Here is a 57,671-nt window from a genome sequence, read left to right as displayed (position 1 = left end):
TATATTCCTTAAAGTTACATTTTTATTCATAAGTGGGAGTATAGATTAGAAATGCAACTGAGTGCACCCGATTAATATTTTATCAATCAGAAAGATACGAAAAGTGAAGGATGCGGATAATCATGAAAACACAGGCAGCCCATTCATAATAGGCCGACTGACTCATGAGAGTAGAAAAATAAGATAGAAAAACCACCCTTACCCCTAAAATACAACATACGTGGGCAAGATCTGACGTAATGAGATAAAACGACGAAGGCTCAGATCATGTAAACAATAATTTCATCAGCGCATTTTGTTCATACGATCTTATTCAGTGAATGCTCGTCACTAGTATCCCGTCAATTGCATGAAGCCTTTTGCCTCATGGGAACCAGAAGCGGACACTGGGCCTTCCCAATATGGAATGACAAAAGGCAGCCACATATCCCTACGAACCACTTTGGTCATCAATTTAATATTGCTTTCAGGCACCTCTATCGACCACTGTAATGGCAACCTGCGTCCATTCGGCAAAGTGCTGGTATTTAATGGCGTGATCGATATATCTGAATCAGACAAACTTATTACTTTCCCCGATCTATCCGCCAAAGTGCCATACGTATAAGGTAATTGTTGATCATATCGAGATTGAGTCACGCTTAATGTCCGACCATCATCAAGGTCAAACACAAACCAATCCCAACCTCTTCTTCCTTCAGCAAGTAAAGCGCTCCCCCACTCTTTATTCAGCCAAGCTTTGCCTTTAACTGCGAACGCTGGTTGCCCCTCTAAACGAAGTTGTCCTTGAACACTCAAAAATGGAGCACTGAAACTGTAAGAAGCGATAGGCAGTAAATCATGCTTAATTTGATAGCCTTTATCTCCATTTAAGACATAAGGTCCTATGGTCTTAGATGTCAATACCATGCCAAACTCATCTGACTGAACATCTAACAAACCAGGAAAGGGCGTAGAACTTAATGAGCGCCAACTCCAGTTATCTAACCAGATCCTAAAAGGACGATTGCGCATTCCTGCCTGGCCAATTCCACCGCGAGCCAAACGCTGCTCTTTCCACGTTTTTGTTCCAGAGCTAATAACAACATTGGCGATATATAGCTGTGGACTTTGCCAGCCAGACGTTTCCCTTTCATCTGTGGCAACCCTAAAGTAGCTCCACTGGATCCCATACTCTTGACCCTCAGCATCCACAACACTTGCAAAGTAGTGCCACCACTCATGCTGAAAGTCGGGATGAAGTTGAAAGTCTGCTGGTAGTTTAACTGCTTTATCTGGAAGCACTGGGTCGTAAACCTTTCGCTCTTCACTATGAAATAACGGGCTTACGTTACTTGCTTTAGTTTCATTTGAGGAGTCAAAAAATGAAAAATAGACACCACAAGTCAAAAGAATCATAACAAACAGCATCACAGAGGCCGTGATAATGCGACTAGAATGGTGGTGACGACCTAGATCTTGAACGCGTAACTCACCTGAGTCCGACTTCTGACCAGAATGTGTAGTCTGACTAGAGTGCTTCGTCGTATCCGAATCTTTTCTGTTTTTCATTTACAACGCATCTCTTAGTGAACTGATCGGTGTATTACGAACCATTCGAAGAACAGGTAGCGCACCTGCAACAATTAGCGATAACATCGCCCAAGCAAAAGTTTGCATATATTCCCAAGGAATCACCTGTAACTCCAAAGACCAACCAAAGGATTGCTTGATGATAATATCCACAATTAAGTTAGCTAGTGCGAGTCCTAGAGGCATCGCAATTATCGCCGAAATCAAACCGAATACCACCAGTTGCAAGCTCCCCATGGCGATCAACTCTTTCCCTGACATACCCAAACAGCGGAGTAAAGAAATATGACGCTGCCTTGAAACTTCTCCAGCTAAGGTCGAGAAGAAAATGCCGAATACCGCGATCACCAGTGTGATGTTGCCTAAAGTGTCAGCAATAGCAAAAGTGCGATCAAAAACTCTCATGGCCTGACTATGAATGCTGCCATTATCAAAAACACGTTCAGAACTCATCCTAAACACACTCTCTAAACGACGCTTAAGACCCAATGCATTCACATTATCCTCTAGCACGACGCCAAGAGCGACATTGCCGCTACCAGCAAAGGAGTTCAACCAATTGCGATGTGACATCATCACTTGGTGATACGGGTTGCCATAATCATAATACACTCCAACCACTTGCCATTTTTTGCCAAGCCTTTCGCCTAAATCGATGTAGTCACCCGGTCTGATGTCTAATTTCAATGACATGGACTCACTGATCATCACACCTTTCGACTGATGCAATTGGTACCAATAATTTGGGATCCCTAGTTTAACGGTTAAGGCATCAAGCTCACCTTCTGAAGAGCCGGAGCTCACGACCTGTATAGGGCCACCAGCCGTTGACACATCTTTTTCCCAACGCCACCAAACCGTATCAACTTCAGGCTGAGCAGTAAGCCAAGTACTCATTCGCGCCGCCGAATTATTGCTTGGGTAGATATAAACATCCGCCGCTAATCGCTGGCTTAACCACTTATCCGTCGTATCACGGAAACTGCCTACCATGGTTTCAACGCCAATATTTGCAGTTAAAGCAAGCATAAACGCCATCGTTGCTACCCCACGATAACTCATACTCGCAGCTGCATCAGCAAAGAACCAACGAGCTTTAACCCAGCGTAAAGAGTAAGACAGCGCGTTAAACAGTTTCCAAATGATGTATGGCGTGAATAAAGCGACACTCACAAGCATCAGAGCAATTATCGCAAAACCTGTTTCTTGAGTTTTAGGCGCTTGGTACACCGCAATCGCAGCGACACAAAACGCACAGGCGATCAACGCTTGCCAACTAAATTCCGTACCAGCAAAGCGAACCAGTGATAAACGCGACGTTAGACGAATAGGCTGTGATTTAAGTAAGCGAATCAAAGGCCAGCTACAAGCAATGAACGCCCCAAATGATGCCATCGCTAGGCTATATAAACTTGTTCTCCAACCCCACGTTATCGATAAACCTACATTTGCATCGTAGAGATCACCCAAGCTAGCCGATACGGCAGGGATAAGCTGATTAGCAAGGAGTAAGCCGAGTACATTACCGCAAAGCCAGCTAATGAGGACCAACAAAACCAACTCAAAAGAGAGCGCTTTTGCCAATTGCCAACCTGACACGCCAATTTGGCGTAATGTTCCGACAAGAGGCTGACGCTGGATAAAAGAAAGCGACATGGCTTGATAGAATATGAACAATCCAACGACAAAAGAGAGCATCCCCATCGCTGATAAATTCATATGAAAAGCATTCGTTAATGACTCAAGTTCCGCTTTTGTACTACGCGAGATCGCCAAGCCATTGGGTAATAGGGATCTTAACGCTTGCAACTTTTTCGCTGGCATTTCACCACAAGCAATAACAGACAGCCCAGAGCTTCGTTTTAGCATGCGAAGTAATGACAGATCAGCGACGACTTTGGTGCCATGGAGTTGATTTTTTCTATCTATGGTGATGGGCCCAAGCTTTGAATCATCATTCAACTCTATGTATGAATTTTCTGACCAGTTCATATGTTTCGCAAATTGCTGACTCACAAGCAGCGGATAAGGCGGCTTCATCAAGCTTAACGTGGTCAAATCTTCTAAGTGAATATCATCTTTGAACTGCATCATCGCAATAGGATCGACCCCCATCAGCATCAAGCTAGTACCATTGCTGGTTGTTAAGCGATGATTATCAAAAGGCGCACATTGGTTAAAGCCTTTTCTGCGGAGTTGAATATAAAACCCTTGTGGGATCTTATTTGCGTTGTGCTTTGGGCGAATACGGTAAGGAAGAGGGTTTGAAAAAAGTTTCTCACCATTCGCGTAGCTCTGTTTTGCATGATCATTAATCGCCGTAACACCCACCAAAAGTGATACGCCAAGAGTAAGACCAAGCCAAACTAGAATGATTTGTAAAGGATACCGACGGTAGTGACCTAGTAGCGCCTTAACTACGGGCCATAACATGCAATTGCCCTCCTTGAAGGCGAACGCGCCCTTCCATGTGCTGAGCAACTTTTTCACTGTGAGTGACAAGTAGCAGCGTACAATTTAGCTGACGAGTAAGTGAGGTTAATAAACGCATTACCGCTTCCGCATTACGTTCATCAAGGCTACCCGTTGGTTCATCTGCCAGTAGTAACTGAGGCTCCATATATAAAGCCCTTGCAATCGCCGCTCTCTGTTGCTGACCACCAGAGACCTCTTCTGGGTAACGCCCTAAAAGTGCCATCAGATCCAATGCAGATAAAATCTGACGCCATAGAGCTTTGTCTTCAGGTAGGCCTTTTAATTGACGGCAAAAGCGGATGTTGTCGGCAATATTAAGCGTTGGGAGCAAGTTGAACTGTTGGAATATATTACCAATATTATTACGACGAAAAGCGGTACGGTTAAACTCAGAAGCACTGTGCATTTGCAAATGAGGGAACTCAATTTCACCAGAGTCTACCGTATCGAGACCAGCAATAAGGTTAAGTAAAGTGCTCTTTCCTGAACCACTTTCTCCCATTAAAGCAACTTGGTCCCCTTGATTTAAATGAAGCTCTGCCCCTTGCAGTACAGGGTGAAATTCCCCCCCATCTACATAGCCTTTGCACAGGTCCGACAGTCTTAACATTAAATCACCACATGAACTCTAAATTGGATTCAGAATCTACACTAATTCCTTGTTAGTAGGAAGTGTTTTGAAGTACAGATCACAATATACGCATCCCATTGCAGCATCAATAATTCACATGTCTAATTTTCAATCAAATTTTTCATCCACTTCTTGCTTTTCATCCTATAAAGTGAACCGCCCCACTTCACCACTTCTTCTGTGAGAAACAGCACATAAATCCATTCCGGAGACATCCCTAGCTTGATAGCCGCAAAAGCAGCCAGCGGAATACCGATCAACCATTGGGCGATGAGATCTTGATACAAGCAAAACTTCACATCACCACCCGCTCTCAGTACTCCAACGATCACCACCATAGGAACGGAGCGAAGGACAATACCGAAACTTAAGATAACAATGAATTTTTCTGCCATTTCCCTTGTTTCAGGGGTCAGCGCAGAGAAAGCGTTTAAAATCGGGATCTGAATGAAGAAGAGCAAGATAGCCACACAAACACCAACGATGATGTTTAAACAAGTTAAACCCAGCGCCTGGTAATACACGGCATCGTATTTTTTAGCACCTAGCTGGTTGCCGACTAACACTGACGCGGCATTCGATAGACCGATGAGCAAGCTTAGTGAGATCGACTCAACAGGCGTCATGACAGAGAGTGCAGCAAGGCCTTGAACACCACTTTGTCCCATAATGGCATGGTACGCGAATAAACCACCAGCCCACGCAAGAAAGTTGAACGTTGTCGGCATTGATAATTTTAAGAAGCGAACAATATTGTCCCAATAACACGCGGCTTTTATGTCATTCATACCAAAAGCGAGAAGATGCTTTTTGCTATATAGGTAACCATATAAACACATCACCTCTATTGCGCTGCTTAAGACCGTCGCGATTGCTGCACCAGTGATCCCCATAGCTGGGAATCCAAACTTACCGAAAATAAGCACCCAGTTGAGGAAGACGTTCGACAGGATTCCGATTCCACTAAAAAAAGTACTAATCCCCGGCTTGTGCATCGCACGTAAACCTACCGCCATACTGCTCACACAAGCCACTGCTATCATGCTAAACGATGTGATAACAATATAGTCTCGACCCAGTTGCTGAACTTCATTCGAATCGGTGGTCAGTGACATAATCTGAGTTGGAAATAAGACAAAAAAGACGATGGTCAATAGAGCAAAACCCACCGCAATCATCCAAGTCAGGGCGGTACTTTCCCTAACGCCTTTTTTATCTCCTGCGCCCCAGAACTGAGCCGTTAATAGTGCGCCTCCAGTGTTTACACCCACTAACATTATGGTTGTAACAAACATGGCTCGGCTCGCCACACCCACCGCGGCAATATCCGCTTCTCCTAGCTGTCCCAGCATAAGTACATCCACCAAACCTCGGCTTGAGAACATAATACTCTGAAGGGCAATAGGTAATGCAATCGCAATTAAACGGCGTAAAAAATCACCTTTGGTATGGAAAATTATTTGAGAGACAAGAGCCAAGAACATCACCTTTAATAAACAAAAACCGAGTAATCGTAACCAAATCACAACATATTGATAGAACTCGATAATAATCTGATACTATAGCCCTTAGTGCATATTTCGACCACTAAAAAGGCTGATGGATGAGCATGAAAAAAATTCTTATATTAGGTGCGTCAGGCTACATTGGATCACAACTAATCCCGAAGTTACTAGCAGAGGGTCATCTTGTCACGGCCGCAGCTCGTCATATCGATTATCTCAAACAGAGAACCGCTCCCCACCCTAGCCTTACGATGCATTATCTAGATTTAGCGGATAAGAATGAGACCGATAAGCTTGTTGATGATTTCGATCTGGTCTTCTTCCTCGTTCACGGAATGGCTGAGGGGCACGACTTTATCGAGTATGAACTGCAACTGGCGGAAAACTTCTCTCAAGCGCTGCTTAATAGCCGAGTTAAACATGTCATTTACTTAAGCGCACTTCAGCCACAAACGGGGAATTCTGAACATTTATTAGCAAGGAAAAAGACAGGCAAGATCATTCGACTTAGTGGTATACCCGTGACAGAACTTCGCGCTGGCGTCATTATTGGCCCAGGTTCCGCTGCTTTTGAAATTATGCGCGACTTTGTTTACAACCTCCCTCTAATGATCGCACCTAAATGGGTTAATTCAAAAGCAAACCCCATTGCCCTACCTAACCTAAATCATTACCTATTAGAATTAGCGGAAGCATCGCCGAACGAATCTCAAACATTTGAAGTCGGCGGGCCCGATGTATTGAGCTACCGCGAGCAATTTAAAGTGATCTGCCAAGCGGTCAAAAAGCCACTCCGTTTATGGTCTACCGCTCTCCTTACTCCTAAAATGGCCTCATATTGGCTTAGCTTAGTCACTTCCGTCCCCTCTAATATAGGCAAAGCGCTGCTGGCCGGACTGGAACACGACTACATTGCCGACGCTCAGCCAATACGCAAACTATACCCGCAAGATCTTATTTCTTATGAAGACGCAGTAAGGGAGACAATTAAACAAGAAGGTACATTTGTCCGCAGTAATGTATGGGGATTTGAACCCGCAGCCTTACAACGCTGGCAGCCTGGTTACGGCTATTACCCTAAACAAGCTGGGGCAAGTGCACATACTCAGTTATCGATCGAGCAACTATGGGAAGTTGCACAAAAAATTGGAAGCAAAGAAGAGGGGTACTTTTTTGCTAATGGGTTATGGCGTACACGGGAATGGCTCGACATCTTCTTTGGCGGTCAGAGGCCGATACGTCGATCTCCTGAAGGGCCTGAATTAAAAGTGGGTGATTTTATTGACTCTTGGAAAGTGATTCGCTGTGAAAAAAATCAGTTTCTTTCTCTATTTTTTGGGATGAAAGGACCCGGTTTAGGACGTCTTGAGTGCACCATCACTGATCATGGTGACTATAGAGAGGTGAACTTAACCGCTTGGTGGCATCCGCAAGGATTTTTAGGATTACTCTACTGGTTTGCCATGATGCCTGCCCATCTATTTATTTTTAGAGGCATGGTAAAGGCTATCTGTAAAAAGGCCTCCGGTAAACAAACGGAGAAGAGCTAATTCACCATAGACATGCACGAACAGCTAGACATACACAAACTATTAGGCATGCACAAACAATGAGACATGTCGTGTAAACAGTTGATAGCTGAAAACAGAAAATAAAAATGCCCCTTTTGAAGCCTTACCAATAAAGCTCAAAAGAGGCATTATAATTCAACGATTAAAACGAATCTGCTAACCGATGACCCAATCAATTAACCAATCAATTAACCAATGACGCTAATCGGAATTTCAGCTAATTCAACGCCGTGATTTCCAGGGTAAACAATATACTCACCATGGTATTTGACCAATGATTTGTAGTCAGTACGTTTGTGCAGCATGAAACCAGCTTCTGCGGCCATCTCAATAAACTTCGCGTGATTGCCACGAACAAACCAATTCATTGGTCGTGCCATGATTTCACCGTCAAAAGAGTCATCACATTGATCAGCACACATCGCGAAAGAGTCTGCGCCATCCGTAAAGAACTGAATCTTCTCACCATTAGTTAGCACTTCTGTATTCGTTACACACCAACCCGCTTCATCCATTTTATCGATGAACGCTTCAACATCGCTGTCTTTTAATGGTTTAGTGTCGTCACCTTGTGGAAACATCTTTCCGTAGAAGGCCGAAATACGTTTGAACGTAAACAGAAGATCGGATTGGTTACCTTTAGAACGACCCGATTTCTGCCAGCGAATCATGTCGCTGCTAATACACTTATTAAACACTTTGGTTTTAATGTTTTTCGTTACCCAACGAACCAGAAAGTGGTTATTTGCAACAGGAGCATTGACCAACTTTCCGCTTTCGTGTTCCGCTGCCATCTCTTCTAATGCAGCATTTACTAATGCTTGAATTTCAATATGGTATTTCGACATTATGCCTTTTTCCCTAATGTCCAATATAACAATGCTGACAGCACAGAGCAGGCTGTCATCACCAAAATCATTGGTACTGCGGTTGTGGATGGGAACATTGCCACCAAAGCACCTACAGCAGAACCAGTACCGAAACGAAGTGTTCCAGCTAACGAAGAAGCAGTACCCGCCATTTTCGGATAACCGCTAAGTAATAACCCCATAGAATTACTACCGATTGTTGAGAGTGTTCCGATGAATAGAACGACAAATGGAACAATTCCCCACAACCCAAGATCGAGCGCCCAGCCCGCAAATAGGCCAACACCCGCTAACAGCTGAATGGTTAAAGCAAAGCGCAGCATATTATGTGAGCCCACTTTTTTCACCATGCGACCATTAATGCTCGTCATCAAAATCATCGCAATGATATTCATTCCAAACAGATAACCAAAGTGATCAGGTCGTACGCCATAAATATCAATATAGACGAATGCGCCAGCGGTCAAGAAAGCAAACATTCCGGCAAAAGAGAATGCACCTGAAAATATCAGCCCCATTGCCACTGGATTCTTAAATAACCGAGCGTAATTACGAATGGTGGTTCTAAAGCGTAATGGTTGTCTCTTCTCTACTGGCAATGTTTCCGGAATTTTCCAGAACACCGCAGCAATCACCAGCGCAGCAAAAATCGCGAGCACCCAGAAAATAGAACGCCAACCAAACCACAGAGCCAAATACCCCCCCACCATAGGCGCAACTAACGGTGCGATCGTCATCACTAAGGTAATGAACGACATGGTACGAGCGAAATCTTCACGATCAAACATATCGCGAACCAGAGCTTGTATCACCACAGCCGCCGCAGCCCCCGCAAAGCCTTGCGCGGTTCTAACATAAGTTAACGCTTCAATACCCGTCGTTGTCGCACTCACTACCGCAGCAATGCCAAAAAAGAGCACACCAATGATGAGCACAGGCCGACGCCCAAAACTGTCGGCCAAAGGGCCATGCAGCAACTGACCAAACGCAAAACCAGCAGTATAAGCGGTTAACGTAATCTGAACCGCACCAGCAGACACGCCAAGATCTTTAGCGATCGTCGGCATTGCTGGCAAATACATATCGATAGCTAAAGGTGTCAGCGCACCAATCGCACCCAAAATTAAAAATAGCAACAACCCTAATTTAGGCGGCTCATTGGGGTTCACGCTTGTCGGCTGAGTATTTCCCTGCGAAATGCTTGGTTCAGTGGTTGTGGTCATAACTCTCCTATGCGGAAGTGGAGGTGATAAGTAGGCGTAAGACTAAGTATTACAAACGAAAACTATCATCAGATATTGCAATAAAAAATAAATCAGAACTTCGAAACTAAAGAAAAGCCACGACCAAATGGGCCATGACTTTAATACGCGAACATGAAAATAAACGTCAGGCTTTAACCTACGCCACTATTTCCAAATAGAATCCGCTTCTTCTTGAGTTAAATAACGGTACTCACCTAACTCTAACTCTTCATCTAATTCAATTTCACCAATTTTTTCACGGTGAAGTGCTTCTACTTTATTACCCAAAGCAGCAAACATACGTTTTACTTGATGGTATTTGCCTTCATGGATAGTCAGTAGCACCTCTTTTTCGGCACGAACTTCGAGATGTGCAGGCAGTGTTGGCTCTTTTTCACTGCGAAGCTCAATACCTTGCTTAAACTTCTCAACATAGTCATCTTCAACAGGTTCAACCAGCCATACGCGGTATGTTTTTTCACATTTACGCTTAGGCGATGTAATGCGGTGAGACCATTGGCCATCATCGGTGATCAGAACTAAACCTGTCGTATCAACATCTAAACGGCCAGCAAAATGAAGTTCGTCCATTTTGATTTCATCAAGCAATTCAAATGCGGTTGGATTAGAACCATCTTCATGTGAACAAACAAAGCCTTCCGGTTTGTATAGCATGATGTAACGAGGGCCTTTCACCGTTATTTCGCGCTCTTGCCACTCAACACAGCACTGCTCTGTTACTTTTACAGAACCGCTTTTTTTCTTCTCGCCATTTACGGTTACTTCGCCTTTTCTAAGAAGGATTGTCGCTTCTCTACGAGTAACACCTAATGAATCACACAAAAATTTATCTAAACGCATGAATACCTCGACTAAATTAAGTCAGGTATTATAGTCTTGTTTTACTCAATAGTTGAGCTATTTCACATTATTTGTGTAAACCGCCGTTGCTCTTATTCTATTTGCTTCATTTGAAAGGTTAATAAACGCATCCCTATGTACACACTTCGCCCTTATCAAGCTGATTCAGTTAAAGCGGTCATCCACTATTTTCGTAAGCACAGCTCACCTGCGGTTCTCGTACTGCCCACTGGAGCAGGGAAAAGCTTAGTCATTGCAGAACTCGCTCGTCTCGCTAAAGGACGAGTTTTGGTGATGGCGCACGTAAAAGAATTAGTTGAGCAAAACCACGCGAAATATGAAGGTTATGACTTAAAAGGGGCCATATTCTCGGCGGGTTTAGGTCGTAAAGAGACCGATCAACAGGTCGTCTTCGCCTCAGTACAATCCGTTGTTAGAAACTTAGACGCTTTTGCGAATCAGTTTTCACTCTTGGTCATTGATGAATGCCATCGCGTACCCGATGAAAAAACAAGCAGCTACCAAAAAGTCATTTCCCACTTAAGAGAGATAAACCCCGGCATTAAAGTGTTAGGCTTAACCGCCACGCCTTATCGCCTAGGCATGGGGTGGTTATACCAATACCATACTCGCGGCCAAGTTCGCTCTGAAGAACCGAGATTTTTCCGTGACTGCATTTTTGAACTGCCGATTCGTTACCTACTTGATGAAGGTTTTTTGACCCCCGCCAGAATGATTGATGCTCCTGTACTCAGTTATGATTTCTCTAAGCTTAAGCCAGCAAACACCGGGCGATATAAAGAAACGGAACTGGACATGGTCATTGAGCAATCTAAACGCGCCACACCGCAGATTGTCGACCAAATCATTCAACTGGCACAAGACAAACAAGGCATAATGGTATTTGCGGCAACGGTTCGTCACGCGCAGGAGATTTTAGGCCTACTGCCTACTGGAGAGTCCGCAATTGTCATCGGTGATACTCCAACATTAGAGCGCGATCAGATCATTAATGACTTCAAAAACCGCCATATCAAATTTCTCGTCAATGTTTCTGTGTTAACCACTGGTTTCGATGCGCCTCATGTGGATTTAATCGCTATTTTGCGACCAACAGAATCAATCAGTCTTTATCAGCAAATTGTAGGTCGAGGATTACGCCTATCTGAGGGAAAAACCGAATGTTTAGTACTCGATTATGCAGGCAATAGCTACGACCTTTATCAACCAGAAGTGGGCGATCCAAAACCGGATTCTGAGAGCGAAATCGTCACCATCCCTTGCCCGGCTTGCGGTTTCAATAATAACTTCTGGGGAAAGCTAGACAGTAATGGTTTCCTACTAGAGCATTTTGGACGTCGCTGCCAAGGTTATTTTACCGATGAAGAGACTCAAGAACGGGAGCATTGTGGATACCGATTCAGAGCTAAATATTGTGGTAACTGCGGAGCAGACAATGACATTGCCGCCCGTATTTGTCATGAGTGCGATGCCACTTTAGTTGACCCCGATAAAAAACTAAAAGAGGCTCTCAACTTAAAAGATGCGTTAGTATTTGAGTGTCTTGAGATGGACTTAAATGTTCATAAAGACTCAACAGGAAAATCTCAGCTTAAAGTCACCTATCTAGGTGAAAACCAAGCTCAAGTTCATGAGTTTTGGCCATTAACCACGAAGAAGCAAAAGCAACTGTTTAAAGATCAATTTGTTCGCCCTCACCTTGCGGATAGACATCGACCATTTGAAGAGAGTTCACCCACTCGCGTCGTCGCTAACCAACACCGCTTTCGTCCTCCTCAATTTGTGGTAGCAAGAAAGGTCGGACGATTTTGGAAAATGCGGGACAAAATATTTGAAGATGAAATGCAAAGCCGTTAAGTCTACAGATTTAACTTACAAACCACTTATTCACTTTATGTTCATCTATGTTTAATTATACTGAGTATGGAAATATCAACGCTGCCCTATCAGGTTATTGCTTAGGAAATTGTATGAAAAACAAGGCACAACATACGCTTATATCTTGTCTGATTTTATCCATTTTTTCAGGTCCATTAGCATTCGCAAAAGATCATCAAAATGGGCATAACATCGTTCTAGATGAGCATAAAGCAGGGACTCGCGTGGAGATCGATGAAGATCAAGACGAAGTCTACGACGCAGTACAAGCAGGCTTAATTAAACCCTTTTCAGAGCTTTATGCGGCAGTTGAATCTCAATTAAACGGCCGTCTTATCAAAGTCGAATTAGAAGAAGACGACGATGAGTGGGTGTATGAATTAAAATTAGTGCATAAAAACAGCGTCATCAAAGTTGAATACAATGCTGCCACCTTAGAAATGATTGAGATAAAAGGTCGCAACCTTCACGATGTCATTAAGAAATAATCCAAACTGAAATCCAACCCTAAAGAGAAAAACAATAATGAAAATTTTAGTTGTCGAAGATGAACCACGTCTTGGTGAGCAAATAATTGAAACCCTGGAAAATACTGGCTGGGTACCTGAACTTTCACAAGATGGCATTGATGCTTTATACCGCGCCACATCTGAAGAGTGGGACGCGATTGTGCTCGACCTTGGATTGCCAAAACTCGATGGCTTAACGGTTTTAAAAAGTATTCGAGATGAAAATATTAATACTCCGGTCATTATTTTAAGTGCGCGTGACACGCTGACTCAACGTGTTGAAGGTTTGAATGCAGGCGCGGATGATTACTTAACCAAACCGTTTGAAATGATAGAACTGATTGCTCGAATTCGTTCACAGCTTCGTCGCGCATCTGGCAATGCCTCTCCAATCATGCAAATAGGCGATCTTAGCCTTGATACTCGAAGCTCAAAAGTAATGTGGCAAGGTCAAGCCATGAGCCTTACTGCCCTAGAATATAAAGTGGTCGCTTACTTTATGCATAACCCCGAGAAAGTCATCTCTCGCACCGAATTAGTTGAACATATCTATAAACAAGATTTTGACCGAGATTCAAACACCATCGAAGTATTCATAGGTCGGATCCGTAAAAAAATCGCACCTAAGGTCATCAAAACAGTGCGTGGTTTAGGGTACAGACTCAATGCCAACTAAGCACCACAAAGCTTCTATGCATAACAGAACCTCTATGTATCATAGAACCTCTAAGCAGAGGCTAAAAAATATCAGCCTGAAAAGCCGCCTACTATTGGCGGCTGCTTTATGGTTGTCTGCTATGATTTTGGCCGCAGGACTTGGTATACCGAAACTGGTGAACGATTACTTATTAGAAGACGTTCACAACCAACTTAATCGAAGCATGGATGAGATCACCGCGAACATAGAAGCGGATGATAATGGCAGTTTATCCATGAGCGCACGCTTATCTGATCCTCGTTTTATTCAACCTTATAGTGGCTTATATTGGACAGCTTCTGCTGAATCACACACTTTACGTTCTCGTTCTCTTTGGGATAAAAGCATACAAGTTGAAAAAACAGGACTAAAGACCATTGCGCGTGGCGCTCAAGATGAGAAGCTGATTTACATCGAACGAGAGATTTATCTCCCTGAGCTTTCGACACCCATTTCCATTTTGATCGGGCTAGATGAAGATCCACTTGAAGAGACCTTACACAGGCTTACTGGTCAGTTATGGGTTATTTTAGGTCTACTGTTTACCGGTGTTTTAATCTTAATTGGAGCTCAGGTCAGTTGGTCACTCAGGCCATTGACGAAAATGCAGCAAGAACTTGCGATGTTACGTAGCGGCGATCAACAAGCGCTGAGTAATAACTACCCTCAAGAAGTTTCTCCGCTGGTGTCTGATCTCAATGCTCTACTATTTCATTACCAAGAACTGCTTGAACGCGCTCGAAACCATGCGGGTAATTTATCACACGCACTGAAAACGCCTCTCTCTATTCTAAAAAATGAAATTGATACCTTAGAGTCAGAACCAAAAGCCAAACTCACACCACCCATCAAGCAGATTCAAGATTATATTGATTACCATTTAAGCCGCGCTCGAATGGCGGGATCAATGAATATTCTCGCAGTTAGAACCTCACCCAGTGAGCGTGTCGATGCGATTTCAATGGCGTTCGATAAAGTGTTTGCTGAACGTAATGTCGTGCTCGTGAATGAACTAGATAGTGATCTTTTTGTTAACGTGGATAAAACCGATCTTGATGAAATGGTTGGTAATTTACTCGAGAACGGTTACAAATGGGCTCACTCTATTATCCGCGTTCATGCCGTTCAAACCAGTGACGACAACGCAACCATTACGATTGAAGATGACGGCCCTGGAATTCCGAATGATCAGATAGATCAGGTAACCAAGCGTGGTGTTCGATTAGATGAAACCACAGCGGGAACAGGGCTTGGCTTAAATATCGTCAGTGAAATGGCACACAGTTATCGCGGTTCACTTGAATTGGAAAGAAGTAATATGGGCGGTTTAAAAGCCACTCTCACACTGAAAGTGTCCCAAGAGTAATAGGATCGTACCTTCCACATGATTAAAAAAGTGACGAAGCCTTACTTCGTCACTTTTGCCAATAACGTATTCTCTTTAATCACTAAGACTTGTCCGTCACTGTAATAATCATGCTGGTCATCTAGCACCGTGATTTGCCCTAAAGTTTGCATTTCAGTACTCCAATTAAGGTTAGCCCGTTCAACCTTCGCCGCGAATTGGTCACGTTCATGGTCGACATTTGGATCAATGCTGTGCAAAACAGTCACAATACCGCTATAGGGCGTCAGTATTAACCCATCATCATAACTGATTGCGCCAACCCAACGTGGTTGTTGGCTAATAGGATCAACACCCGCTTTCCACCAGCGAACATGACTCCGTTTCATCAATGTTCCTGGAAGTTGAAACGCCATATGTTGAGGTTCTTCATTCCAAAATAGATCCGACACGGGCGGTGTTTTATCGCTTAAAAGCTGTAAGTAATCTTTCCACTCAATCTCATCGCGGGAAAAGGTTTTGTTCTCAATCCAGCCAAGCTGTGCCATTAATGTTCGAGGCGACTCTCCAATGAGCACCAGATTCAGGGCTTGGGCATCAAAAAAGGGAGACTTTCCCGGATACACTTTAAAGTCTGATGGCAACAACGGTGTCGACATTAAATCGTCGCTAAAAGTAACGGACGCGACTGGAAATGCTGTTTTTAGAGAAATAAGGGAAGGGTTTGCGTTTTCTTTATACTGAGAAACGACCTCCATAGTTTGAGTATTCCCAGGTGTTACCACTGCATCATCACTGAACCAAAAGAAATGGCTATAGTTGACACCTAACATGCCAATAAGCAAAAAGCCGATACTTTTAGTCACTGGGAATCGCCAATTTTTCTTGTATGCGATAAAAGCCACAACAGCGGTACAAGCAAATAACACCAACAAGTATTGATGTTCCAACACAAATGTTTTGGCCGCGTCGACAAAAGGGACTTGTTCAATACCAGCACCTAACAGATAACCCCAAAAGACAAACTGCCCAACGCCAAGCATTACACCAAAAGTGTCAAATAGACTGAATCTACGCCACTCGATGTTTTGTGTACCCGCCATAAACGGGACCACCCACGAAACAGGACCAAGTAAACGAGAGAAGGCGAGCACATAATTGCCTCGTTTCTGCATCAATATCCGACAGCGGGCAATAGGACGACGAATCTTAGGCTGAAAACGCATTAATTTTCGTTGCGCTGAATTCCCAACTTTTCGGCCAATCCAATAGCTGGCCTGATCACCAACCAGAGCTCCACATAGTACGGCAATAACACCAAGCCATACGCCTTGGTATAACTGGTAACCCGCCGCAATTAAAAACGGCTCTCCTGGGACAAATAAATTAGGGCCAATGAGTGCATCTAACAATGCACCCAGAAATAAACCCGCGCTTTCCCACATAACCACCTCATGACTCTACTGTTTCTCTTCTTTCTAAACCACTCTACGATACTGGCCACACCGACACATTCAGTGCAGCCAATATTGATTAGCCCTCAGAGTAATGACCAAATTTGTATTCCATCTCGTTATTACGCATTTCACCGATGAAGAAGCGGCGCACATTCGCTTTAAGGTAAGTCAGTCCCATTTTGAACAACCCATCTTGATCTAAACGTCGTGGGTCGAATTCGAAGCGAAGTGAGAGGAAACGAAATCGCCACGTTTTACTGGCCCTTTTGACGTAGTCACAGTCTTCACACAACGTGATATTTTCATCAAACCCTTCTAAGGCTTGGTGAACTCTTTTCGTTGAGAAAATACACGCGCCTACTGCGGTTGGGAAAAAGAACTGCGTAATAAATAAGCCGCCATTAAACATCGCATAACCCGCTTTATGTAAAAGAGGCAGATTTTTAGACCCCATGTAGACACCAGCAACTTCAAGTTTTCGTTCATTCAACTGAGCAATCGCCATGGCTAGAAAATCTGAACTCAAACGAACATCGGCATCTAGAAACAGCAAACGTTCGTGCTTGGCTAATGATGCTCCTGTATTTCGTCCTAAGCTGACTCCGCGTGTGCTCATTTTATGGATGGAAAGCTCAGGCAAGCTTGATTCATAGGCTGCGGCAACGTCACATGTTGAATCGTCACTATTCGAATCCACCACAATCACTTCAAAATCACGATGGCTCTGTTTACTTAAGTCATCCATTAAACGGCCAATTCGTTTTTCTTCATTTAGGGTAATCACAACAATGCTAATCGGGTTCATAATCTTCTCCATCGATTGAAATAATGTTTGGTTTTTATATTCTGATGAAGAGATTAACGTGCGGTGACTTAACCTATCGTGAGTAAGACATTCAGGTTCAGTTCATGCTTTTGAGTTTGATTATCAATACCGTACACCAACCTACCAGCATTCAAATTGAAGTTCGCACTGAGTATTGAGTATTGAGTATTGAGTATTGAGAAAGTAAAACAGCTTACGACAACGAGTAAAATCGAATCACAATGCCTAAATAATCATCCCTTTCGCTTTAACCACGAGTTCTCTACTGACATATTTTAAAAACTAAGCCATTAGTCGTTCAATTAGAGAAGGATTCAGGACAATACTCTTGCCCGAACCAATAGAGAATGGTAGTATCCGCGCTCGCAAGAATAGTAACTACCAATTTTCTATTCTTGCTATACCGCATCAACTAGGTCGCTATGTTGGTGATGAAGTTTAATTTTACTATTTGAGAGTAAAACCTATGAAATTTGAAGCAGTAGTACGTACTGAACTAGGTAAGGGTGCGAGCCGCCGCCTACGTCACGCGGGTAAATTCCCAGCAGTAGTTTACGGTGGCGAAGCAGCTGCAGTAGCTATCGCGCTTGAGCACCACGTTGTAATGAACCAAATGGACAAACCTGAATTCTACGAAGAAATCACTCTAGTGATCGACGGCGCAGAAGTTAAGGTTAAGCCACAAGACGTTCAACGTCACGCTTACAAGCCAAAAGTTGAGCACATGGATTTCATCCGCATCTAATTCCTTTTTGGAATTAAGTGGATAAAACCATTACCTGCTGCATAGAAAGATAATCGGCATTACCAACCGAGAAATCTAAAAATTAGAAACCCCGATGCTACCAACATCGGGGTTTCGCCGTTTTAGAGCCTAAAATTTTCATTAATAAATATTAAGTTAATCATGCTGTCGTATTTATCTTCGACTATGGCTCATTTCATTACTTACGAAATTTATCAAAAAGAAAGTCTAGAAATAGCCGAATCCTCTTAGGCTGATATTTCTTACTCATATAGACAACATTCAGGTCAGCACTTGATACTGATGTCGATGTGTTAAAATTGGTCATATAACCATTCAGTACCGTAACCAAGCGTAAGTTATCGATATCGTCCTGCACGTCTAGTATTGATTTCAAAGCAATCCCCGCCCCTTCTAATGCCCAATGCCGAACCACTTCGCCGTCATCTGAAAATCGTTTAGGCAATACTGTTATTACATTCTTTTTATCCGTATCTTGAAAATGCCACGTTTTAAGCTCTTCATTACTACGAACTATCGCAAGGCAGCGATGATTTACTAAATCTTGCGGGGTTAATGGCGTGCCATACTTCGCTAAGTATTTCGGTGATGCACACAGGACTCGATGGCTTGACGATAATCGTCGCGATATCAAACTGCTATCGGCAAGCTCACCATAACGTATAACAATATCGATACCCGATTCAGCGATGTTTGAGACATCGTCATTCAAATATAAGTAAGGCACCACATCTGGGAATTGTTCACAAAATTCAGACAAGATGGGAAGGATATGTTGTTTACCTATGTCTTTTGGTGCGCTGATTTTAAGTGACCCTTTGACTTCTTTCACCCCATTCAAAATGAGATTCTCTGTCTCTTTTACATTTTCAAGGATCTCAAGACACGCTTTATGGTAAAGATCACCAGAATCAGTGAGAGATATATGCCTTGTGCTTCGATTGAGCAACTTGACTCCATAGCGTTCTTCCAATCCTTGTAGCCTTGCCGTCATTGTTGCAGGAGAAAGCCCTAATTCACGCCCTGCCGCCGCTAACCCTTGATGCTTCACCACACTCACGAACATCGTCATATCAGAGAATTTATCCATCTCTTACCTCTTCATTTCTCGTGCCAGTATTACCGCTCAATCACTACTATTCAGTAAATCCGAATAATGATTTTACATTTTACCCAATTATCAATTTAAGTCGAACAGATAAAATAGTTGCCATAAGTTAATTACAACAAAGAATAAGCTAAAGGTAACATCATGAATAAAGAAAAAATGCCCTTTCAAGTCTGGATACTCACATTGGCTGCTTTCGCCATCGGTACTGCCGAATTTGTGATTGCTGGCATCTTACCGCAAATTGCAACATCCCTTTCGATCACTGAAGGTCAAGCTGGTTACTTAATCAGCGCCTATGCATTAGCCATTGTGATTGGCGGCCCTGTCTTAACCATTTATTTAGCCCGTTTTAATAAGAAGGTCGTTCTAACTGGTTTAATGGCACTATTTATTATTGGCAACGTATTATCGGCGCTAGCACCAACCTACCATTTATTACTGATTAGCCGTGTCATTGCTGGCCTTGTTCAGGGGCCGTTCTATGGCATTGGTGCCGTTGTCGCAACCAATTTAGTCACCGAAAAAATGGCAGGTCGTGCTGTTGGCCAAATGTTTGCGGGCTTAACGCTTGCCAATGTTCTTGGTGTTCCCGCGGGTACTTGGATCAGTTTGCAGTTCGGATGGCACACCACCTTCTTTACGGTTGCTGCATTTGGTGCCGTCGCTATGATTTCAATTTTAACTTCAATAAATTCAACAGGTCATAGCGAAGCAAAAGATATTAAAACTCAGCTGATGGCATTTAAAAACCCAATGCTGCTCATTAGCTTAGCAATCACCGCATTATCATGGTCTGGTTTTATGGCTCTGTATGGCTACCTCGCGCCAATTGCTATGCATATCACGGGCTATGGTGAGTCTGCTGTGACATGGATTCTGGTTATTGTGGGAGTTGGTTTAATCATTGGCAATATTTTAGGTGGCCGCTCTTCTGACAAAAACTTAGGAAAAGCATCGATGTTCTGGGCTGTCGCCATGATTATTTCATTAATTGCCGTTGGCTTGGTGGTTGATAACAAAATTCTCTTTGTCATCACCGCATTTATCTTTGGGATTGCGTCGTTTGCAAACGTGCCGGCCATGCAACTTCGAGTGATGAATCACGGCGGTGAAGGCCAAGAACTCGCAGCAACAGCAAACATATCGGCATTCAACTTAGCCAATGCATTCGGTGGTTTCCTAGGTGGCATGGTACTCGATAGCCAATTAGGAGCAAGCATGATTCCTTTTGCTGCCGTAGTAGTTCCCGTCATAGGTTTACTATTCATTGCGAAAACCAATCAAAAAGAAAAAACATCAGCACTAGTTACACCAAGTCTCGCAAATTAATTCTTTTAGAAAGGCTCATAACCTGAGCCTCATTACAAAGGAGCCGTTCGATGGTTTTAAATCCAAAAATGACAAAAAATCCATTACATCAATTCGCTATTAACGACATTCCCTTTTGCTTCTCAAAGAAGAATATCGATATTTTTGATTATAAATTAGTTCAGAGAATAGAGAGTCTCGTTATTGTTTTCTTAGGTGTTCTATTTCTGCTTTTACTCTAATCAACAGCGGTTAACCGCATCATCCTATTACGATTTTTAGAAGGTACACATTATGAATCAAGAAAAAACCACATTTGTCATCATTGGAGGCACTTCTGGGATTGGCGAGGCGGTAGCTCAGTACTTCACTCATGAAAATAATACTGTTCATGTGGTAAGTCGCTCTACTGGCCTAGATATCAGTGATGAAAAATCAGTTCATCATTATTTTGAGTCGATTGGGCCAATTGATCATCTTGTTGTTACAGCAGGGTCATCGGCTCCCTCCGGGAGGGTAACTGATGTTGCTATCACAGAAGCAAAATCAGCTTTTGATACCAAATTTTGGGGCTCAATTCACGCGGCTAAACATGCAGCTCGTTATCTAAAACCCAATGGCTCAATCACCCTTACCACGGGCATGTTATCTCGAAAGGTGGTGGCCAACACTTATACAAAATCAGCAATAAATGCCGCCTTAGAAGCGGTGACCAAGGTGCTCGCTAAAGAATTGGCTCCAATTCGAGTGAATGCTGTAAGCCCAGGATTAACAGCAACAGCCGCTTATCAAAATATGGATACAAAATCTCGTGAATCTATGTATGACAACGCAAAACAGAGCTTGCCTGTTGGTCACATTGGCCAAGCCTCAGATATTGCGATGGCTTATGTGATGGCGATTACAAATCCATATATGACAGGTTCAATCATCGATATTGATGGCGGCGCATTAATTAACTAATACGAGCGAAAGGTAATAACATGAACACATTATTTGAGAAAACCAACTTAAAAAACATCGGCTTGCAAAATCGAGTCGTAATGGCTCCAATGACTCGTGCGCGTACGAGCCAGCCGGGGAACATTCCAAATGAAATGATGGCGACTTATTACAAGCAACGAGCCACTGCAGGGTTAATTATTTCTGAAGCAACACAAATATCAGACGACTCTCAAGGCTACTCATTCACTCCTGGTGTTTACACAGATGAACAAGTCAAAGGATGGCAACCAATCACATCGGCGGCTCATCAAGCTGGTGCTGCGATGTTCTGTCAATTATGGCACGTAGGAAGAGTATCTCACCCGACGTTCCAGAAAGGGGAATTACCTATTGCCCCCTCTGCTCTTGCTCCTGTTGAAACCAAAGTATGGATTGCAGATGAACAAGGCAACGGCAATATGGTCGATTGCATTCAGCCGAGGGCAATGACGCACGATGACATCCATCGTGTCATCCAAGATTTTGCCTACTCTGCAAGACGTGCAATAGAAGCGGGGTTTGATGGTGTAGAAATACACGGTGGTAACGGATACCTGATTGATCAATTCCTTCGAACTAACTCCAACCATAGGATCGATGAATATGGCGAAACTCGTGAAAACCGTATTCGTTTTCTGCTTGAAGTGGTTGATGCGGTAAGCAAAGAGATTGGGGCTGACAAAGTTGGGGTTCGCCTTGCTCCTTTCATCACGTTTAAAGACATGGATTGTCCAGATATTGTGCCAACTATCCTTGAAGCTTCAAGAGAATTACAAGCGCGTGATATTGCTTATTTACATTTATCAGAAGCCGATTGGGACGATGCACCAATTATCCCTGAAAGCTTCCGTGTTGAGCTACGAAAAATATTCACCAATACGATTATCGTCGCAGGCAGTTACACACAAGAACGCGCTAATGAGATCCTCAACAAAGGCTATGCTGATCTTGTCGCTTTTGGTCGCCCGTTTGTCTCTAACCCAGATTTGGTATCACGACTAAAGAACCGTTACCATCTCGCAGAGTTGGACGGTAACACTCTCTTTGGTGGAAGTGAGCACGGCTATACTGATTACCCACGTTTCTGTGGTGATCTTTAATACCCACCCAAAACGCCTAAAGATTCTCACTTTAGGCGTTGTACTCAAACCATAAATCGTAATTAACGTTCGCCTTGTACTTCAAAGTCATCCGCAACCAAGCGTGCTTTTCCATCTTCTTGAATCGTCCAATGTTCACGATGAACAACGCCAAATGCTTTGTTCATCGTCCAGTTTGCACTTAACAGGTAGCCATCATCACCAATTTGCTCCCATGTCACATCCGTATAATCCACATCTGAAAACCCTTGGTCCATGATATTTTGCCAAAAAGCTTGGATCTCCTCACGACCAGTAAACGTTCCGAATGGACGTGCTTCCATTACGGTTCCTTCCGCATATTGGGCAGCGCAACCTGCTGCATCTTGAGCGTTAAATGCTTGTTGCCATGCTGAAATCCCAGCTTTGCATGCTGATAAAATTTGTTCTTGAGTCATTATTCTTCTCCAAATGTTTGTATGTAGCCAACTATAAGCGCATCATTAAGCAAGAAAAACAGACCAATTCGAAAATACTGTTTAATAAAACAGAACAATGGAATTTAGCTAGCATGAATAAACTCAAACAAATGACTCTCTTCATGACTATCGTCGAGACAGGTTCAATCACTAAAGCGGCAGAAAAACTCGACCTTTCTAAATCGGTCATTAGCCAACATCTCAAACAATTAGAGCTCGATCTTGATGTCCCGCTGCTCAAACGAACAACGAGAAAACAGATACTCACCGCTTCAGGTGAACACTTTTATCGACAATGTTGTGAAATGCACCGGTTAGCCGAAAAAGCATGGAGCGATATTTTACATCAACAAGATTCCCCTCAAGGAAAACTGACGGTGACGGCCCCACACGCGCTGATGAATAGTATTGTGATCCCTGCTCTAAGCTCTGCATTTAAGCAATATCAAGACGTAAAGCTCAATCTCATCGCCCATGATGGCCACCTAGACTTAATGCAAGAAGGGATTGATTTAGCGATTCGAGTTGGCGAATCAAAGCTAAGTAATTTGAAACAGAAGAAGATTGGTTCGGTGCAAGATGTGCTATGTGTTTCTCAAGATTATCCAACATTTGTCGACAGTGAGATAGAGAAGCAGCCTTACATTGCTAATCACTGGCAATCAAAACAAATCACTCATAAATTGAGTAATAAAAGGTCTGACAAGACTCATATTTTGGCTTTCACCGTCTCTCACCAAGTGAATACGGTTCAAAATAGTTTAGCGCTAATTCAGAATGGATTAGGTATAGGTATATTGCCGCAATTAATCTATTTGAAACACCAAGATAGATTAAGAGAAGTACTGCCGAACTTTGAAATGGCACCATCCAATGTCTATTCGCTACACCCTTTCCACAGCCAAATCCCCATCAGTGTCAAGATGGCAATAGAAGCTATTGAGGCGGAGCTATAGACAATACGATGCTATTGGCTGATGTTTAGGTCTGATTCCGATTTAGCTGTTATCACAATATCGATCTCTCCACTCTCCAAATTGACTGTCGCATCATAGAAGCTAAACGGGTCACCATAATGTTTGAATGTGAAATAATAAGTTTCTGCGGGCGTCCATAAAACAGTCGAATCGGCAGGCTGAAGATCATATCCATCTTGCGCATACAATTCTGTCTCGGCAACTTTCATCTGAGCTAGTTTTTCGCTTGTTTCTCTGTCTATTTTAGGTTCTAGGGAAGGGTTACTCGGGTACGATTCACCGTTATAGCTCATCAATCGATAAGCTCCATTGCTCCACACGATAAAATCTTGCCATCCGTTACGATAGCTGTTGGCTAACGTGATTGGCGTTCGAGCTACAGTGATTCGATTAATCACTTTACCTACACTATCGAACATAACTGCGGTACACCCACCGCTACCACAGAAATAACGATCTTGTATTAATACAAGATGCTCAACGTCTCCATCACGATTTAGATCTACGCTCCCCGTTAGGTACTTAATCTGATTTTGTTCTATCGATAAACCTTCTGGAGCCAAGATGCTCTTATCTATCCAAGTTTCAATTTCTGCTTTATCGGGATCAGCTGCAACCGTAGAAGGAGAGGTGTTAGTCGGCGTAGTTTCAACGGTAGAACAGCCCATAAAAGAGAGTAGAAAAAGCATCCCACTTAACTTACGAATATTCATATAACAATACTCTATTACATTAGTCTGTGATTTAAGAGTATACGCTCTGCTGCAGCGATAATGAACCATGTGGATATCTCGATAGCCTAACAACTCTGAGCTCAATTTACCTCTAGCCAACCGCAGCCCACTGATCCAGGTCGAGCCCAATCGCACCCAAACCATAGACCACTAATAATTAGAACTCATAACATTTTATTTCATTAAATAGCATATAGAACAGTCAAAACGTGCGCTAAAACTGGTTTTTATTGAATAATAATGTGGTTATTGTTAATATCCCGGCTGATATATATTTAGTGGTCTAATTATTTTAACTTTTACAGACCATTTCGCTTTTTAATTTTGAACAAAAAGCATTACGGATTAAACGTTTGAGTATCATTTATGGATAGCAGTTTTAAGAAATACAGTATCGACACAACCGATTACCAAGTCGGGCAAGATAACGTTCAAAAGTGGGGGTTTGATATACACAACCCTGTCTTCGGCATTAGTGCTGGACTTATTTTCCTTTTCCTTTCAGCAATGCTTATTGTTGAACCTAGTACCGCAAAAGAGGCTCTTAACAACCTCAAAAATGGCATCATCGAAGATTTCGATGTGTTCTTTATGTGGGCAACCAACTTCTTTGTTTTCTTCACCCTTGCTTTGATTGTTTCACCTTTTGGTAAAATCCGTATTGGTGGTAAAGACACAACGCCTGAACACTCTAGAGTCTCTTGGATGGCGATGTTATTTGCTGCCGGAATGGGTATCGGTCTTCTATTCTGGGGAGTTGCAGAACCTGCTGCTTACTTCACGGATTGGTGGGGAACGCCATTTAATGTTGAACCGTTAACCGAAGAAGCTAAATCACTCGCTCTTGGTGCAACGATTTTCCATTGGGGAATTCACGGATGGGCAATTTACGCTATCGTGGCCCTCGCGCTTGCGTTTTTCTCTTTTAATAAAGGGTTGCCGCTGTCGATTCGCTCTGTGTTCTATCCTGTGTTTGGCGATAGAGCTTGGGGCTGGGTTGGTCATATCATTGATATTATGGCGGTTCTAGCCACCTTGTTTGGCTTAGCAACGTCTCTTGGTTTAGGCGCACAACAAGCCACAAGTGGTATTAACCACGTGTTTGGCACTGACGGTGGCATCGGGATGCAACTCATTGTGATTGCATTCGTTACTTCTGTCGCCATTATGTCGGTGGTTCGTGGTATTGATGGTGGTGTAAAACTGCTAAGTAACATCAATATGCTGTTTGCGTTTGCTTTGCTCATTTTCGTGACCGTTGTGAGCTTTGACGTTGCGATGATCTCATTACCTGAGACTCTAATGGCATACGCAGAAAACTTTTTCCCTCTAAGTAACCCACATGGCCGTGAAGACACCACTTGGATGCATGGTTGGACAGTATTCTATTGGGCATGGTGGATTTCATGGTCCCCATTTGTCGGCATGTTCATCGCTCGAATCTCTAAAGGCCGTACTGTTCGTGAGTTCTTAGCAGCAGTTATCTTTATCCCAACATTGGTAACATTGATTTGGATGGCTGTATTTGGTGGCCTTGCTCTTGATCAGATGATCAATAAAGTCGGTGAACTTGGAGCCAATGGTTTAACCGATATCTCACTTAGTCTATTCCATGTGTACGATGTATTACCATTTGGCAATGTGATCTCAATATTATCGGTTGTATTGATCCTGATCTTCTTTGTGACATCATCAGATTCCGGTTCACTGGTTATCGACAGCATTACCTCTGGCGGTAAAGTTGAAACGCCAATCCCACAGCGAATTTTCTGGGCAAGTGTCGAAGGTTCTATCGCGGCTGTGATACTTTGGGTTGGTGGTAAAGAAGCACTTCAAGCACTGCAATCGGGTGTTGTTGCGACCGCTTTGCCTTTCACTTTTGTTCTGCTCATTATGTGTTATAGCCTAATCAAAGGTTTGAACTCTGAATACTCCATGTATCGATAATAGCAACGCTAAACACACTTAATATTAATCAGCCTCTGTCATTTGACTGAGGCTGATTTTTTCTTTAGCCTCATCAAAACCTCCTTCTATTTCATGTAGCCCATCAATATGAGCCAGATAAATATTCAACAAAAAATTGCTAGCTTTACCTCTATTGAGCAAGCGTTAGATTATTTCGATATAGGTTTTGATAGCCAATTCATTGATGAGTACCGCCTGCCGCTGATAAAACGCTTCAATGGGAATTTGCTACTGGAAAAGCCAGATGATTGGTTTTCTGCTCGTCGAGCATTAAAGAATGCATATTGTAAAATTCAGCGAAGCCGTTTGGATCGCCATACTCGATCCGCTTGCCGAGGCTGTACGTCTTGTCAACGTCGATAATTGTTCCACTTTGATTCCCTACCCGCTGTATTTATTTTCTAACCTTTCACTATATTCATAATTATAACCCAGTGCGATATCTCTCAGAATTTCATTAATTAAACCATTACCATCACTCGGATACTTATAACGATAAAAGCAGAGATATTAAATGCGTAAAATACACGACATTGATTTAAAGCTTCTTCAGCTATTTTTAACCATTGCAGACTCAGGTGGTTTTTCAGCGGCACAATTTAAATTGAACATGCATCAATCCACAATCAGTACCCGCATGAATGATTTAGAGACACGACTCGGTATGACACTCTGTCACCGTGGAAGACGTGGGTTTCGCTTAACCAGCGATGGTGAAAAAGTATATCAACTCAGTAAGGGGATCTTTGAACATATCTCTGAGTTTGAAGAACAACTCGATTGCATTCGAAAAGTCTCTCACGGTCATATTAGACTGGCGCTCACCGATAATCTTGCCACCAATCCTAAATGCAAAATTCAACAAGCGATTCGTTTGTTTTGCAGTGAACACCCTAAAGTGACTCTCGATACCGATGCTCTAGACTCTTACAAAATTGAAATGATGTTACTCGAAGGTACGATAGAACTTGGGGTTACGTCCTCTGAAGTACAAAAAGATGGCTTAAATTATCAGTTTCTATTTAATGAAAGACAGTGTCTATATTGTGCCCCGGAACACCCAATTCTTGCCAATCGTGGAGAAATCACCACTGAAGACATTCTACAATTTCCGATTGTGGATCGTGGATTAACCCATAAAATAACGCCATTCAGTGACACTGAAAACTTACTCCATTTAGCCAGCAGCACCAACATGGAAGCAACGGCTCACCTGATTTTATCGGGAACTTTTGTCGGGTACCTGCCCGATCATTACGCCGCTATTTGGGAGCAACGAGGAGAAATGGTAAAAATCAATGCCCCCTCCTTGGAGTACTTAGCCGATTTTCATTTAACAACTTTGAACTCAAAAGAGTTATCGTTAGCAGCAAAAGAGTTAATGTCTGCAATTTACAATGTGCATTTAAATAACGATTCAAATACATCTAAAAACATAAATAAACCTGAAAACCAGCACGCAATAACGACTTAATTCAATTCAAGTACCACTTCTCCTTATGAATATTTTCGGGATAATTACGCTTATCCCGTGAATTTTATTCACTGCGATTTATTACATCGAATTTCAACAAAGTAAGTATCTAAAACTGATTATTTAACTTCAATCTTAAAAAGCGCTCAATGCATATAAATAATATCGTTACCAAAAGGTAATTACATGAGCGACTACCCATGCATTAATATCCACTTAGATACCATTACTCAAAACGCCAAAAACCTTGTATCCGCCAGCAAAAAATATGGTGTCTTCCCAACTGGAGTCACAAAGTTAGCCTGCGCATACCCACAGGTTGGACAAGCGATCCTGAATGGCGGCATTCGTATTCTTGCTGATTCTCGAGTGCAAAACTTGAAAAAGTTACGCCATTTACAAGCAGAAACCATGCTATTGAGAATCCCGGCGATCAGCGACGTCAGTGATGTGGTTCGTTACGCCGACATCTCTCTCAATTCTGAATTGGAAACCCTTCAGGCCCTTTCAGTTGAAGCCATTAAACAACAGAGAATTCACCAAGTGATTCTTATGCATGACATGGGCGATCTACGCGAAGGGGCTTTCTACCAAGAAGAGACCTTGGCTCTCGCACGGCAAGTCATGACACTCGAAGGCTTAAAGCTCGTCGGACTTGGGACTAATCTCGCTTGTTATGGCGGAGTTGAACCGAGTGTCGATAATCAAAAACAACTGATCGCTTTAGCCCAACAGATTGAGCAAGAGCATCAGATCCATTTAATGTACCTCTCTGGTGCCAGCTCCGCAGGTTTACCTCTGATGCTAAGTGGATCACTTCCTCAGGGTATTAATCAGCTAAGGCTTGGTGCTTCAATTTTGATGGGCATTGGACTAAATGACGATCCAATTCCAAACACTCGCCAAGATACGTTTGATCTCTCCGCAGAAGTGGTGGAAATCAAAGTTAAACCCTCTGTTCCAACTCTTTCTACGGCTCTGGATGCTTTCGGTCAACGACCTGAGTTTATCGACAGAGGCCTGCGCAAACGCGCGATTTGTGCCATTGGTAAACAAGATATTGATATCGACCAAATGACCCCAAAAGACAGCAATATTATTGTCATTGGCGGTAGTAGCGATCACTTGATTCTCGATATTACTGACTGTGATGACAACTATCACATCGGAAGTTTAATTGACTTCGAACTCTCCTATGGCGGTGTATTGCAGTGCATGACCTCTGAATATATCACCAAACACTTTATCTAATGTCCCTATGACTACTGCGAGCAGAAACGCCTCGTTAAGGATGCAACATGTTCAAAATTAAGAAGTTTCCAAATACGTTCACGATCTTATTTCTACTCATAGCGTTCTTTGCCTCGCTGACCTATCTATTACCAGCAGGCAAATACACTCGTGAAATGAATGAGCAATTGGGGCGTGAAGTTCCACTACCTGGCTCTTATCATGTCATCGAATCCTCGCCTCAAGGTTTCTTCGATACTTTAATGGCTCCCATCTCCGGCTTTTATGATCCGGTCAGCGGGGTTATTGGCGCTATCGATGTCAGCCTGTTTGTGCTGATGGTGGGTGGCTTTCTGGGAATAGTGACTAAAACAGGCGCTATTGATACTGGCATTGCGCGAGTAATGGTGCGACTAAAAGGCAGAGAGATCTACATGATCCCAATCCTCATGATTCTGTTCGCACTAGGCGGTACTTCTTATGGTATGGCTGAAGAATCTCTCGCCTTCTATGGTCTTCTTATCCCCATTTTTATGACGGCTCGATTTGATCCATTGGTGGCAGTCGCTGTTATTTTTGTGGGAACAGGCGTTGGCACATTAGGTTCTACAATCAACCCATTCGGTACAGTTATCGCCTCCAATGCGGCCAGCGTCGATTTTTTGAGTGGCGTTGAGTTGCGCTTTGCCATTCTTGCTATTGCTCTTGTGGTTGGGATTGGTTATGTGATGCGTTATGCGAAAAAGATTCAGAACAATCCTGAGCTTTCTTTACTTGCTCACCTGCGTAAAGATAATGAAGCGCATTTTTTGAGTGGTAAAGAGAACACAGATACCCTTCCTCTTCTGACTGGCTCACAAAAAGGTGTACTTTTCCTCTTCATTCTTACCTTTGGCATCATGATTTATGGCGTTTCCCTTCTCGGCTGGTGGATGGCCGAAATGGCTACCCTATTTATTTTTATGGGGATTTTATGTGGCATCATTGGCCGCCTGAGTGAAGATGACCTCATTAACTCTTTTGTAGCGGGCGCGGCAGATCTCATTGGCGTTGCATTAATTGTCGGCGTTGCTCGTGGGATCGTAGTGGTAATGGAAGCAGGAAACATCACTGATACCATTCTTCATTACGCTGAAGGTATTGTGGCAGGTAAAAGTTCAATTCTATTCATCAACACCGTCTACGCGATTGAAATGCTTCTCTCTTTCATCGTTCCATCCACTTCTGGCCTAGCGGTAATGAGTATGCCAATTCTTGCGCCATTGAGTGACTTTGCAAACACAGGAAGAGAGTTAGTGGTTACTGCGTTTATGAGTGGTATCGGTACCGTTCTGTTCATCACACCAACCTACGGGGTGCTCATGGGTGGGTTGGCGATTGCACGTATCCCTTACATTATTTGGCTGAAATTTATTGCACCGCTAGTGGTATTTTTCATTGCTCTAAACTGCGTCATCTTGTCTATAGGGGCTGGGCTTTACAGCTAAACACTCCTACTGAGTCATTGATATTATTACACTAAGTACAAACAAGGCCATGCTATGGATACCACGGCATGGCCTTATCATCACTCAGAAAGCTTCATGCTGTACCACTCCAAAGCCGATCTCATTAAGCTAAGTTCTACGCATGTTTTCAACTAAGTTCTTTTGATGACGATACCTCTTCAGCTCTTTGCTGATCTTGAGGATGATCCGATGGCGGTGAAAACAGTATTCCCAGCTTATGTTTCAGTTTACCCTGACTCGCGAACAACTCTTGGAACATCGCTTTCCACTCAGAAAACGTGACAACAATAGGATTAAAGCTATTAACGGGTTTTGAAATACCATAGCGAACCGTTTCAACTTCAGGCTCAAATGTATTGAACACTTTATCCCAAATGATCAGCACGCCCGCGTAATTTTTATCGATATATTGAGCATTGCGTCCATGATGAACCCGATGGTGTGATGGCGTATTAAAAACATACTCCAATATCCCTAACGACCTGATCCATTGAGTATGCACGAAGAATTGCAGTCCAAGATTCAGTAATACTACGAAAACGACCCATTTAGGCTCGAAACCGATGACGACCAGCGGCAACCAAAACATCCACATTCCGGCTAATGGGTACATTAAGCTTTGACGAAAAGCCGTACTAAAATTCATTCGCTCAGAGCTGTGGTGTACAACATGCGCAGCCCACATCCAACGGACTCGGTGGCTTGCACGATGGAACCAATAATAGAAGAAATCTTGCAGAATCATCAGAACAATGAAACTTTGCCAGTTCATACTGATATCAAAAATACGCCAATCAAAAAGCCATAAATAGATACCAGCAACAGCAAGGCCAAGAAGAATATCTGTCGCTTGGTGCATTCCAGCTAACATAAAATTACATGCTACCTCTGCGAAATGATAGCGAGCATTTTCTGGTAAGCTTCCTCTTTTTTGACCAAAAAAATATTCAGCCAAAATGCACGTTACAAATAGAGGAGCAAGCAGCATTAGAAGCCATTCGGGATTATCTATCAAACGGTTAAGGTCCATTTTAACCTCCATTTTTTTACCAACGAGCGAAATGATCTTCAGTTAAGCCTATAGCATTATTCAAGCGATGAATCGTTCCTTGATCATCTTGAATATATCCAGAAAAGTGTCCGATAAACTGGCGAAAATTACTTTTAAGCAACCACAGGTTGAGTTTCTCTGAGCGACAATTAACGGATTGAAATTCAAGGTCAACCTGCCCATCATCAGAATAGATTCGCCACTTTGACGGTTCTTGAGCTTCTTTATCATTTGAACGAACAAAGTCAAAATGGACAGGCCCCAACAAATGACGCTCACCATTCACCCAAAATACATTTTCACAACTGCCAGTTTCGTTCACGCCAGCCGCTAAATTTAAGCCTAATGTAGTGCCTTTTTCTTTGTGATTAATGCTTGCCCAGCGCCAACTCGTTTCACGTCGCATATACCCAGCAGAGAAGTCATAACTAGCCAATGATCGAGTCAAATCAACGTTATTATCTAAGACCGATAAGTTGCCTTCAATACGTAAAGCATTGTGTTTTTGAGTATAGGTCCAACCGTTATAGCCAGTTGGTGTACACATCGATAGTGGTAAGCTTTGATTTGGAAAAGGGAGTAAACGAAGATCTGCTTTCACATTCCTAGTGTTGAGGACCACCTGCCATTGTCCGTCAACGATGTTAAATTGAACGTCTTTTCCGCCAATGTGTGCGACCGATGAGTAGGGGGAAGGTGACGTTGCCGTATCTATGGAAAATGGTCGAAGCCAAGTCTCCTCGATAAGTGCGTTATTTTGAATGTCATACACATAACAAAAAGCAGAACCGAGGTAACGAATGTCTGCAAGTGCGACTCCGATAATGTAATTATCAGAAATCACACTAACAAATTGAAATTGCTTATAATCGAAATATTGTCTCCAACGACTTGCGGAGTTATCCATTTCATTCTTATAGCGAAAGAGCTCAACACCAAGATCTTGTGGTATGCCATCAAATTGACCAACCATCGGTTTTCCAGAGCTATCCATCAAGTTTTTAGGAGCGGTTTGGGTAATTCTCATGCTTACATCAAATTCCATTTACATTTTGATAACAGTATTTTGATGCTTAATTGTGCTTTTAGACAGATTTTTATTTGAAATATGCAGGGCTAGAATCACAAATATTCACTCATGTACCTTGGCTAACGGGGAAACGCTCTCATAAGATGACCAAAAGCGACTCCCAATCACATTTATTTATGGCCTGAGGTGAACGGTAGGAAGTTGAAGAGACTTGAAACTACAATCATTACCTAATCTGTTTGCCTATTTTGATTAGTAAAATGAACCGGGTATTTTTGTCGAATATAACGCTGTTCTTCAAACATATCTTTAAAGGTTATACCTTCATCTAGTTTAATGATGACTTCATTACCATCAAAACGCAGTATTGGCCCTTGAACAGGAATCTGACGATCACCATGCAAACGTAAAATTCCAGCCATGATCAGCCCTTTATATAAAGCTGAAAAATCATGTCTAACAATGCGTATACCTTTTTCAGAAACTTCACTCACAGGGATCAACTGATCTCCGATTCTTATCAAAGGTCGTGCTTTTTTCGGGTATTTTAACCGATAATATTGACGTTTTTGCTCAGCTACTTCTTTTTCCATGGGGGCTTAATATTCCTTCCAATCCCTTTCGCTCAAACTGACTTCGTAGGTTCTACGCTGTAATAAGAATAGTTATGTATCTGCTTGGTTTAGCAAAACTTTAGCTTACATTTGTCGACATAGATACCATATCTAGCCAAAACTAAAACATTCATCATGGCAATGCTCTTCTGGTTACCGAAGCGAACCTCGCTCTTGTGGGTAATTAATAAAAACTAATACCTAAAATTATTTTTCATAAATACCAAAATAGGAACTTTATTGTATAATACGGCAATCAAACAGCACCATTACCCCTTACCAAAATTCTGCGAAACAATTTTATGAAAAAAAATAATGGTTTTACTCTTATAGAGCTCGTTGTCGTGATTGTCATTCTCGGCATTTTAGCGGTCACAGCTGCCCCTCGATTTTTGAATTTACAAACGGACGCGCGCAATGCTCGATTAGAGGGCATGAAAGGAGCTATCGAAGGAGCACTGGCCATTGGATATGGGAAAATGGCGATAGAAGGGTTAGAGCATTTAAGATACGTCTCAAATAAAAATGAAGATACGGGACTAACACCGCCAACACCCAAGCATGACCTCCCTTTTACCGATTGTAATATTGGTGGTTCTGAAAGTTGCACCTTCATATATGGCAACCCTGATGCTGATGACACCAGTCTTCGTCAGTTAGTACAAGACCTTGAAACAGATAATTCCGATTGGGTTGTTCTGCGTCATCCTGATGGCGATCCTCGTCGTGAGCTTTTTGTCACCATAAGAGGAGAAACAGACATGACGGCCTGTGCTGTGCGCTACGCCCCACCGACGTCGGCAACAACTCAATATCAACTTGAAGTGTTACCTTGCCTTTAATTATTCGATACCCATAAATTGAATCAAAGCCTATACTTGCTGAGAGTGTAGGCTTTGGTATTAATCATTGCATGAAATAAAAATGCTCGACTTAAAAACAGCTCGATAATGTAAATATTCATCATCTGATGACTCATTCACTTTCATTCCTCTTTCTATGAGGGCTGAACTCAGATACAGATATTGAAATGCTCCCATTTAACCCACGTTTTTCTCGGCTAGCGTTTGATCCCGCAACTCAACCATTACCGAAACGTTTTACTTTTCCATACTATTACGAACCACATCCTTTAGCGAATCAAGCTATCGAAGGGTTACAACAATACCTTACCGAGCAATCAAACACTCTAGAAGATGTTCTCCACATGGGTCGAATGTTTGGTGTTCTGGTCGTAAAAGGCCAAGATGGTGTTGTAGGCTATTTATCTAGCGTCTCTGGTGAAAAACCTACTGCATTGGAAAAATTTGTTCCTAGCATTTTGGACTCAACCAATCCTGAACTGCAATACATTCAGAACAAGATTGATAACCTTCGTTGTAAGCTTGATAAATTAAATGATGATCCTGACTTACATCAGCTTAACTTAGAGCTAATGAGCATTAAATCAGAATCGAGTATCGCTCTCGACAGTCATCAACTACGGATCAAGGAAGCTAAGAAAGATCGAAAGTTACAGCGAAATCAAGCAGAAGCTGAGATGTCACCTGAGCAACTAGCATCATTCATTAAGTCCTTAGGTGAACAAAGTAGCCAAGAAAAACGACAGCTAAAAAAATTAAAACATGAGTGGTTAGAGAAGATCGCGTTTGTAGAAGAGCAACTAAGAAATCAGAATGCCACTGTGAATGCTCAAAAAGATGCCTGTAGACTAGAACTGGGCAAGTTAACAAAACTAAACCTACAGCAACGTACATTCTTAAACCAACATGGCATAACACAAAGTCTCTACCATTTATTTAAAGATAATACACCACTCGAACCTATTGTGAATTCAGAGCATGAGAATGCCCCGAAACTATTGCAGTATGCGTTCAAACATCAAATGAAACCACTCGCGCTTGCTGAGTTTTGGTGGGGCCCCGCGCCTGAAAAAGAGATCAGGCAGCATAAAAATTTATACCCGGTCTGCCAAAGTAAGTGCTATGAAATTCTCAATCATATGTTAGATGGTATTGAGACAGACCCCAGTCCATTGACAGTTAACCCCGCAGAAGGCAAAGAACTCGATATTATCTATGAAGATGACGTGATGGTTATCGTAAATAAGCCTGAAGAGTTTCTATCTGTTCCTGGAAAAACCATCTTAGATTCTGTCTATACACGCATAAAATCGCGTTACCCTAATGCGACTGGCCCTCTGATTGTCCATAGACTTGATATGTCTACATCAGGTTTAATTGTATTGGCCCTTACCTCTGAAGCTAATCGATTTATTCAGAAGCAGTTTATTGAACGAACAGTAGAAAAACACTATGTTGCTCTGTTGGAAGGCGAAGTAGAAGAAGAGTCCGGTGTCATTAAGCTGCCACTAGCGGGAGATTTATGCGATCGACCTCGGCAGTTAGTCTGCTTTGAGGAAGGAAGAAAAGCGGAAACGACTTGGCAAGTCCTTAACCGAATAGAAGGCAGAACAAGAGTCAGACTCTACCCGAAAACAGGCCGTACCCATCAACTCAGAGTCCACTGTGCACATCGTTTAGGGCTTAATTGCTCAATTGTTGGCGATGATTTGTATGGCTATAAACAAGACCGCCTCCACTTACATGCTGAATATTTACGTCTGATTCACCCTGTAACTAAAAAAGTAATGGTGTTCACTGCTGATGCCAATTTTTAGTCATTATTTTAAACACTCATCAATCAAATAAGCGCTGCTGAGGACTGGTTTCCGTTTCAGTGCTTATCTTCTTCTTAAGCTTTTGACGTTGATAGCGTTGACGGCATAACCGGATAACATTCAACTGCTGAGCAGGTGTCATGGACAGCCACTCAAACCGTTCACTACGCTTGCGCATGCACCCTTGGCAATAGCCTTTTGGATCGACGGTACAAACTCCAACACAAGGGTTAGGTACAGTAAAAAACTCCAATTGCTCCATATCTTCCCTCCCAAACTAAGTGCTCAATCTCATACACCATAAATATGACATTAAACGGATAAAGCTAATATTTACTTCTCAAAATACAATTTCCATTGCACTAAAATAGTTTATAAAAAATAATGACGATATACTGACACCAAGATAACTTATTCCACTATATTGTTAATACATAAATAGCATAATAATCAATAGCATTTGCTAGCCATATTTACTGGAGTTCGTCCTATGAAGTTTAGCTCAAAAACATTATTCGCAGCAGTTTCTCTTCCAATCATGCTATCAGCGTGCACTGGCAATGCGGATGATAACAGTATTGTTACAGAACAAGATTTGCAGCATCACCATTGGGAACTGACAAAAATTGATGGAAAACAAGTAAACTCTGATTCGAAAGTACCTGCCGCAAGTTTAGAAATAGGCGAAAAGATGACAGCAAACGGAAGTGCCGGATGCAATAACTTCTTCGGCCAAAGCGAACTTGAGAATGGCAAGTTTCGTATTAAGCAGATGGGGATGACGATGAAGATGTGTCCTGAAGAATCGATGGCGATAGAGAGTGCCGTTTCTCAAACGTTATCAGATTGGTCACAACTGACTCTCACAAAAGAGTCACTCATACTCAAAAATGACTCACATACTCTGACATACACACTGCGAGACTGGATGAATTAAAGCCGAAACAGCATAAATAGATAATAGTTCAAAAATTGAACGGTCACTTTTGCAACATACCTTAGTTCATAATATACTATGGGCCCTCACACATATGAGTGCCCTTTTTTATGAATATGAATTAATGAAGTCGATAACTCAAATAACAAAATATATTTTTAGTAAATACACCCGCATACATCGTTCAATGGTGATTTTGAGCCCTTCATTATGAAAAAATTATTTAACTACCTCATTACGCAGTACATTATTTACACAATAGTACCTCTTCTTATACTCGGTGTGTCAGCTCTGAGTTACGCATTGATTGATAGTCATCATGATTATCAATCAGAGTACAATCAAACGATTAACTATCAAATAAAACAAGCGAGCCGAGCAATACAGGACCTTGATATTGTAGGGGCTGAAAATGTGGTAGGGAAGGTATCCGATCTCAGCTATATTTTATCTGTAAAATTAGAGTCCACAAAATATGATTTAGTGCTGTCGGAATTTATTAGCGCCTCAATACCCGGTAAATCAGATAAAAAAAGCTATTTAATATACTCTCAATCTGGTGAGACTATCGGGGCTTTAACCGTGATTAAAGATACATCACAGATTTGGAAAGATTTGCTCATTGAATCAGTGCCTAATATTATTTTGGCTATATTGCTGCTACTCTTGATGTCGATGCTTCTTAGCCGTAAGGTGTTAAAAACACTAAAAACTCCATTTCATGATGCTCAACGGTATGGTTTTTTAATCGCAAATGGCGATATTAATGCCGAACCTCCAATTCATCAATTTGAAGAATTCAACTCTCTTTTTTCATCACTAGATAATTTAAGAGATCGTTTGATCAACAGCGTCCATGAGCTTAAAAAAAGTGAACATAGACACCAAGCAACCTATGACCTCACACAGGTATGCCTCTTTGTTGTTGACATAAAAGAGAAGCAAATCGTTCGATCTAATCGTGAATTTGAAACAACCTTTGGCTCTCTAAACAAAGTAAATAGTATTGAATTAAGATCAACTCTTCATGACTTTATAATCAAACTAGCAAATGGCAAAATTAACGACCAATATACTCTAGTAGGTGTCAATGGAGATAGACACTTTAAAGTCAACAGTGCATATCTTAATGAGTACCAACTTGAATGCTCAGCTCTCGATATTACAGAATTAGTAGATGCACATAGTTACGTGCAAAAACAGCTTATTACTGATTCGCTAACTGGAATAAAAAACCGAGTCGGTTTCAACAAAAGAATAGAAGAGATTCAAGCAAACCGATTAATCTCAACTTCAATCATTATGCTTGATCTAAACGGGTTTAAGCCTATTAATGATCAATATGGGCACTTAGTTGGAGATTTCCTACTCGCAACTGTCGCAAAAAGGATCAATGTTACTTTAGACAAGATAGGAGAAGTCTATAGACTCGGTGGCGATGAGTTTATCATTTTAACGAATAAGATCTTATCCGATGATGAATTGACTACTCTTGCTACATCATTAAATGAAAATGTTAGTAGAAATGTAAATTATGAAAACCACGAATTTTCAGTAACGATTAGTATCGGCAGTGCAAATTTCGTAGCGGGTAAATCAGAAATGTATGATGTGATACATCAAGCAGACTTGGCAATGTACCAAGCGAAGACATCAAAACAGACATACGTAATGGCTCAAAAGTAATAATGCCACAATAGAATGTGGCATTATCATTATTACTTATTGTATTTCTACACGACGGTTTTGATCACGATCTTTAGCGGTATCATTTGAAACTAATGGTTCATTTTCACCTTTAGATGAAGTTGATAACGCGTTTTTGCTGATGCCTTTCTTTACCAAGTACTCTTCAACCGCTTTAGAGCGTTTTAGCCCTAACGAAAAGTTGTAGGCTTTCGAACCAACAGAATCTGTATGCCCTTCCAGATTTAAGTTTTGATTATTATTTTTAATCATTCGCTGAATATTATCTAAAACATACTTAGATTTATCGGTAAGTGTTGATTTGTTGAAATCAAAATACACTCTAGCAATCACACCACCATCATTAATTGGTTTGAATTGCCCATTTGCAAGTAAAAATTCAGAACAATCAGAGCTAACACCCGAGCTAACCACTTGTTTATTAATAAAATCAAGAGTCGGATCGTACTCTCCCGTTTGTTCTATTTGATAGAAAGGCCCTTCATTTAAAATAACACGAGTTCCTTTACCTACAGAAATGTTTTTTTCATATTCTACCTTATCACCACCGCAGTAGTAACTTAGTGCTTGATTATCAATATTATTTGCATGCGTCAGTGTACTTGTACTGAGTAATATACATACTGTGGCAAGTTTTCTAATCATTTTCATTCTCCAAAGACTCAGTAACAAGGTGGTTAATTAATTTTAATCCATAAAAATCAAGGCGATAATGCTGTACAACTTCGTCGTCAAACACTTCAATAACTTCTGGTATTTCCAGAGGCATAAATTCCGCTAAATAATATCCTGTTGTATCATGAACATAGGTTATTTCCCCTCGAAACTCTTTCTCTTCCTCTGCAATATCAATTATAAAAATTCTATCTTCTAGTGAATTAGACTTCCGAATAATACTATTTAACTGATTTATAGTATTCTGATGTTTCGGTATGTCACTATTAATAAAAATATACGTTCTAGCCGTCCCTGCCGTCACATAGGCTGAAAATAACAACAGTAACACAGCTGCTGTTTTACAAAATAATTTTATCACTTAAGGTGGCCTATCTCTTCTGTAATTAGCTCTAATATTTGGTTCAATATTTCATCTCGGTTTTCGGCTTTATAAACATTTTTTGCACCGACACAGTTTTGAAGTGCTTTGTTATTTTTAGGCTCATAATCAAACCCAATCACTGCCATCCTAGCTCTAATTGGTTTGCCATCAGAAGACATACCCGTTCCGAGACCTTGGAGAATTTTTGTGCACATCCCTTCTTGGACTAAGCTCTGATGATACGTTTTGAAATAGCCAGAATCATCTCCATCAGAGATAACAATTAATAGACGGCGTGAATTAACACCTTTACGTAGCATCTGCGCACTTCTAATAATAGATTGATAAGATGTTGTTCCACCATTGGGATAGAACGAGCCCACCGAAGTATTGAATGCAGAGAAATCCGAAGTTAGAAATAAGTCTTTGAACTGAAGCTTATTATTTTTTCCCTTACAATGATTATAGCTTGTCTCATTTCCTTTCTCTTTCCACAAATTATCAACTGTTGTTTTTGCGTCAAAAGAACCTCTTGAATAATAGTCTTGCGACAAATCACACTTCTTTTTATTGTTATCACTACGAGTGCTATAGGTATAATAATTAAAAGGCGATATAGCAATTTTATTATCATTACCATCTTCTAAATCATTAAATCGTTTTAATTCAACTGTTACGTCTTTAATAATGTCGATGAGATCTCTGTATTTCCGTTGACTGCTCCCGCCCCATCCCCCATTCATGGACCCTGAAAAATCTGCGGCAAACACAACATCAACAGCTTCACTTTGATATTTCCTTGCTACCGCAGCACCGGCAACATCAAACGTTTCACCAAAACCTTGAATGGCATCATTACCTGGGAACCAAGAAGTATGTTTTGTTTTTGCTTGTACTTCATATTGGAAAAAGCGAGCTTCTCCCCTAGTTAAACCTTCTCTACATTCAGAGATTTCCTCACAATTATGCTTATATATTTTTAAGTCAGATACTTGAGTCATATCAACCATATATTGCTCAATATAATCAGTTGCAATTTTTCGGTTGGTGAGACTTCCGCTACCTATACCTGTACTGTCTTTATTCTCAGCATTATGTGCAGCAATAGCGAGTGATGCCACTTCAGCCGCATCTTCAATTCTTGCTTTTGATTGAAGCGCTCTCGCACCGTCACTCGCTAGTGTGAAAATTCCGAACAAAGTAGGAATTAACATTGCGAATAGTAACGCTGCATGTCCAGACTGCTTACGTTTTAAATGCATAATCGTCATTACCTGCCTATCATCACTGAAGAAGAACTCACTCTCGTAAATTCCGTCCCGAGCAAATCACCAATCCAATTGTCGGTTTCATAACAAAAAGTAACGCGATAAAGACTCGCTTGCCTTTCCCACGACGTAATTACAGATAAGTGCTGTAGCTCAGATAACGGCTTACTGACATTACAAGTAATCCCGCCAAATCTATATTCCTTTTGAGGGTTAGGGGCACTTATCCCTCTAAATGTTAACTCTTCAACTAAAGCGCCAAACTTAGTCGGATCATAGGTAGATAACGTTCTTGAAAGCGAATTCCCACCTATTGTCATCATCCCGCGAGCTTCATTTGACGTTATTTGATAGTCCTCTGAATACAACTGTGTACGCTCTTTTAATACGTTGACTAAAGAGTATGAAAGCCTATCTAACTTACCTTTAATCGATAGCTTAATGATGACATCACCACTAAAAACTATGAGCAGACTGAAAAACAAACCTACGATTGCAAACTCAACACTAAAATTACCCTTCTGTTTAGATCGTAAATTATTTAACTTCAAAAGAGTCACGCTCATACTCCTGTATCACAATAACTTCACGACTAAATATCGAGGTGCTGTCCATGAAATAAGTAAAAATTGAGTTAAAGTCATAGTCAATTCGATAGACGGCGATCGAGGAATCTTTTGCTATACCGCACTCTTGGCTATTATCACCATCTGGTATAACACATGGATCAACCATGTTCTCAAGATCATTAACAGACCCTAAATATTGAATAGATAACCGAAAATTACTCCCATCGACCACTCCAGCCCACAGTGAATCACTCTTATTAATAGAATTTTGGAATGCTTGCATGTAATCACGATCATGTGTTTTCGAGTCGCGAGCGGCTTCCGAAACAGCTAAATCGCCGATGGCAGAAACATAAGACATATAACTCATTTCCACCCAGGCCATACACATCAGCCAAAAGGCCATGAAACCCAGTACAAACTCTATAGAAGCGACACCTTTACTCTTTTTCATTCTCTTTACCTAAGCTGATAGGTTGTGTCTGAAGAATGACATCACTATCCTTTATGCGTTCAATGCCTTTTAACGCGGAAAAGTGCTCAAAAACTTCAACATCGTCATACTTTGAACCCAAAATAGATTTCACGTATTCAAAATTGCCCAGCTTTGCCATCGCTAAAGTTAAATTGGCTTTCAATTGATCATCCGCATCTTCGTTCAAATAGATCGGCAGTAATTTTTGTACTGCTTGTTTATACTGTCCTTCAATGATATCTAATACCGCTAGGTTATTTTTTATCTTGATATCATCATATAGATGGGTACGAGCAAGGTTAAAATACTCTCTTGCTTTGACGTAATCTTCTCTTCCGGCATATATCACACCAAGCAAATTCTCAATATCAGCATTATTTTTACTAATACTATGTGCTCTTTCTGCTGTAGCAAGTGCACGGTCATAACTTCCTAATTCATATTCGCTGTGCGCCTGTATCAATAACACATCAACGTCTGCATCAGTGGCCAAAGCTATAGGCGATATAATAAACAGAGCAGACTCTGCGTCACCTGAATTCAAATATGCATCGGCTAATTTGACACGGGTTGCTTTATTTTCCTTTATCTTTAGCTGTTCCTTATAGAGTAAAACCAACTGATCATAGTTATTAGTTTTTATCAGCATACTCTCTTTGGTTTTATGGTTATCCAAGCTCTTCGTTGAGGAACAACCAACTAATGTCACTAACAATACGCTTAAAATGATTGATCTATACACCAGACATCATCCTCATAACTCCAGGAGCCGCAATTAAAATTACAATCGGCAACATAATGAAGACAATCAAAGGTATAGACATTTTGGCTGCCAATTTACCAATCTTCTCTTCAATACCTAACATTTGAACTTCACGGATATCAGCCGATAATGTTGTTAATACTTGATAAACTGATGTTCCATATTGCAAACTTTGCTTAAGAGTCATTACGAAACTGCGCATCTCATTCGATGGAATCTCAGCATATAATTCATCAAGAGCTTTATCTAAACCGACAATTCTAGAACGGTCATTGGTTTTATTTAAGAAATGACTAATATCTTTATCAAAACCTTTCATCTCTTTTGCCAAGTAACTCATTGCAGATTCAATCGTCATACCAGTCTGAACACACACCGCCATTAGATCTAACAAATAAGGTAATTGATTAGAGATTTTGTTTCTTAACGCCTTTGAGCGAGAATCTAAAATAGCATCAGGAACGATGATACATAAGACTAGCCATGTTGCACCGATAGCGACTAAAGTGGATAACTCAAGCTGTTGCTGGAGACCATACCAATATATAAATCCTGCGCCAAAAAGAAGTAAAGAGTATTTAAATGGCATATAAAGACTCGCGAGCTTAAAGTTATAAAAACCGGCTGCATAAAACTTGCTAGAGACTTCTTCTTGGTTGGTAGAAATTAGAGACGATACTTGGTGTCCCAACTTTTCTAAAGTCGGCTTATTTTGACTCGATTCATGTGAATTTTGGTTTAAGGTGAATTTAGTTAAAAGGCTTTCACGCTTAGATGTTTTGTAAGCAAAAAATAGCAAACACAACACACCAAAACAGATTAGAACAAGAAATAAAAATATGTGTACTTGTGAAAATGGCACTTAACGAACCCCCTTCATTAATAACCATATAATAGAAATTCCAATGAATTCACTAATAAGTACGTAATAAAGAATCACCTTACCGGATGGGTTAAACATCACAAATTCATAGTTATCAGGACTCAGATATTGCAACATAAAAAGAAAGACAAACGGTATTGCCCCCACAATTTTAGCGGATGTACGAGCTTCAGACGTGAGAGCATATTTCTTTTTTTCTACCGCTCTAGCATTAAACATTAAACGGTTTAAACGACCTATAACCTCTTTTAATTGGCCGCCTCTTTGCATATTTGCACGCAAAGTAATAACAAAAAACTGAAAAGATGAGTATGGAAACCTTACGCAAGATTTACGAAACACTTCATCAGGAGATTCACCAACTTGCAGGCGCTCCCCCATTTTTTTAAACTCTCTCCCGACTTCTGAATCAAGAGACTTCCCAACAAAAATGATCGCATGCATAATACTTTCACCAGCACTTACCGCACTAGCAAGCATGTTAAGCGCATCAGGGAAAGATTCTTCAAACTGCTCTTTTTCACGCTTTTGTAGCCAAAGGTAACCAGCAACAAAGCCTAGGCACTCCACTATAATCACGACCAATAACCAATTAATTCTGAAGTATTGGTTATTAAGATACGACCCTAATGCAACAAGCAAACATGCAAATAGGAGTACTTTTGCTTCAGGCAAAGCACCTAATTGTCTGCGCGTATTGACGCTAATTCTTATCACTCGCTGCTTTAAGGTTTCTGCAGATAAGCTATTCAAGTTAACGGCTTGTTTATCTTCATCCATAGAATCAATAAAAACTGTTCTATTGATCTCTTCTAAGTAGCTATTGCTTTTTTTTGATCGTGGCACAAAAACGATAAGTAGTAGCACCGCACCAATTATTAGAGCTAGCCAATAGATCATACCGCTTCACCCACTTTAAACGCTGAGTTTAACTGTTGCTCTAAGCCGAAGAATCGAGCTTTTTCCACTAAAACTGAACGCTGCATTAAGCCTGCTGTAACAAAGTTACCTTTAACTTTGCCATCATCACCTTGCATAGGCAGCGGCTGAAATCTAAATATTTCTTCTAGAACAACATTGCTGCCTTCTAAACCAACAACTTCAGAGATACTCATAACTTTACGGCTACCATCATGCAAGCGACTGATTTGAATAACAATATCTACAGCACTGACAATCGTTCTGCGAATAGCTTCAAGTGGTAAATTATTAGTCGCCATCATCACCATCGCTTCAACACGAGCAAGCGCATCTCTTGGTGTATTAGCGTGCAGTGTAGACATCGAACCATCATGCCCTGTGTTCATCGCTTGAAGCATTTCAAATGCTTCACCGCCACGACACTCACCTACGATAATCCTGTCTGGTCTCATCCGTAGTGAATTGATTACAAGATCTCGCTGGTCAATAGCACCCGTACCCTCAATTCCTGAAGTTCGTGTCTCAAGCCTCACAACGTGTGGTTGCTGTAACTTCAATTCAGCAGCATCTTCTATCGTTACGATTCGCTCTTTTTCTGAAATATACTGCGATAATGCGTTTAGCATCGTCGTTTTACCCGAACCTGTGCCTCCTGAAATAAGAATATTTAAACGACAGCGCGCCGCTATCATAAGTAACCTTGTCATTTCAGGGCTCATTGCGCCAAATTCAGCGAGCTCAGTTAAGCCAATACTGTGCTTTTTGAATTTTCGAATGGATATGGACGTACCGTCTATTGCAATTGGGGGAATGACAATATTGACACGACTTCCATCTTGTAAACGGGCATCACAAGTTGGGCTTGAATCATCTACACGGCGTCCAACACGGCTTGCAATACGTTTTGCAATTTGCACAAGTTGATTTTCATCGATGAAATTAACCGATGCTTTTTCGACCAAACCATTACGTTCAATAAAAACATGATCACAACCGTTAATCATGATATCGCTAATTGATTCATCATCCATTAACGTTTGAAGAGGCCCCAAACCATGTAGCTCATCGACTAAGCTTTTTACAAAATCGTTGCGCACGACACTTGCAACAGATAGCCCTTGCCTCTCTATAAGCAGATCGACAGCACTTGAGAGTTGCTTGCTTAATTGATCTTTGGAAAGACTATTTACAGCTTCGGCTTCTAATGCTTCAAATATCTGTTGTCGAATCGTTACATAAACGGATTTTGACTGATCCATAGTTATCTTTTCCTAGCCAAGCGTTGAAAGATATTCTTCTTACTTTTAGGGGCGTTCTGTCCAAGCAATAGTGATGTCAAACGATTCAGACTCTGACTAATTGGGTAGTTTTGTTGATATAAGTGCTTGCCTTCTAAAACCATTGCACCAAGTTTAGGCTCAAATGGGCACACGATATCAATCGCTTGTCTCAAATACTTCTCAATTTCTTCTGTTGATACCGTTGCAGACTTTTCAGGCATGGTGTAGTTCAATACAACAATACAGCGCACGGTTGCCCTGTGTTTATCAAGGTCACTAATCACTCTAGCAGCATCTCTTAAACTCGATACTGTTGGCTCTAAAGTCAAAACCAAAACATCACAGGCTGTAGCCAAATATTTGAGGTCACCACGGCTATTAGCTGAGCTCGAAAGGTCTTCAAGAATAAAATTGTTTTGAACGGCAAGCTCTTTAGAAAGGGTTCTTGAATACTCTTTTAGCTCTGCTTCAATAAGCTCATCGGAATCAATAGCAAGTACCGATAGCATGTTATTGACTTTTTTAGTCATGCTTGTCGCATAAGAGAGATCAAGACTGGATGACATTGAGCCAGGGGTGACTGGACGCTTTTCAAACTGACTCAAACCAAGAAATATATCTAGATTTCCGCCAGAATAGTTATGATCGATCAGCAAACATGAGCTATTTTTTTAGCGGAAAGTTCAAATGCAATTTCACAAGCTAAAAAAGTGGCACCCACACCGCCTTTCGCCCCCCAAATCGCAATTCTTTTTGCTGTACGGTTCTGCCCTAATCCGCTATTACGCGTTCGGTTGTCGTTAACGTTTCTAACGAAGTCAATTAGCTCTTGCTTCGACACTGGCCAGAATAAATAATAGAAGCCCATCTCTTTCAAGTTTCGGATCGTGGAGATTGCATCTTCACTACCAATAACAATTACTGAAGCATGGTTAGGAAGTAAATGACTGATCCTCTTCATATCAGCAGTAACATCACTACTCATATTCAGCTCAACCAGTACGATTTCTATCGTCGATTCACGAACATGTTTACGAATCGTGTCATCACTATTTTGAAGAATCGCGGGTGTTACGATGCCTTCAAAGCGAAATGCTTCTTCAACTAACTCTTTACACTCTTCACTTTGATGAAAAAGAACAGAGGTCAGTTTCTCTTCTTGCGCCGTGCTTTGTTCATTGTTTTTTAATAGATCAACTAAATCTAACATACAGAGATCACTTATTTACGTTTTCAGCATTAAGAGACTGGTTAAGCATATTTTCAGGGTTGACCATGGATTGCCAACGCGCGTTATCCGAATAGCAACCATCATTTGTTTCGCCATGATGACCAACTGCGGCATAATCACAGATAGACACGATGGCTTTGTGGACGCGTGTTTTAATCTCAAAATCGAAACGTTCACCAAAACCAGCATTCGCTTGTGTTACTGCGATCTGTTTTTCATCTACGCCATTCTTGATTAATAACGTTCTTGTTTTTTTCGCCCATTTTTGACCTAGTTTCGTTCGCCACATCAGAGTGACTTCTTGATCAACAATCAATTTCCAATTGTCAGTAATAAATTCATCCAACTCGGCTTGTGCCGCTTTATGCTGTTGAGGTTTAATTTTCAACGCTAGCGAATAAGTAACGGGAACCACATCAATTTGAGTACCCGTTCTTTCAGCTACATGCTCTGCGCAGCCACTAAGTACAAGAGTTGCTATAAGAATTACCATATATTGCTTAATCACTTTTTAAATCCTCCAGTAGCTAGCACTTCTTCAGCCCATTTATCACTGGCTTTGGTGTATTTTTTCTCGACAGCAAAAAAGCGTTGTAACGTCGTTGATTTTCTCATCGTTGGTAACTGGATTTGAGAGGGATGAATAGGCTGAACTAGATTAACCGTTGCGACTATTATCAGTTCAGTTTTTTTACGTTCTGTACCGGTATTACGGAAAAGTGCTCCTAGAATTGGCACATCAGCGACATATGGAATTCTTTTTAACGTCTCTTTATCTTCTGTGTTTAACAATCCACCAAGAACAAAACTTTGACCATCACCGAGCTCTACCGTCGTTCGAGCTCTACGAGTTTTAAGTGCTGGCAAATTATAGGTTTCATTGGCATATTGTGTATCTAATGAGCTCACTTCAGGCATCAGTGACAATTTAATTTTGTCGTCATTCAATACTTTGGCCATTAACTCTAAACGTACACCAAACTCTTTGTATAGAACGTTTGTTCCACCATCAATGATGGTAACCACAGGCAGTTCGCCACCAACAAGGAAGCTTGCACTCTCTCCTGAAATTACGGATAAGTTCGGTTCAGCTAAAATTTGTCCGACTGTATCGTCACCAATTGCCGTAATCACCGATATAATATCGGAAGCACTAAATTTCGTAAGCTGATCAACAAAAATTCCTGATGATTGACCACTGCTGCCATATTGAACGCCAACTTCTTCTAAAAATGTTTGTGACACCTCTGCAATCGAAAGCTTCACATTGACTTGTTTAGTCGACGCCACTTCAATGTTATTAACAATACCTTCAAAATGGCGTCTTTTCATAAACTCCATTTCATACTCATTTTCACCAAGATCCCATTTAACTTGGTAATCTTCTGATTTCTTACCCATCAGTTCGCCAACAATGGTGTTGATTTCATCTTTCTCTTGCTCAGTGGCAACGACACCACTTAAAACAACCTGCTCACCTAAATTATAAATAGTGACTTCGGCATTCGGATACTTCAACTGAATTTGTTGTTGGATATGGACCAAGCTCTGATTGATCACTAGCTTACGAGCTGCGAGAGTATCTCCCTCTTCATTGAAAATTAGTAGAGAAGTGCTACCCAATTTTTTTCCGAAAACCACTACTTTTCTTTTATCGATAACTTGATAGTCGGCAATTTTAGGGTCAGAGATAAATACAGATGCTATGTCTTGGTTTACTTTAATTGTATTTGCATCACCTTCCGCCAAATTCAGGATTCTTTGAGCAAAACTGGGGGCCGAAAAAACCATAACCAACCCAGAGATAATAATTGTTCTTAGTATGCTTAACATTCCTTCGCCCTATTTAATTTGTGCTTCACTTGCTCGAAATTCGGTAATCGATTTGAAATCAGCTAGTACGTCACCAGCATCAGCTTGTAGATCTGATGGTTTATATTTTCCAATTGATTTGTGTACCTCTAATTCTGAAATTCTCTTCGCAATCGTTAGTTTAGCGACTTGCTTTCGTGTCAATTCTAGAATTAAATCCACCTCAGTTTGAGTAACCGCATTACGCGTAGCTTCCACTACTGTCTTTTTCACCTGCAGAACTTTGACGGCTATTAATATGGGGGTGATTGAAATGGTTCTTGTTCGAGCACTTTGTGCAGCACCTACCTCAACAGAGGCAGTAGAACCGGGTATAGAAAGTGCAAGAATATCAACCACGGTACCATTTGTAATAACTCCGCCCACAACCGATTTAGGATCGACACTTATTGCGTATGGCACTCGCTGCGGTTGAATAATGAGTTCAACATAACCATCGTCATTCGGTTGAACAATCCAGTTTTGGTCAGTAAGACTATGAGCTTTACGCGCTGAGTTATATACGGAACCAGCTTCAAAATTCAGCTCTACATCTTCAGCAATTCCGTAAGTATGGGCTTCACTCTCTGGCATGAACTCAATTGAAAAATCGTTACGTTGTACTTTTTGCCCCAGTTCAACGTCATTCTTTAGACGCCAAATTTTAATTTTGATTTCTGGTACTACTTCAACCTGAACGGTGTCAGGTTCAGGTGTAGACAAACTGCCCGCTAACCCAAACAAACCGATTAAAATAGCTACCGCAGCAATGATAATAATAATTTTATTTTTCACTTCATTTCCTTTAAAGGGATGCCGCTATTCCAAACAAGCAACCAAGGCAAATAGGCACACCATAAGGCAGCCCATTTCCCATTATTTTTTTGTAATCCGAGCATTTCGCGTAGAGGTAGTAAGCCACACCTAATAGACTGCCTAATAAAGTGATAATAAAAAGTGTTAAAGGCAGGTATTGGGGGGTAATGGCTAAAGAAAATGCCGACAACAATTTTACATCGCCCGCGGCAATAATATTCAAGTTAAAGAGTACAAAACCAACGAATAAAATTCCGACTGCATAAAGTACAGATTCAAAAACACTATGTTGAAAATATAAAATGCTACAAAGTGACATAACTAAAAAAACGACACGGTTAGAAATCGTTCGTTTAGTTATATCTTGATAGCAGACAAATAAAGATATGGTGGTTAATAATAACCACCATAAACTAGTCATTGGCACTACGATTTAAATTTTCACACCAGTATCAGCATCTTTAATGTTCTGTGTTATAGATGACATAGCATTAGTAAGAGCATCTTTTAAATTACCGTTAAATAACGCAAGTACGATTGCAGAAACTGCAACACCGATGATTGCATATTCGATTGCAGTTACACCACGTTGGTCTTTTTTAAATTCTTCAAGCGCAAGAGTTGATTTAACAAAAAGTTTGGTAAGCATTTGTGTAGCTCCATTTTATTTAAATTATACAGGACACCATCCTGACGTTTATCTAAAAAAATGATACCGCTGTTCTTTTTATGAAACAATACTTACAACATTAATTTGCACTGCGAAAAATGATAGCAAACTTTGATAATGCTCCAATAAACCCTTAAAAAAAAGGGATTTTTTAAGTTTAAGCTTGATTTTTTAATATCACACATCACAAAAATAATAAAAAAACGCAAAAATCGTTCAAAAATCAGTCAATCATCAATAATAAAAAGATTATGATTTTATATAAAGTTTTTACTCCATATTAATTTGAGCTTCATATTAATATCATCCGTTTAAAAAAGGCACATCTTGCTTTTCGATAAAAAATAACAATACGCTAAAAATAACACGCACAGCCCCTTATTTTCTTTAGGGCGGGGCTTAGCTACGCATAAAAACCATAGCTTTTAAGCTGTTATCTGGATTTATATCCAAAAACTCCGGTGGATTATTCAACCTAGTGCTGTACTTAATTAATGGAGCCTCTTCCTTCATAGAATTAATTAAAAAATCAGGGCTGACTGCTGGCGAGTTAACACAAGCTAAAACTTGGCCATTTTCGGTCAATAATTCAGGTAAACGTCGTAATATTTTTTTATAATCTTTTGTTAATGCGAAGCTTCCTTTCTGAAAAGATGGTGGATCAATTACGATTAATTCGTATGGCCCTGCCTTTTTTATTTTTCCCCACGACTTAAAAATATCATGACCTAGGAAGCTAACCTTGCTTGTGTCATGTCCATTTACTCGGTGATTTTCACGTCCTTTATTCAGTGAGCCTTTTGCCATATCTACATTAACCACTTTATTTGCACCACCAGCAATAGCCGCGACTGAGAAGCCACAGGTATATGAAAATAAATTTAATACCTTCTTCTCTTCAGCATTATTTCTTACCCAGTCACGCCCAAAACGCATGTCTAGAAACAAACCAAAGTTCTGGTTTCTGCCTATATCTAGCTGGTATTTTAAACCGCTTTCATTAACCACTGGATTTGCGTTTAATTCACCAAAGATCACCTCAGATGGAGCACCGTCACTATAACGGTGTTGAATTAGAATCGACTTACCTTCTCTTTTATTCCAAATTTCACTCTTTGTTAAAGCAAGTAAACCAGATTTCAACGCACTAAAAAATTCGTCTTCGACAGGTTTAAAGATATTCACCACCATCTGGCCTTGTAGCCAATCACATGTGAGTTGCTCTAATCCTTCCCAGTGCTGCCCTCGCCCATGAAAAATACGTCGGATTTCATCAGGGGCGGTATGAAGTTGTTGCTCTATATGTTCAAAAAATACGGGTAGTGCGATTGTTTGCATCTGAAAATCTCTATTACTTATCATTTAGTCGTTAACTTAGGCCAGTTCATCGTCCAAGGCGTCAGCCACTCATCTATATTGCTACTTGTCGGTTGTTCATGCCACTTGGCTCCAAGGTTTATCTGCTCTCTAGGATCGCAAAGGCATTCAAACTCTTCTTGCTGGTATTTGAAACGAATAGCAAAAGCGTGTAAATAGCCACGGTCTGATGGCTCACCACAATTATAAATAGGGTCACCAACAATCGCAGAACCTACGGATTTTAATGCCACTCTTATTTGATGGGTACGCCCTGTATACGGCTTACAAAGGAATAACCGCTCACCAGGTAGGGCCGCTTGCGATAAGAATTGAGTGATTGCAGGGTTAACCTGAGTAGTCATTAGCTTCCATGAAGATCGTCTAGAGCGCTCCATATCCCCTTTTACCAGCCCCTGTTTTTTCTTCGGTTTTTTGGCTCCGATCGCTAAGTAGTATTTTTCCACTTCGCGATTGGCAAATGCTTGAGATAACACACTTGCGGCCGCGTGGTGTTTTGCTAATAGAAGAATACCAGAGGTCATTTTGTCTAGACGGTGGACAAGATAGAGTTTGTCGTCTCCAGTCACCTTAACCACTTCTTGGAGCAACATGGTATCACCGTCATCTTTGTGGACGCTGACATTAGGGTGTTTGTTAATGATTACAAAGTCGGAATGACTAAAGAGTATGTCGAACATGACTGCGCTCCTATAATAGGCGCTTGATTATAGCGATTCCTTACAGAGATACCACACGAAAAAGCCCCGCAATGGCGAGGCTTTCATTAGAAGTGTTGAGATTAAATGGACGCTTTATGCAAAGAAGACCATCAGCATCAGTACCGGACATACAACGCGTACATATAGTGGCCATACTTTCCAGAATAAGCCGCTTTCGATTTCTGGGTAACCTTGCTTAAGCTCTTCTAATACACTGTTACGATGCCAAATCCAGCCCGCAATCAGCGTTATGAATAGGCCAATGATCGGTTGCGCGTACACAGTCGTTAACTGAATTACAAAGCCGAACAGATCGCCAAAGTTTAAAACAATCACTGACGATACCACTGTTATTACGGTACCAATCCACGCCACTGCGACTGTTCTGCTCTGTTTTAGCTCCTCAGTCGCACATGCAACTGGCACTTCAAGCATTGAAATAGATGATGTTAAAGCCGCAATAATCATTAGTAGGAAGAACACAAGACTAACAAAGATACCCATTGTGCCCATTGTATCGAACATCGCTGGTAGAACTGCAAACACAAGTGTATCTGAACTTAGTAATGCACCTGATTCTGAGAAAATTTCTACGCCATTATTTTTCGCCACAAACATTGCAGGAAGAATCAGCAGCCCAGCACCAAATGCAACACCAGTATCAACCAATGCAACCTGTGCTGCGGTTTTAGGTAAGTTCGTATCTTTTTTCAGGTAAGAGCCGTACACCATCATGGTACAAACACCAAGTGATAATGAGAAGAAGGCTTGACCCATTGCACTAACGACAAGATCAGCACTGAAATGTGAGAAATCAGGAACAAGGTACATTTTCAGACCTTCGACAGCACCATCTTGCGTAAAGATGTAGATGATCATCAATCCGAACAGACCAAAAAGCACAGGCATTAAACGAGTTGACCAACGTTCGATACCATCAGCAACGCCACTACGTACTACATACATAGTTAGCAGCATAAATATAACCATCAAAATCAGGTTTCGAGCCGTACCAAAACCCGTTAGCCAATCCGCAGCGTCATTCATACCAAGCAGGTCAAGACCGCTTCCGGCAAAAGAACCAATTAACCAACCAGCAACGATGGCATAAAAGCTTAAAATTAAAGATACCGCTGTCATGCCAGCTAAGCCGACAGCAATCGCGCCTGCTTTACCTTTTGGCCATACTGCTTTTAATGATGCAATTGGGTTAGATTGACCGTAACGACCGATAGTCAGTTCAGCGACCAGCATCGGAAATGCAAGCAAGAACACCATCAATAGATAGACAATTAAAAATACCGCGCCACCATTGCTCGCAGCTTGTGTGGGAAATCCCCAAATATTACCTAAACCAACAGCGGAACCCGCTGCGGCCATTATAAAACCAAACTTCGAAGAGAATTGGCCTCTAGAACTACTCGCCATAATAAATGTACCAATGTTGTGTGTGCGTATTAAGGCGCCTATAGGGTGGTGTAAATTTTAGTTTACACTCTAATAAAAATGGATTGGCGCTTGATGTCTAGCAAGTAAAACAGTTTGAGATTAAAATTGGAAGTCCGAACAGTATATTTTTCGGATTACACTCAAGTTTTCACTTTTAAATGTTGGTTTTTTAATCAATCTTTCCTTTTACCTCGCCATTTAACACTTTTCTAACAACAATCCACTGGTAAGAGGTTTCATATCTTCTTGCAATTTTGATCGCATAGAAAATTCCCATTCAAGTAGTTTCGCATTACTATCAGAACTATCTAAACCTACAGAACTTATCTCATGGAACAGCTTTATCATTATCTTACGATCATTGGCGTTGTCCTTTACTGGGTGCTTGTCGCAGGTGTGACCTTGCGTGTGGTTCTAAAACGGAGAGCAGTGAGTGTTTCGTTATCTTGGTTGATGATTATTTACATCATTCCTATTGTTGGTGTGTTCTGTTATTTCCTTTTTGGGGAGCTTAATTTAGGCAGAACACGGGCAGAGCGAGCTCATAAAATGTTCACCCCTTTTGGTAATTGGTTTAATCAGTTAAACGACTGCCAAGCTCACCTTCCTGAGCACATGAGCGTTCATATCACCAAAATTGATGAGCTATGTAATAACCGAATGGGGATCCCTGCTTTGAGTGGTAACTCACTTTCATTGCAAGACTCCCCCGACAAAATATTACGCTCGATAATTCAAGATATTGAAAACGCTCAATCAAGTATTCGGATGGTTTTCTACATTTGGCATCCCGGAGGGTTAGCAGATTCTGTCGCCTCTGCATTGATACAGGCATCTAAGCGAGGGGTGAATGTAAAGCTGTTACTGGATTCAGCCGGAAGCCCGCGATTTTTCCGAAGTCATTGGTTCGGCATGATGAAATCTTCTGGTATTGAAGTAAAGCAAGCACTTGCAGTAAGCCCTATGCGTATATTTTTGCGTCGCTTAGATTTACGTCAACACAGAAAAATTATTGTTATCGATGATAGCATTGCCTACACAGGCTCAATGAATCTGGTTGACCCTGAACATTTCAAACAAGATTCAGGCGTCGGTCAGTGGATTGACATTATGGTGAGGGTCACAGGCCCAACGGTCAATGTTCTTTCCGCGATTCATTGCTGGGATTGGGAAGTGGAGACTGGTGAACGAGTCTTTCCTCAATTACCTGAGTGTACAATTAATACCAATGAGAGCCTTCACCCTATCCAAGTCGTGCCTTCCGGGCCGGGGATGCCTGAAAACCTCATTTTACAAGTCCTCAGTATCGCCATGCATCAAGCCAATGAATCTATTCGAATCACTACACCCTATTTTGTTCCCAGTGCTGATCTATTAGAAACGCTAAAAATGACGGCTCAGCGGGGCGTGAACGTTGAGTTAATCATTCCGCACAAAAACGATTCACTGATGGTCAAGTGGGCATCTCGTGCTTTTTATAGCGAACTATTAGAAGCCGGAGTGAAGATATATGAATTTTATGGCGGTCTATTGCACACCAAATCTGTGGTGATTGATGAGAAGTTTTGCTTAGTCGGAACAGTAAACGTTGATATGCGCAGCTTGTGGCTCAATTTTGAAGTCACTCTCGCTGTGGATGATGAGGCGTTTACTAAAGAACTGTATTGGTTACAGCAGACTTATATTGATAGTTCGCACAGCATATTATTACCGGAATGGAACAAACGATCTGTTTACAACCGCTTTTTTGAACGTGCATTTTATTTATTCAACCCATTGCTCTAATTTCAATTGGTAATAACGCATAACGAATCGTAGCTTGCATTATTCAACCTCAACGTGCTTTATATAAGCATTAACATCACTATGTAAGCTCTCACAGCATTGACTCTGACAAGGAATTCAAATGGCAGAAAAGAAAAAAACTCAATTGATTACCGCTGGCCGCGACAAAAAGTGGACCAATGGCGTGGTAAATCCTCCTATTCAGCGCGCATCTACGATTGTGTTTGATACCGTAGCCGAGAAAAACCACGCAACGATCAATCGAGCGAATAAGACTCTGTTTTATGGTCGCCGTGGCACCAATACTCACTTTGCTTTTCAAGATGCCATGGTTGATGTTGAAGGCGGAGCCGGCTGCGCCCTATTCCCTTGCGGCACCGCTGCTATTTCAAATGCCATTTTATCTTTTGTTGAAACCGGTGATCATATTTTGATGGTAGACACCTGTTACGAACCGACTCGAGATTTCTGTAATACAATAATGAAAAAAATGGGGGTCGAAACCACGTATTACGATCCTCAAATAGGCGAAGATATAAGAACATTGATCAAGCCGAATACCAAAGTTCTGTTCACCGAATCTCCAGGCTCCATCACCATGGAAGTTCAAGATGTTCCGACCCTCGCTCGAATTGCTCATGAGCACGATATTGTCGTTATGCTGGACAATACCTGGGCCGCTGGTGTCAATTTCTCACCATTTGATCATGGTGTCGATATCTCAATTCAGGCTGCCACGAAGTACATTGTTGGTCACTCCGATGTCATGCTTGGTACTGCTGTCGCTAATGAGAAATGTTGGGACCAACTTCGAGAGCAGAGTTACCTCATGGGACAATGCGTATCCCCTGATGATGCATACCTCGGACTAAGAGGTATCCGAACTCTTGATGTGCGGATGCGCCAACATGCTAAAAATAGCCTTAAGGTCGCTCAATGGCTTGCAACACGCCCTGAAGTCGATCATGTCCGTCATCCCGCTCTGGAAACATGCCCAGGGCACGAATTCTATGAGCGCGATTTTACTGGTGGTAACGGACTGTTTTCTTTTGTATTGAAAACATCTTACCCACGAGCAACCACCGCGTTACTCGATGGCATGACTCATTTCAGTATGGGTTATTCATGGGGAGGATTCGAAAGTCTGATTTTGGCGAATGAACCTAAAAGTTTCGATAGCTTAAGAACCATTGCGAACCCAAATTTTTCAGGCACACTCATTCGTTTGCACATAGGTTTAGAAGATGTTGAAGACCTCATTGCCGATCTAGAATCAGGACTTGAACGCTACAACGCACTTATATCTTAACTCTCTTATATCTTAACCCATTGATATAATATATTTAATTGCGTAAGTGTTGCATTTGAAATCAACACTTACCTTTCCTTATTGTATTCTCTTCAGACTGTATTCCTAGCGAGCATCCAAATGATACTTGGGACATGTCACTAAATGATCATTGACCATTCCAGTCGCCTGCATAAATGCATAACA

Annotated in this window: 57 protein-coding genes (1 of these 57 running past the window's edge); 21 read left to right on the top strand and 36 right to left on the bottom strand. The window is 41.3% G+C overall.

Annotated features, from left to right (window positions below; translation table 11 throughout):
- Positions 1-330 precede the first annotated feature (330 nt).
- The 4 genes from OCV39_RS05315 to OCV39_RS05300 form a co-directional block, all read right to left on the bottom strand.
- Positions 331-1,410, bottom strand: coding sequence for a lipocalin-like domain-containing protein (locus OCV39_RS05315; protein ID WP_261889480.1), 1,080 nt, complete (start codon positions 1,408-1,410; stop codon positions 331-333).
- A 141-nt stretch (positions 1,411-1,551) separates the two neighbouring features.
- Positions 1,552-4,005 (bottom strand): ABC transporter permease, encoded by a 2,454-nt coding sequence (locus tag OCV39_RS05310; RefSeq protein WP_261889178.1) that lies wholly within the window; start codon positions 4,003-4,005, stop codon positions 1,552-1,554.
- Positions 3,986-4,657, bottom strand: a complete 672-nt coding sequence (locus OCV39_RS05305; protein ID WP_017051782.1) for an ABC transporter ATP-binding protein — start codon at positions 4,655-4,657, stop codon at positions 3,986-3,988. The genes OCV39_RS05310 and OCV39_RS05305 overlap by 20 nt, the downstream gene beginning before the upstream one ends.
- 122 nt (positions 4,658-4,779) lie before the next feature.
- Positions 4,780-6,162: an MATE family efflux transporter gene (locus tag OCV39_RS05300; RefSeq protein ID WP_261889177.1), complete on the bottom strand. Its 1,383-nt coding sequence runs from the start codon at positions 6,160-6,162 to the stop codon at positions 4,780-4,782.
- 125 nt (positions 6,163-6,287) lie between these two features.
- Here OCV39_RS05300 and OCV39_RS05295 point away from each other — a divergent pair, with 125 nt between their 5' ends.
- Positions 6,288-7,733, top strand: a complete 1,446-nt coding sequence (locus OCV39_RS05295; protein WP_261889176.1) for an SDR family oxidoreductase — start codon at positions 6,288-6,290, stop codon at positions 7,731-7,733.
- 209 nt (positions 7,734-7,942) lie between these two features.
- On the opposite strand, the gene OCV39_RS05290 is transcribed toward OCV39_RS05295, so the two are convergent.
- The 3 genes from OCV39_RS05290 to rsuA all read right to left on the bottom strand — a co-directional run bounded on the left by OCV39_RS05290 (position 7,943) and on the right by rsuA (position 10,728).
- Positions 7,943-8,602 carry a DUF2913 family protein gene (locus OCV39_RS05290; RefSeq protein ID WP_017051785.1) on the bottom strand — a complete coding sequence of 220 codons (660 nt, stop codon included), beginning with the start codon at positions 8,600-8,602 and terminating at the stop codon, positions 7,943-7,945.
- Positions 8,602-9,846, bottom strand: coding sequence for a Bcr/CflA family multidrug efflux MFS transporter (locus OCV39_RS05285; protein WP_171756029.1), 1,245 nt, complete (start codon positions 9,844-9,846; stop codon positions 8,602-8,604). Before OCV39_RS05285 ends, OCV39_RS05290 begins: the two co-directional genes overlap by 1 nt.
- Positions 9,847-10,032: 186 nt before the next feature.
- Positions 10,033-10,728: a 16S rRNA pseudouridine(516) synthase RsuA gene (gene rsuA / locus OCV39_RS05280; protein ID WP_113796033.1), complete on the bottom strand. Its 696-nt coding sequence runs from the start codon at positions 10,726-10,728 to the stop codon at positions 10,033-10,035.
- A 135-nt stretch (positions 10,729-10,863) separates the two neighbouring features.
- Here rsuA and OCV39_RS05275 point away from each other — a divergent pair, with 135 nt between their 5' ends.
- From OCV39_RS05275 to OCV39_RS05260, 4 genes are all read left to right on the top strand, one after another.
- Complete coding sequence (locus OCV39_RS05275) at positions 10,864-12,606, top strand: DEAD/DEAH box helicase (RefSeq protein WP_261889175.1); 1,743 nt, start codon at positions 10,864-10,866, stop codon at positions 12,604-12,606.
- A 113-nt stretch (positions 12,607-12,719) separates the two neighbouring features.
- On the top strand, positions 12,720-13,115 hold the full coding sequence (locus tag OCV39_RS05270) for a PepSY domain-containing protein (RefSeq protein WP_017053732.1): 396 nt from the start codon (positions 12,720-12,722) through the stop codon (positions 13,113-13,115).
- Positions 13,116-13,152: 37 nt separating this feature from the next.
- Entirely contained in the window at positions 13,153-13,812 is a 660-nt protein-coding gene (locus OCV39_RS05265) for a response regulator transcription factor (protein ID WP_017053731.1), read from the top strand.
- A gap of 34 nt (positions 13,813-13,846) precedes the next feature.
- Positions 13,847-15,199, top strand: coding sequence for an ATP-binding protein (locus OCV39_RS05260; protein ID WP_261889174.1), 1,353 nt, complete (start codon positions 13,847-13,849; stop codon positions 15,197-15,199).
- Positions 15,200-15,240: 41 nt separating this feature from the next.
- Here OCV39_RS05260 and OCV39_RS05255 read toward each other — a convergent pair whose 3' ends face one another.
- Positions 15,241-16,623 (bottom strand): LssY C-terminal domain-containing protein, encoded by a 1,383-nt coding sequence (locus tag OCV39_RS05255; RefSeq protein ID WP_261889173.1) that lies wholly within the window; start codon positions 16,621-16,623, stop codon positions 15,241-15,243.
- An 88-nt stretch (positions 16,624-16,711) separates the two neighbouring features.
- Complete coding sequence (locus tag OCV39_RS05250) at positions 16,712-17,440, bottom strand: glycosyltransferase family 2 protein (protein WP_136995858.1); 729 nt, start codon at positions 17,438-17,440, stop codon at positions 16,712-16,714.
- A gap of 487 nt (positions 17,441-17,927) precedes the next feature.
- On the opposite strand from OCV39_RS05250, the gene rplY reads away from it, so the two are divergent.
- On the top strand, positions 17,928-18,206 hold the full coding sequence (rplY, locus tag OCV39_RS05245; protein WP_017053727.1) for a 50S ribosomal protein L25: 279 nt from the start codon (positions 17,928-17,930) through the stop codon (positions 18,204-18,206).
- 199 nt (positions 18,207-18,405) lie between these two features.
- On the opposite strand, the gene OCV39_RS05240 is transcribed toward rplY, so the two are convergent.
- Positions 18,406-19,317: a LysR family transcriptional regulator gene (locus OCV39_RS05240; protein WP_261889172.1), complete on the bottom strand. Its 912-nt coding sequence runs from the start codon at positions 19,315-19,317 to the stop codon at positions 18,406-18,408.
- A gap of 162 nt (positions 19,318-19,479) precedes the next feature.
- On the opposite strand from OCV39_RS05240, the gene OCV39_RS05235 reads away from it, so the two are divergent.
- From OCV39_RS05235 to OCV39_RS05225, 3 genes are all read left to right on the top strand, one after another.
- Positions 19,480-20,667, top strand: coding sequence for an MFS transporter (locus OCV39_RS05235; RefSeq protein ID WP_261889171.1), 1,188 nt, complete (start codon positions 19,480-19,482; stop codon positions 20,665-20,667).
- 273 nt (positions 20,668-20,940) lie between these two features.
- Positions 20,941-21,609, top strand: coding sequence for an SDR family oxidoreductase (locus tag OCV39_RS05230; RefSeq protein WP_261889170.1), 669 nt, complete (start codon positions 20,941-20,943; stop codon positions 21,607-21,609).
- 20 nt (positions 21,610-21,629) lie between these two features.
- Complete coding sequence (locus OCV39_RS05225; protein ID WP_261889169.1) at positions 21,630-22,730, top strand: alkene reductase; 1,101 nt, start codon at positions 21,630-21,632, stop codon at positions 22,728-22,730.
- 62 nt (positions 22,731-22,792) lie between these two features.
- On the opposite strand, the gene OCV39_RS05220 is transcribed toward OCV39_RS05225, so the two are convergent.
- On the bottom strand, positions 22,793-23,167 hold the full coding sequence (locus OCV39_RS05220) for a YybH family protein (protein WP_261889168.1): 375 nt from the start codon (positions 23,165-23,167) through the stop codon (positions 22,793-22,795).
- A 113-nt stretch (positions 23,168-23,280) separates the two neighbouring features.
- Here OCV39_RS05220 and OCV39_RS05215 point away from each other — a divergent pair, with 113 nt between their 5' ends.
- Complete coding sequence (locus tag OCV39_RS05215; protein ID WP_261889167.1) at positions 23,281-24,144, top strand: LysR family transcriptional regulator; 864 nt, start codon at positions 23,281-23,283, stop codon at positions 24,142-24,144.
- An 11-nt stretch (positions 24,145-24,155) separates the two neighbouring features.
- On the opposite strand, the gene OCV39_RS05210 is transcribed toward OCV39_RS05215, so the two are convergent.
- Positions 24,156-24,878 carry a hypothetical protein gene (locus OCV39_RS05210; RefSeq protein ID WP_261889166.1) on the bottom strand — a complete coding sequence of 241 codons (723 nt, stop codon included), beginning with the start codon at positions 24,876-24,878 and terminating at the stop codon, positions 24,156-24,158.
- A gap of 387 nt (positions 24,879-25,265) precedes the next feature.
- Here OCV39_RS05210 and OCV39_RS05205 point away from each other — a divergent pair, with 387 nt between their 5' ends.
- The 5 genes from OCV39_RS05205 (at position 25,266) to OCV39_RS05185 (ending at position 31,058) form a co-directional block, all read left to right on the top strand.
- Positions 25,266-26,846, top strand: a complete 1,581-nt coding sequence (locus tag OCV39_RS05205) for a BCCT family transporter (protein ID WP_261889165.1) — start codon at positions 25,266-25,268, stop codon at positions 26,844-26,846.
- 108 nt (positions 26,847-26,954) lie between these two features.
- Positions 26,955-27,230, top strand: coding sequence for a nitrogenase-stabilizing/protective protein NifW (locus OCV39_RS05200; protein WP_017053717.1), 276 nt, complete (start codon positions 26,955-26,957; stop codon positions 27,228-27,230).
- Positions 27,231-27,381: 151 nt separating this feature from the next.
- A complete protein-coding gene (locus OCV39_RS05195) occupies positions 27,382-28,341 on the top strand; it encodes a LysR family transcriptional regulator (RefSeq protein WP_261889164.1) in 960 nt (319 codons plus the stop codon).
- A 186-nt stretch (positions 28,342-28,527) separates the two neighbouring features.
- Complete coding sequence (locus OCV39_RS05190) at positions 28,528-29,592, top strand: alanine/ornithine racemase family PLP-dependent enzyme (protein WP_171756045.1); 1,065 nt, start codon at positions 28,528-28,530, stop codon at positions 29,590-29,592.
- Between the two features lie 47 nt (positions 29,593-29,639).
- Entirely contained in the window at positions 29,640-31,058 is a 1,419-nt protein-coding gene (locus OCV39_RS05185) for a YfcC family protein (protein ID WP_261889163.1), read from the top strand.
- 148 nt (positions 31,059-31,206) lie between these two features.
- On the opposite strand, the gene OCV39_RS05180 is transcribed toward OCV39_RS05185, so the two are convergent.
- The 3 genes from OCV39_RS05180 to OCV39_RS05170 all read right to left on the bottom strand — a co-directional run bounded on the left by OCV39_RS05180 (position 31,207) and on the right by OCV39_RS05170 (position 33,753).
- Positions 31,207-32,109 carry a sterol desaturase family protein gene (locus tag OCV39_RS05180; RefSeq protein ID WP_261889162.1) on the bottom strand — a complete coding sequence of 301 codons (903 nt, stop codon included), beginning with the start codon at positions 32,107-32,109 and terminating at the stop codon, positions 31,207-31,209.
- A 16-nt stretch (positions 32,110-32,125) separates the two neighbouring features.
- Complete coding sequence (locus OCV39_RS05175; RefSeq protein WP_261889161.1) at positions 32,126-33,157, bottom strand: DUF2804 domain-containing protein; 1,032 nt, start codon at positions 33,155-33,157, stop codon at positions 32,126-32,128.
- A 233-nt stretch (positions 33,158-33,390) separates the two neighbouring features.
- Positions 33,391-33,753 carry a hypothetical protein gene (locus OCV39_RS05170; RefSeq protein WP_017053710.1) on the bottom strand — a complete coding sequence of 121 codons (363 nt, stop codon included), beginning with the start codon at positions 33,751-33,753 and terminating at the stop codon, positions 33,391-33,393.
- A 323-nt stretch (positions 33,754-34,076) separates the two neighbouring features.
- On the opposite strand from OCV39_RS05170, the gene OCV39_RS05165 reads away from it, so the two are divergent.
- Positions 34,077-34,616, top strand: a complete 540-nt coding sequence (locus OCV39_RS05165; RefSeq protein WP_261889160.1) for a type II secretion system protein — start codon at positions 34,077-34,079, stop codon at positions 34,614-34,616.
- Positions 34,617-34,804: 188 nt separating this feature from the next.
- Positions 34,805-36,454: an RluA family pseudouridine synthase gene (locus OCV39_RS05160; RefSeq protein WP_261889159.1), complete on the top strand. Its 1,650-nt coding sequence runs from the start codon at positions 34,805-34,807 to the stop codon at positions 36,452-36,454.
- 19 nt (positions 36,455-36,473) lie between these two features.
- On the opposite strand, the gene OCV39_RS05155 is transcribed toward OCV39_RS05160, so the two are convergent.
- Complete coding sequence (locus OCV39_RS05155; RefSeq protein WP_017053707.1) at positions 36,474-36,716, bottom strand: DUF1289 domain-containing protein; 243 nt, start codon at positions 36,714-36,716, stop codon at positions 36,474-36,476.
- A 228-nt stretch (positions 36,717-36,944) separates the two neighbouring features.
- On the opposite strand from OCV39_RS05155, the gene OCV39_RS05150 reads away from it, so the two are divergent.
- Entirely contained in the window at positions 36,945-37,391 is a 447-nt protein-coding gene (locus tag OCV39_RS05150; RefSeq protein ID WP_261889158.1) for an META domain-containing protein, read from the top strand.
- A gap of 210 nt (positions 37,392-37,601) precedes the next feature.
- Positions 37,602-39,077 (top strand): GGDEF domain-containing protein, encoded by a 1,476-nt coding sequence (locus tag OCV39_RS05145; RefSeq protein WP_261889157.1) that lies wholly within the window; start codon positions 37,602-37,604, stop codon positions 39,075-39,077.
- A gap of 36 nt (positions 39,078-39,113) precedes the next feature.
- On the opposite strand, the gene OCV39_RS05140 is transcribed toward OCV39_RS05145, so the two are convergent.
- The 19 genes from OCV39_RS05140 to OCV39_RS05055 form a co-directional block, all read right to left on the bottom strand.
- Positions 39,114-39,743 (bottom strand): OmpA family protein, encoded by a 630-nt coding sequence (locus tag OCV39_RS05140; RefSeq protein ID WP_261889156.1) that lies wholly within the window; start codon positions 39,741-39,743, stop codon positions 39,114-39,116.
- Positions 39,736-40,134 (bottom strand): hypothetical protein, encoded by a 399-nt coding sequence (locus OCV39_RS05135; RefSeq protein ID WP_261889155.1) that lies wholly within the window; start codon positions 40,132-40,134, stop codon positions 39,736-39,738. Before OCV39_RS05135 ends, OCV39_RS05140 begins: the two co-directional genes overlap by 8 nt.
- A complete protein-coding gene (locus OCV39_RS05130) occupies positions 40,131-41,408 on the bottom strand; it encodes a TadE/TadG family type IV pilus assembly protein (protein ID WP_315973061.1) in 1,278 nt (425 codons plus the stop codon). Before OCV39_RS05130 ends, OCV39_RS05135 begins: the two co-directional genes overlap by 4 nt.
- Positions 41,408-41,971 (bottom strand): tight adherence pilus pseudopilin TadF, encoded by a 564-nt coding sequence (gene tadF, locus OCV39_RS05125; protein WP_371729634.1) that lies wholly within the window; start codon positions 41,969-41,971, stop codon positions 41,408-41,410. Before tadF ends, OCV39_RS05130 begins: the two co-directional genes overlap by 1 nt.
- Complete coding sequence (locus OCV39_RS05120) at positions 41,943-42,428, bottom strand: TadE/TadG family type IV pilus assembly protein (RefSeq protein ID WP_261889154.1); 486 nt, start codon at positions 42,426-42,428, stop codon at positions 41,943-41,945. Before OCV39_RS05120 ends, tadF begins: the two co-directional genes overlap by 29 nt.
- The gene (locus tag OCV39_RS05115) at positions 42,415-43,098 is read right to left on the bottom strand and encodes a tetratricopeptide repeat protein (RefSeq protein WP_261889153.1); all 684 of its coding nucleotides are present in this window, start codon (positions 43,096-43,098) and stop codon (positions 42,415-42,417) included. The genes OCV39_RS05120 and OCV39_RS05115 overlap by 14 nt, the downstream gene beginning before the upstream one ends.
- Before the next feature lie 85 nt (positions 43,099-43,183).
- Entirely contained in the window at positions 43,184-44,011 is an 828-nt protein-coding gene (locus OCV39_RS05110; RefSeq protein WP_390903235.1) for a type II secretion system F family protein, read from the bottom strand.
- Between the two features lie 63 nt (positions 44,012-44,074).
- On the bottom strand, positions 44,075-44,995 hold the full coding sequence (locus OCV39_RS05105) for a type II secretion system F family protein (protein WP_261889152.1): 921 nt from the start codon (positions 44,993-44,995) through the stop codon (positions 44,075-44,077).
- Positions 44,992-46,275 carry a CpaF family protein gene (locus OCV39_RS05100; protein ID WP_113795980.1) on the bottom strand — a complete coding sequence of 428 codons (1,284 nt, stop codon included), beginning with the start codon at positions 46,273-46,275 and terminating at the stop codon, positions 44,992-44,994. The genes OCV39_RS05105 and OCV39_RS05100 overlap by 4 nt, the downstream gene beginning before the upstream one ends.
- Before the next feature lie 2 nt (positions 46,276-46,277).
- On the bottom strand, positions 46,278-46,952 hold the full coding sequence (locus tag OCV39_RS21095; protein ID WP_315973060.1) for an AAA family ATPase: 675 nt from the start codon (positions 46,950-46,952) through the stop codon (positions 46,278-46,280).
- Positions 46,946-47,506, bottom strand: a complete 561-nt coding sequence (locus OCV39_RS21090; RefSeq protein WP_315973059.1) for a response regulator — start codon at positions 47,504-47,506, stop codon at positions 46,946-46,948. The genes OCV39_RS21095 and OCV39_RS21090 overlap by 7 nt, the downstream gene beginning before the upstream one ends.
- Before the next feature lie 7 nt (positions 47,507-47,513).
- On the bottom strand, positions 47,514-48,035 hold the full coding sequence (locus OCV39_RS05090; protein WP_261889151.1) for a hypothetical protein: 522 nt from the start codon (positions 48,033-48,035) through the stop codon (positions 47,514-47,516).
- On the bottom strand, positions 48,032-49,360 hold the full coding sequence (locus tag OCV39_RS05085; RefSeq protein WP_390903234.1) for a type II and III secretion system protein family protein: 1,329 nt from the start codon (positions 49,358-49,360) through the stop codon (positions 48,032-48,034). The genes OCV39_RS05090 and OCV39_RS05085 overlap by 4 nt, the downstream gene beginning before the upstream one ends.
- 9 nt (positions 49,361-49,369) lie before the next feature.
- Positions 49,370-50,173: a Flp pilus assembly protein CpaB gene (gene cpaB / locus OCV39_RS05080; protein ID WP_261889150.1), complete on the bottom strand. Its 804-nt coding sequence runs from the start codon at positions 50,171-50,173 to the stop codon at positions 49,370-49,372.
- Between the two features lie 10 nt (positions 50,174-50,183).
- Positions 50,184-50,615 (bottom strand): A24 family peptidase, encoded by a 432-nt coding sequence (locus tag OCV39_RS05075; RefSeq protein WP_261889149.1) that lies wholly within the window; start codon positions 50,613-50,615, stop codon positions 50,184-50,186.
- Positions 50,616-50,627: 12 nt separating this feature from the next.
- Positions 50,628-50,843, bottom strand: a complete 216-nt coding sequence (locus tag OCV39_RS05070; RefSeq protein WP_261889148.1) for a Flp family type IVb pilin — start codon at positions 50,841-50,843, stop codon at positions 50,628-50,630.
- Between the two features lie 420 nt (positions 50,844-51,263).
- The gene (locus OCV39_RS05065) at positions 51,264-52,202 is read right to left on the bottom strand and encodes a class I SAM-dependent methyltransferase (RefSeq protein ID WP_261889147.1); all 939 of its coding nucleotides are present in this window, start codon (positions 52,200-52,202) and stop codon (positions 51,264-51,266) included.
- A 20-nt stretch (positions 52,203-52,222) separates the two neighbouring features.
- Entirely contained in the window at positions 52,223-52,921 is a 699-nt protein-coding gene (locus OCV39_RS05060) for a TIGR01621 family pseudouridine synthase (RefSeq protein ID WP_261889146.1), read from the bottom strand.
- Positions 52,922-53,035: 114 nt separating this feature from the next.
- On the bottom strand, positions 53,036-54,370 hold the full coding sequence (locus OCV39_RS05055) for a sodium-dependent transporter (RefSeq protein WP_113795968.1): 1,335 nt from the start codon (positions 54,368-54,370) through the stop codon (positions 53,036-53,038).
- A gap of 351 nt (positions 54,371-54,721) precedes the next feature.
- Between OCV39_RS05055 and cls the strand changes: the two genes are divergently transcribed.
- The gene (gene cls / locus OCV39_RS05050; protein WP_113795967.1) at positions 54,722-56,176 is read left to right on the top strand and encodes a cardiolipin synthase; all 1,455 of its coding nucleotides are present in this window, start codon (positions 54,722-54,724) and stop codon (positions 56,174-56,176) included.
- A 121-nt stretch (positions 56,177-56,297) separates the two neighbouring features.
- Entirely contained in the window at positions 56,298-57,485 is a 1,188-nt protein-coding gene (locus OCV39_RS05045; protein WP_261889145.1) for a cystathionine beta-lyase, read from the top strand.
- A gap of 105 nt (positions 57,486-57,590) precedes the next feature.
- Here OCV39_RS05045 and OCV39_RS05040 read toward each other — a convergent pair whose 3' ends face one another.
- Positions 57,591-57,671, bottom strand: the final stretch of a protein-coding gene (locus OCV39_RS05040; RefSeq protein WP_261889144.1) for a DNA-3-methyladenine glycosylase I. Its footprint extends 498 nt past the window's final position; only the last 81 of its 579 coding nucleotides appear in the window; its start codon lies off the right edge, out of view — the gene reads right to left on this strand; the stop codon is at positions 57,591-57,593.

Source organism: Vibrio cortegadensis (assembly GCF_024347395.1).
Classification (GTDB): Bacteria; Pseudomonadota; Gammaproteobacteria; order Enterobacterales; family Vibrionaceae; genus Vibrio; species Vibrio cortegadensis.
This window is presented reverse-complemented; position numbering and strand designations above follow the sequence as displayed.

Coding starts and splice junctions, on each gene's coding strand:
- OCV39_RS05315 (WP_261889480.1), bottom strand. CDS start 1,410: ATGCTGTTTGTTATGATTCTTTTGACTTGTGGTGTCTATTTTTCATTT.
- OCV39_RS05310 (WP_261889178.1), bottom strand. CDS start 4,005: ATGTTATGGCCCGTAGTTAAGGCGCTACTAGGTCACTACCGTCGGTAT.
- OCV39_RS05305 (WP_017051782.1), bottom strand. CDS start 4,657: ATGTTAAGACTGTCGGACCTGTGCAAAGGCTATGTAGATGGGGGGGAA.
- OCV39_RS05300 (WP_261889177.1), bottom strand. CDS start 6,162: ATGTTCTTGGCTCTTGTCTCTCAAATAATTTTCCATACCAAAGGTGAT.
- OCV39_RS05295 (WP_261889176.1), top strand. CDS start 6,288: ATGAAAAAAATTCTTATATTAGGTGCGTCAGGCTACATTGGATCACAA.
- OCV39_RS05290 (WP_017051785.1), bottom strand. CDS start 8,602: ATGTCGAAATACCATATTGAAATTCAAGCATTAGTAAATGCTGCATTA.
- OCV39_RS05285 (WP_171756029.1), bottom strand. CDS start 9,846: ATGACCACAACCACTGAACCAAGCATTTCGCAGGGAAATACTCAGCCG.
- rsuA (WP_113796033.1), bottom strand. CDS start 10,728: ATGCGTTTAGATAAATTTTTGTGTGATTCATTAGGTGTTACTCGTAGA.
- OCV39_RS05275 (WP_261889175.1), top strand. CDS start 10,864: ATGTACACACTTCGCCCTTATCAAGCTGATTCAGTTAAAGCGGTCATC.
- OCV39_RS05270 (WP_017053732.1), top strand. CDS start 12,720: ATGAAAAACAAGGCACAACATACGCTTATATCTTGTCTGATTTTATCC.
- OCV39_RS05265 (WP_017053731.1), top strand. CDS start 13,153: ATGAAAATTTTAGTTGTCGAAGATGAACCACGTCTTGGTGAGCAAATA.
- OCV39_RS05260 (WP_261889174.1), top strand. CDS start 13,847: ATGTATCATAGAACCTCTAAGCAGAGGCTAAAAAATATCAGCCTGAAA.
- OCV39_RS05255 (WP_261889173.1), bottom strand. CDS start 16,623: ATGTGGGAAAGCGCGGGTTTATTTCTGGGTGCATTGTTAGATGCACTC.
- OCV39_RS05250 (WP_136995858.1), bottom strand. CDS start 17,440: ATGAACCCGATTAGCATTGTTGTGATTACCCTAAATGAAGAAAAACGA.
- rplY (WP_017053727.1), top strand. CDS start 17,928: ATGAAATTTGAAGCAGTAGTACGTACTGAACTAGGTAAGGGTGCGAGC.
- OCV39_RS05240 (WP_261889172.1), bottom strand. CDS start 19,317: ATGGATAAATTCTCTGATATGACGATGTTCGTGAGTGTGGTGAAGCAT.
- OCV39_RS05235 (WP_261889171.1), top strand. CDS start 19,480: ATGAATAAAGAAAAAATGCCCTTTCAAGTCTGGATACTCACATTGGCT.
- OCV39_RS05230 (WP_261889170.1), top strand. CDS start 20,941: ATGAATCAAGAAAAAACCACATTTGTCATCATTGGAGGCACTTCTGGG.
- OCV39_RS05225 (WP_261889169.1), top strand. CDS start 21,630: ATGAACACATTATTTGAGAAAACCAACTTAAAAAACATCGGCTTGCAA.
- OCV39_RS05220 (WP_261889168.1), bottom strand. CDS start 23,167: ATGACTCAAGAACAAATTTTATCAGCATGCAAAGCTGGGATTTCAGCA.
- OCV39_RS05215 (WP_261889167.1), top strand. CDS start 23,281: ATGAATAAACTCAAACAAATGACTCTCTTCATGACTATCGTCGAGACA.
- OCV39_RS05210 (WP_261889166.1), bottom strand. CDS start 24,878: ATGAATATTCGTAAGTTAAGTGGGATGCTTTTTCTACTCTCTTTTATG.
- OCV39_RS05205 (WP_261889165.1), top strand. CDS start 25,266: ATGGATAGCAGTTTTAAGAAATACAGTATCGACACAACCGATTACCAA.
- OCV39_RS05200 (WP_017053717.1), top strand. CDS start 26,955: ATGAGCCAGATAAATATTCAACAAAAAATTGCTAGCTTTACCTCTATT.
- OCV39_RS05195 (WP_261889164.1), top strand. CDS start 27,382: ATGCGTAAAATACACGACATTGATTTAAAGCTTCTTCAGCTATTTTTA.
- OCV39_RS05190 (WP_171756045.1), top strand. CDS start 28,528: ATGAGCGACTACCCATGCATTAATATCCACTTAGATACCATTACTCAA.
- OCV39_RS05185 (WP_261889163.1), top strand. CDS start 29,640: ATGTTCAAAATTAAGAAGTTTCCAAATACGTTCACGATCTTATTTCTA.
- OCV39_RS05180 (WP_261889162.1), bottom strand. CDS start 32,109: ATGGACCTTAACCGTTTGATAGATAATCCCGAATGGCTTCTAATGCTG.
- OCV39_RS05175 (WP_261889161.1), bottom strand. CDS start 33,157: ATGAGAATTACCCAAACCGCTCCTAAAAACTTGATGGATAGCTCTGGA.
- OCV39_RS05170 (WP_017053710.1), bottom strand. CDS start 33,753: ATGGAAAAAGAAGTAGCTGAGCAAAAACGTCAATATTATCGGTTAAAA.
- OCV39_RS05165 (WP_261889160.1), top strand. CDS start 34,077: ATGAAAAAAAATAATGGTTTTACTCTTATAGAGCTCGTTGTCGTGATT.
- OCV39_RS05160 (WP_261889159.1), top strand. CDS start 34,805: ATGCTCCCATTTAACCCACGTTTTTCTCGGCTAGCGTTTGATCCCGCA.
- OCV39_RS05155 (WP_017053707.1), bottom strand. CDS start 36,716: ATGGAGCAATTGGAGTTTTTTACTGTACCTAACCCTTGTGTTGGAGTT.
- OCV39_RS05150 (WP_261889158.1), top strand. CDS start 36,945: ATGAAGTTTAGCTCAAAAACATTATTCGCAGCAGTTTCTCTTCCAATC.
- OCV39_RS05145 (WP_261889157.1), top strand. CDS start 37,602: ATGAAAAAATTATTTAACTACCTCATTACGCAGTACATTATTTACACA.
- OCV39_RS05140 (WP_261889156.1), bottom strand. CDS start 39,743: ATGATTAGAAAACTTGCCACAGTATGTATATTACTCAGTACAAGTACA.
- OCV39_RS05130 (WP_315973061.1), bottom strand. CDS start 41,408: ATGACGATTATGCATTTAAAACGTAAGCAGTCTGGACATGCAGCGTTA.
- tadF (WP_371729634.1), bottom strand. CDS start 41,971: ATGAGCGTGACTCTTTTGAAGTTAAATAATTTACGATCTAAACAGAAG.
- OCV39_RS05120 (WP_261889154.1), bottom strand. CDS start 42,428: ATGAAAAAGAGTAAAGGTGTCGCTTCTATAGAGTTTGTACTGGGTTTC.
- OCV39_RS05115 (WP_261889153.1), bottom strand. CDS start 43,098: ATGCTGATAAAAACTAATAACTATGATCAGTTGGTTTTACTCTATAAG.
- OCV39_RS05105 (WP_261889152.1), bottom strand. CDS start 44,995: ATGATCTATTGGCTAGCTCTAATAATTGGTGCGGTGCTACTACTTATC.
- OCV39_RS05100 (WP_113795980.1), bottom strand. CDS start 46,275: ATGGATCAGTCAAAATCCGTTTATGTAACGATTCGACAACAGATATTT.
- OCV39_RS21090 (WP_315973059.1), bottom strand. CDS start 47,506: ATGTTAGATTTAGTTGATCTATTAAAAAACAATGAACAAAGCACGGCG.
- OCV39_RS05085 (WP_390903234.1), bottom strand. CDS start 49,360: ATGTTAAGCATACTAAGAACAATTATTATCTCTGGGTTGGTTATGGTT.
- OCV39_RS05075 (WP_261889149.1), bottom strand. CDS start 50,615: ATGACTAGTTTATGGTGGTTATTATTAACCACCATATCTTTATTTGTC.
- OCV39_RS05070 (WP_261889148.1), bottom strand. CDS start 50,843: ATGCTTACCAAACTTTTTGTTAAATCAACTCTTGCGCTTGAAGAATTT.
- OCV39_RS05065 (WP_261889147.1), bottom strand. CDS start 52,202: ATGCAAACAATCGCACTACCCGTATTTTTTGAACATATAGAGCAACAA.
- OCV39_RS05060 (WP_261889146.1), bottom strand. CDS start 52,921: ATGTTCGACATACTCTTTAGTCATTCCGACTTTGTAATCATTAACAAA.
- OCV39_RS05055 (WP_113795968.1), bottom strand. CDS start 54,370: ATGGCGAGTAGTTCTAGAGGCCAATTCTCTTCGAAGTTTGGTTTTATA.
- cls (WP_113795967.1), top strand. CDS start 54,722: ATGGAACAGCTTTATCATTATCTTACGATCATTGGCGTTGTCCTTTAC.
- OCV39_RS05045 (WP_261889145.1), top strand. CDS start 56,298: ATGGCAGAAAAGAAAAAAACTCAATTGATTACCGCTGGCCGCGACAAA.